Annotated in this window: 51 protein-coding genes; 39 read left to right on the top strand and 12 right to left on the bottom strand. The window is 72.0% G+C overall.

Annotated elements, in window-relative coordinates; translation table 11 throughout:
* The first annotated feature begins 455 nt into the window (after window positions 1–455).
* From ACWD5Q_RS25860 to der, 16 genes are all read left to right on the top strand, one after another.
* Window positions 456–2,144 carry a CTP synthase gene (locus ACWD5Q_RS25860; protein ID WP_451429436.1) on the top strand — a complete coding sequence of 563 codons (1,689 nt, stop codon included), beginning with the start codon at window positions 456–458 and terminating at the stop codon, window positions 2,142–2,144.
* An 83-nt stretch (window positions 2,145–2,227) separates the two neighbouring features.
* On the top strand, window positions 2,228–2,854 hold the full coding sequence (locus ACWD5Q_RS25855) for an NUDIX domain-containing protein (RefSeq protein ID WP_451429428.1): 627 nt from the start codon (window positions 2,228–2,230) through the stop codon (window positions 2,852–2,854).
* A 217-nt stretch (window positions 2,855–3,071) separates the two neighbouring features.
* Window positions 3,072–5,138, top strand: coding sequence for a tetratricopeptide repeat protein (locus ACWD5Q_RS25850; RefSeq protein ID WP_451429427.1), 2,067 nt, complete (start codon window positions 3,072–3,074; stop codon window positions 5,136–5,138).
* Window positions 5,139–5,273: 135 nt separating this feature from the next.
* On the top strand, window positions 5,274–6,398 hold the full coding sequence (ald, locus tag ACWD5Q_RS25845) for an alanine dehydrogenase (protein WP_451429426.1): 1,125 nt from the start codon (window positions 5,274–5,276) through the stop codon (window positions 6,396–6,398).
* Window positions 6,399–6,809: 411 nt separating this feature from the next.
* Complete coding sequence (locus ACWD5Q_RS25840) at window positions 6,810–7,943, top strand: ParA family protein (RefSeq protein ID WP_451429425.1); 1,134 nt, start codon at window positions 6,810–6,812, stop codon at window positions 7,941–7,943.
* Window positions 7,928–8,503: a hypothetical protein gene (locus tag ACWD5Q_RS25835; protein WP_451429424.1), complete on the top strand. Its 576-nt coding sequence runs from the start codon at window positions 7,928–7,930 to the stop codon at window positions 8,501–8,503. The genes ACWD5Q_RS25840 and ACWD5Q_RS25835 overlap by 16 nt, the downstream gene beginning before the upstream one ends.
* A 332-nt stretch (window positions 8,504–8,835) precedes the next feature.
* Window positions 8,836–9,954 (top strand): segregation/condensation protein A, encoded by a 1,119-nt coding sequence (locus ACWD5Q_RS25830; RefSeq protein ID WP_451429435.1) that lies wholly within the window; start codon window positions 8,836–8,838, stop codon window positions 9,952–9,954.
* Complete coding sequence (gene scpB / locus ACWD5Q_RS25825) at window positions 9,951–10,589, top strand: SMC-Scp complex subunit ScpB (RefSeq protein ID WP_451429423.1); 639 nt, start codon at window positions 9,951–9,953, stop codon at window positions 10,587–10,589. Before ACWD5Q_RS25830 ends, scpB begins: the two co-directional genes overlap by 4 nt.
* 33 nt (window positions 10,590–10,622) lie before the next feature.
* On the top strand, window positions 10,623–11,693 hold the full coding sequence (locus ACWD5Q_RS25820; protein WP_451429422.1) for a pseudouridine synthase: 1,071 nt from the start codon (window positions 10,623–10,625) through the stop codon (window positions 11,691–11,693).
* A gap of 124 nt (window positions 11,694–11,817) precedes the next feature.
* On the top strand, window positions 11,818–12,537 hold the full coding sequence (locus tag ACWD5Q_RS25815) for an NUDIX hydrolase (protein ID WP_451429421.1): 720 nt from the start codon (window positions 11,818–11,820) through the stop codon (window positions 12,535–12,537).
* Complete coding sequence (locus ACWD5Q_RS25810) at window positions 12,534–13,556, top strand: ADP-ribosylglycohydrolase family protein (RefSeq protein WP_451429420.1); 1,023 nt, start codon at window positions 12,534–12,536, stop codon at window positions 13,554–13,556. Before ACWD5Q_RS25815 ends, ACWD5Q_RS25810 begins: the two co-directional genes overlap by 4 nt.
* A gap of 137 nt (window positions 13,557–13,693) precedes the next feature.
* Window positions 13,694–14,056 (top strand): chorismate mutase, encoded by a 363-nt coding sequence (gene aroH / locus ACWD5Q_RS25805; RefSeq protein WP_451429419.1) that lies wholly within the window; start codon window positions 13,694–13,696, stop codon window positions 14,054–14,056.
* Window positions 14,053–15,147 (top strand): prephenate dehydrogenase, encoded by a 1,095-nt coding sequence (locus ACWD5Q_RS25800; RefSeq protein WP_451429418.1) that lies wholly within the window; start codon window positions 14,053–14,055, stop codon window positions 15,145–15,147. Before aroH ends, ACWD5Q_RS25800 begins: the two co-directional genes overlap by 4 nt.
* Window positions 15,148–15,266: 119 nt before the next feature.
* On the top strand, window positions 15,267–15,962 hold the full coding sequence (gene cmk / locus ACWD5Q_RS25795) for a (d)CMP kinase (RefSeq protein ID WP_451429417.1): 696 nt from the start codon (window positions 15,267–15,269) through the stop codon (window positions 15,960–15,962).
* Complete coding sequence (locus tag ACWD5Q_RS25790; protein WP_451429416.1) at window positions 15,920–16,618, top strand: lysophospholipid acyltransferase family protein; 699 nt, start codon at window positions 15,920–15,922, stop codon at window positions 16,616–16,618. Before cmk ends, ACWD5Q_RS25790 begins: the two co-directional genes overlap by 43 nt.
* Window positions 16,619–16,679: 61 nt before the next feature.
* Window positions 16,680–18,164, top strand: coding sequence for a ribosome biogenesis GTPase Der (der, locus tag ACWD5Q_RS25785; RefSeq protein WP_451429415.1), 1,485 nt, complete (start codon window positions 16,680–16,682; stop codon window positions 18,162–18,164).
* Window positions 18,165–18,234: 70 nt separating this feature from the next.
* On the opposite strand, the gene ACWD5Q_RS25780 is transcribed toward der, so the two are convergent.
* The gene (locus ACWD5Q_RS25780; RefSeq protein WP_451429414.1) at window positions 18,235–18,714 is read right to left on the bottom strand and encodes a hypothetical protein; all 480 of its coding nucleotides are present in this window, start codon (window positions 18,712–18,714) and stop codon (window positions 18,235–18,237) included.
* Window positions 18,715–18,825: 111 nt separating this feature from the next.
* The gene (locus ACWD5Q_RS25775) at window positions 18,826–19,599 is read right to left on the bottom strand and encodes a hypothetical protein (protein ID WP_451429413.1); all 774 of its coding nucleotides are present in this window, start codon (window positions 19,597–19,599) and stop codon (window positions 18,826–18,828) included.
* 541 nt (window positions 19,600–20,140) lie between these two features.
* Here ACWD5Q_RS25775 and ACWD5Q_RS25770 point away from each other — a divergent pair.
* From ACWD5Q_RS25770 to ACWD5Q_RS25755, 4 genes are all read left to right on the top strand, one after another.
* Window positions 20,141–20,827 (top strand): transglycosylase family protein, encoded by a 687-nt coding sequence (locus ACWD5Q_RS25770; protein ID WP_451429412.1) that lies wholly within the window; start codon window positions 20,141–20,143, stop codon window positions 20,825–20,827.
* A 156-nt stretch (window positions 20,828–20,983) separates the two neighbouring features.
* Entirely contained in the window at window positions 20,984–22,231 is a 1,248-nt protein-coding gene (locus tag ACWD5Q_RS25765; protein WP_451429411.1) for a glycosyltransferase, read from the top strand.
* Window positions 22,228–23,037: a hypothetical protein gene (locus ACWD5Q_RS25760; RefSeq protein ID WP_451429410.1), complete on the top strand. Its 810-nt coding sequence runs from the start codon at window positions 22,228–22,230 to the stop codon at window positions 23,035–23,037. Before ACWD5Q_RS25765 ends, ACWD5Q_RS25760 begins: the two co-directional genes overlap by 4 nt.
* Window positions 23,038–23,085: 48 nt before the next feature.
* A complete protein-coding gene (locus ACWD5Q_RS25755) occupies window positions 23,086–24,141 on the top strand; it encodes a helix-turn-helix transcriptional regulator (RefSeq protein WP_451429409.1) in 1,056 nt (351 codons plus the stop codon).
* Here the strand turns inward: ACWD5Q_RS25755 and ctaD are convergent.
* Window positions 24,023–25,714, bottom strand: a complete 1,692-nt coding sequence (gene ctaD, locus ACWD5Q_RS25750; RefSeq protein WP_451429408.1) for an aa3-type cytochrome oxidase subunit I — start codon at window positions 25,712–25,714, stop codon at window positions 24,023–24,025. The two genes, ACWD5Q_RS25755 and ctaD, sit on opposite strands and share 119 nt — an antisense overlap.
* Before the next feature lie 373 nt (window positions 25,715–26,087).
* Here ctaD and ACWD5Q_RS25745 point away from each other — a divergent pair, with 373 nt between their 5' ends.
* A complete protein-coding gene (locus ACWD5Q_RS25745; RefSeq protein ID WP_451429407.1) occupies window positions 26,088–26,303 on the top strand; it encodes an I78 family peptidase inhibitor in 216 nt (71 codons plus the stop codon).
* Window positions 26,304–26,381: 78 nt separating this feature from the next.
* On the opposite strand, the gene ACWD5Q_RS25740 is transcribed toward ACWD5Q_RS25745, so the two are convergent.
* A complete protein-coding gene (locus ACWD5Q_RS25740) occupies window positions 26,382–27,407 on the bottom strand; it encodes a phosphatase PAP2 family protein (protein ID WP_451429406.1) in 1,026 nt (341 codons plus the stop codon).
* A 239-nt stretch (window positions 27,408–27,646) separates the two neighbouring features.
* Window positions 27,647–28,813 carry a hypothetical protein gene (locus ACWD5Q_RS25735; protein ID WP_451429405.1) on the bottom strand — a complete coding sequence of 389 codons (1,167 nt, stop codon included), beginning with the start codon at window positions 28,811–28,813 and terminating at the stop codon, window positions 27,647–27,649.
* 255 nt (window positions 28,814–29,068) lie between these two features.
* On the opposite strand from ACWD5Q_RS25735, the gene ACWD5Q_RS25730 reads away from it, so the two are divergent.
* Together ACWD5Q_RS25730 and ACWD5Q_RS25725 are read left to right on the top strand one after the other, a co-directional pair.
* The gene (locus ACWD5Q_RS25730) at window positions 29,069–30,682 is read left to right on the top strand and encodes an MFS transporter (protein ID WP_451429404.1); all 1,614 of its coding nucleotides are present in this window, start codon (window positions 29,069–29,071) and stop codon (window positions 30,680–30,682) included.
* Between the two features lie 154 nt (window positions 30,683–30,836).
* On the top strand, window positions 30,837–32,027 hold the full coding sequence (locus ACWD5Q_RS25725) for an acyl-CoA dehydrogenase family protein (RefSeq protein ID WP_451429403.1): 1,191 nt from the start codon (window positions 30,837–30,839) through the stop codon (window positions 32,025–32,027).
* Between the two features lie 39 nt (window positions 32,028–32,066).
* Here ACWD5Q_RS25725 and ACWD5Q_RS25720 read toward each other — a convergent pair whose 3' ends face one another.
* Window positions 32,067–32,504 (bottom strand): cell division protein SepF, encoded by a 438-nt coding sequence (locus ACWD5Q_RS25720; RefSeq protein WP_451429402.1) that lies wholly within the window; start codon window positions 32,502–32,504, stop codon window positions 32,067–32,069.
* A gap of 532 nt (window positions 32,505–33,036) precedes the next feature.
* Here ACWD5Q_RS25720 and ACWD5Q_RS25715 point away from each other — a divergent pair.
* From ACWD5Q_RS25715 to ACWD5Q_RS25690, 6 genes are all read left to right on the top strand, one after another.
* On the top strand, window positions 33,037–34,359 hold the full coding sequence (locus ACWD5Q_RS25715; RefSeq protein ID WP_451429401.1) for a nitrate- and nitrite sensing domain-containing protein: 1,323 nt from the start codon (window positions 33,037–33,039) through the stop codon (window positions 34,357–34,359).
* 526 nt (window positions 34,360–34,885) lie between these two features.
* Window positions 34,886–35,080 carry a hypothetical protein gene (locus tag ACWD5Q_RS25710; protein ID WP_451429400.1) on the top strand — a complete coding sequence of 65 codons (195 nt, stop codon included), beginning with the start codon at window positions 34,886–34,888 and terminating at the stop codon, window positions 35,078–35,080.
* Window positions 35,077–36,840 carry an FAD/NAD(P)-binding protein gene (locus tag ACWD5Q_RS25705; RefSeq protein ID WP_451429399.1) on the top strand — a complete coding sequence of 588 codons (1,764 nt, stop codon included), beginning with the start codon at window positions 35,077–35,079 and terminating at the stop codon, window positions 36,838–36,840. The genes ACWD5Q_RS25710 and ACWD5Q_RS25705 overlap by 4 nt, the downstream gene beginning before the upstream one ends.
* A 275-nt stretch (window positions 36,841–37,115) precedes the next feature.
* On the top strand, window positions 37,116–37,898 hold the full coding sequence (locus tag ACWD5Q_RS25700; protein WP_451429398.1) for a DUF1684 domain-containing protein: 783 nt from the start codon (window positions 37,116–37,118) through the stop codon (window positions 37,896–37,898).
* 225 nt (window positions 37,899–38,123) lie between these two features.
* A complete protein-coding gene (locus ACWD5Q_RS25695; protein ID WP_451429397.1) occupies window positions 38,124–39,029 on the top strand; it encodes a S1 family peptidase in 906 nt (301 codons plus the stop codon).
* Between the two features lie 528 nt (window positions 39,030–39,557).
* Window positions 39,558–40,637, top strand: coding sequence for a S1 family peptidase (locus ACWD5Q_RS25690; RefSeq protein WP_451429396.1), 1,080 nt, complete (start codon window positions 39,558–39,560; stop codon window positions 40,635–40,637).
* A 160-nt stretch (window positions 40,638–40,797) separates the two neighbouring features.
* On the opposite strand, the gene ACWD5Q_RS25685 is transcribed toward ACWD5Q_RS25690, so the two are convergent.
* Window positions 40,798–43,179 carry an ATP-binding cassette domain-containing protein gene (locus ACWD5Q_RS25685; protein ID WP_451429395.1) on the bottom strand — a complete coding sequence of 794 codons (2,382 nt, stop codon included), beginning with the start codon at window positions 43,177–43,179 and terminating at the stop codon, window positions 40,798–40,800.
* Between the two features lie 349 nt (window positions 43,180–43,528).
* Here ACWD5Q_RS25685 and ACWD5Q_RS25680 point away from each other — a divergent pair, with 349 nt between their 5' ends.
* The 3 genes from ACWD5Q_RS25680 to ACWD5Q_RS25670 all read left to right on the top strand — a co-directional run bounded on the left by ACWD5Q_RS25680 (window position 43,529) and on the right by ACWD5Q_RS25670 (window position 49,257).
* A complete protein-coding gene (locus tag ACWD5Q_RS25680) occupies window positions 43,529–47,065 on the top strand; it encodes a DNA polymerase III subunit alpha (protein ID WP_451429394.1) in 3,537 nt (1,178 codons plus the stop codon).
* The gene (locus tag ACWD5Q_RS25675; protein ID WP_451429393.1) at window positions 47,062–48,072 is read left to right on the top strand and encodes a DNA polymerase Y family protein; all 1,011 of its coding nucleotides are present in this window, start codon (window positions 47,062–47,064) and stop codon (window positions 48,070–48,072) included. The genes ACWD5Q_RS25680 and ACWD5Q_RS25675 overlap by 4 nt, the downstream gene beginning before the upstream one ends.
* Before the next feature lie 327 nt (window positions 48,073–48,399).
* Window positions 48,400–49,257 (top strand): esterase/lipase family protein, encoded by an 858-nt coding sequence (locus ACWD5Q_RS25670; protein WP_451429392.1) that lies wholly within the window; start codon window positions 48,400–48,402, stop codon window positions 49,255–49,257.
* Between the two features lie 122 nt (window positions 49,258–49,379).
* Here the strand turns inward: ACWD5Q_RS25670 and ACWD5Q_RS25665 are convergent, their stop codons facing one another.
* Window positions 49,380–49,514 carry a hypothetical protein gene (locus tag ACWD5Q_RS25665; RefSeq protein ID WP_451429391.1) on the bottom strand — a complete coding sequence of 45 codons (135 nt, stop codon included), beginning with the start codon at window positions 49,512–49,514 and terminating at the stop codon, window positions 49,380–49,382.
* A 159-nt stretch (window positions 49,515–49,673) separates the two neighbouring features.
* Here ACWD5Q_RS25665 and ACWD5Q_RS25660 point away from each other — a divergent pair, with 159 nt between their 5' ends.
* Window positions 49,674–50,300, top strand: a complete 627-nt coding sequence (locus ACWD5Q_RS25660) for a class I SAM-dependent methyltransferase (protein ID WP_451429434.1) — start codon at window positions 49,674–49,676, stop codon at window positions 50,298–50,300.
* 25 nt (window positions 50,301–50,325) lie between these two features.
* Here ACWD5Q_RS25660 and ACWD5Q_RS25655 read toward each other — a convergent pair whose 3' ends face one another.
* Window positions 50,326–50,817 carry a DUF402 domain-containing protein gene (locus tag ACWD5Q_RS25655; RefSeq protein WP_451429433.1) on the bottom strand — a complete coding sequence of 164 codons (492 nt, stop codon included), beginning with the start codon at window positions 50,815–50,817 and terminating at the stop codon, window positions 50,326–50,328.
* Between the two features lie 77 nt (window positions 50,818–50,894).
* Between ACWD5Q_RS25655 and ACWD5Q_RS25650 the strand changes: the two genes are divergently transcribed.
* The gene (locus tag ACWD5Q_RS25650) at window positions 50,895–51,263 is read left to right on the top strand and encodes a GntR family transcriptional regulator (RefSeq protein WP_451429390.1); all 369 of its coding nucleotides are present in this window, start codon (window positions 50,895–50,897) and stop codon (window positions 51,261–51,263) included.
* A gap of 70 nt (window positions 51,264–51,333) precedes the next feature.
* On the opposite strand, the gene ACWD5Q_RS25645 is transcribed toward ACWD5Q_RS25650, so the two are convergent.
* Window positions 51,334–52,164, bottom strand: a complete 831-nt coding sequence (locus ACWD5Q_RS25645; protein WP_451429389.1) for a DUF72 domain-containing protein — start codon at window positions 52,162–52,164, stop codon at window positions 51,334–51,336.
* A gap of 45 nt (window positions 52,165–52,209) precedes the next feature.
* Window positions 52,210–53,304: a DUF5925 domain-containing protein gene (locus ACWD5Q_RS25640; RefSeq protein ID WP_451429388.1), complete on the bottom strand. Its 1,095-nt coding sequence runs from the start codon at window positions 53,302–53,304 to the stop codon at window positions 52,210–52,212.
* Between the two features lie 128 nt (window positions 53,305–53,432).
* On the opposite strand from ACWD5Q_RS25640, the gene ACWD5Q_RS25635 reads away from it, so the two are divergent.
* From ACWD5Q_RS25635 to ACWD5Q_RS25620, 4 genes are all read left to right on the top strand, one after another.
* On the top strand, window positions 53,433–53,714 hold the full coding sequence (locus tag ACWD5Q_RS25635; protein WP_451429387.1) for a substrate-binding domain-containing protein: 282 nt from the start codon (window positions 53,433–53,435) through the stop codon (window positions 53,712–53,714).
* Between the two features lie 13 nt (window positions 53,715–53,727).
* The gene (locus ACWD5Q_RS25630; RefSeq protein ID WP_451429386.1) at window positions 53,728–54,225 is read left to right on the top strand and encodes an SRPBCC family protein; all 498 of its coding nucleotides are present in this window, start codon (window positions 53,728–53,730) and stop codon (window positions 54,223–54,225) included.
* Window positions 54,222–54,731, top strand: coding sequence for a DinB family protein (locus ACWD5Q_RS25625; RefSeq protein WP_451429385.1), 510 nt, complete (start codon window positions 54,222–54,224; stop codon window positions 54,729–54,731). The genes ACWD5Q_RS25630 and ACWD5Q_RS25625 overlap by 4 nt, the downstream gene beginning before the upstream one ends.
* A gap of 102 nt (window positions 54,732–54,833) precedes the next feature.
* Window positions 54,834–55,355 carry a hypothetical protein gene (locus ACWD5Q_RS25620; RefSeq protein ID WP_451429384.1) on the top strand — a complete coding sequence of 174 codons (522 nt, stop codon included), beginning with the start codon at window positions 54,834–54,836 and terminating at the stop codon, window positions 55,353–55,355.
* Window positions 55,356–55,396: 41 nt separating this feature from the next.
* Here ACWD5Q_RS25620 and ACWD5Q_RS25615 read toward each other — a convergent pair whose 3' ends face one another.
* The gene (locus ACWD5Q_RS25615) at window positions 55,397–56,566 is read right to left on the bottom strand and encodes a helix-turn-helix domain-containing protein (protein WP_451429383.1); all 1,170 of its coding nucleotides are present in this window, start codon (window positions 56,564–56,566) and stop codon (window positions 55,397–55,399) included.
* Between the two features lie 180 nt (window positions 56,567–56,746).
* On the opposite strand from ACWD5Q_RS25615, the gene ACWD5Q_RS25610 reads away from it, so the two are divergent.
* Window positions 56,747–56,959 (top strand): hypothetical protein, encoded by a 213-nt coding sequence (locus ACWD5Q_RS25610; protein WP_451429382.1) that lies wholly within the window; start codon window positions 56,747–56,749, stop codon window positions 56,957–56,959.
* Window positions 56,960–57,023: the final 64 nt, after the last annotated feature.

The following is a 57,023-nucleotide window of genomic DNA, read 5'->3' as shown; positions in this document are numbered from 1 at the left end:
GAACGGCCACGAAGCCCCAGAGGGGCGTTCGCTCTTGCGGTCATGGGGTGGGTGAGAAAGGCGTCGTCCACCGACCCGTTCGAGAACGAAGCAGTCGATGTTCAACGAACTGACGAGCTGTTGTAGTTCCGGTAACGGGCGGGGGTGGTGCCGTTTGCCGGGAGTGCTCGGCAGCGATGGTCCGAGCAGGATACGACGCACGTGGAGGGTCCGCGTGCCGGTCCGGCCAACGGTACGGCTCCGAACGAGTGAGGCGGGAAGCGACCCCCGCGAAACCGTGGTGACGCGTGCGCGGAGCGTGGCCGGAAGCAGTCCCCTCCGGGCGCTGATACGCTGGTAGCCCGTGGACCGGTGGGCACGAAACCCCCGAACCGCAGCGACGGCACCGCCGGACATCCTTCGGAGGCGAGCCGGACCGCACCCCAGACCGCGACCACGGGAGCCCCCTCTTGGCCATGCCGCCCGCTGCTTTCCGAAACAGCACAGCCACGACGACCAAGCACATCTTCGTCACCGGGGGTGTCGCCTCCTCGCTCGGCAAGGGTCTGACGGCCTCCAGCCTGGGCATGCTGCTCAAGGCGCGGGGCCTGCGCGTCGTGATGCAGAAGCTCGACCCGTATCTGAACGTGGACCCGGGCACGATGAACCCCTTCCAGCACGGTGAGGTGTTCGTCACCAACGACGGTGCCGAGACCGACCTGGACATCGGCCACTACGAGCGGTTCCTCGACCGCGACCTGGACGGCTCCGCCAATGTCACCACGGGCCAGGTGTACTCGACGGTGATCGCCAAGGAGCGGCGCGGCGAGTACCTGGGCGACACGGTCCAGGTCATCCCGCACATCACCAACGAGATTAAGCACCGCATCCGGCGCATGGCCACCGACGAGGTGGACGTCGTGATCACCGAGGTCGGCGGCACCGTCGGCGACATCGAGTCGCTGCCGTTCCTGGAGACCGTCCGCCAGGTCCGCCACGAGGTCGGCCGCGACAACGTCTTCGTCGTGCACATCTCGCTGCTGCCCTACATCGGCCCCTCCGGCGAGCTGAAGACCAAGCCGACCCAGCACTCGGTCGCCGCCCTGCGCAACATCGGCATCCAGCCGGACGCGATCGTGCTGCGCTGCGACCGTGAGGTCCCGACCGCCATCAAGCGCAAGATCTCGCTGATGTGCGACGTCGACGAGGCCGCCGTGGTCGCCTGTCCGGACGCCCGTTCGATCTACGACATCCCGAAGGTCATCCACTCCGAGGGCCTGGACGCCTATGTCGTCCGCAAGCTGGACCTGCCCTTCCGTGACGTGGACTGGACGACCTGGGACGACCTGCTCGACCGCGTCCACAACCCGAAGGACGAGATCACCCTCGCCCTGGTCGGCAAGTACATCGACCTGCCCGACGCCTATCTGTCGGTGACCGAGGCGCTGCGCGCGGGCGGCTTCGCCAACAAGGCGCGCGTGAAGATCAAGTGGGTCACCTCCGACGACTGCAAGACCCCGGCCGGCGCCAAGGCGCACCTCGCCGACGTGGACGGCATCTGCATCCCCGGCGGCTTCGGCGACCGCGGTGTGCTCGGCAAGGTCGGCGCCATCCGCTACGCCCGCGAGAACAAGGTCCCGCTGCTCGGTCTCTGCCTCGGCCTGCAGTGCATCGTGATCGAGGCCGCGCGCAACCTCGCCGGCATCCCCGACGCGAACTCCACCGAGTTCGACCCGTCCACCGCCCACCCGGTCATCTCCACCATGGCCGAGCAGATGGACATCGTCGCCGGTGAGGGCGACATGGGCGGCACCATGCGGCTCGGCATGTACCCGGCCAAGCTGGCCGAGGGCTCGATCGCGCGCGAGGTGTACGACGGCAAGGAGTACGTCGAGGAGCGCCACCGCCACCGCTACGAGGTGAACAACGCCTACCGGGCGGAGCTGGAGAAGAAGGCCGGCATCGTGTTCTCCGGCACGTCGCCGGACGGCAAGCTCGTGGAGTACGCCGAGTACCCGCGCGATGTGCACCCTTACCTGGTGTCGACGCAGTCCCACCCGGAGCTGCGCTCCCGCCCGACCCGGCCGCACCCGCTGTTCGCCGGGCTGGTGAAGGCGGCCGTGCAGCGGCAGCGGCAGGAGACCGCGCGGAAGAACGGCAAGTAACACAGGCGGTACGGTGGCCGGGGTGCGCGTCCTGCGGGAGGCGTACCCCGGTCTCGTGCAAGGCGTGGGAGGAACAGGGCGACATGACGATCAAGGACACCCCCGAGGAATGGGAGATCCGGGCGAGTGAGACCCCGTTCGCCGGCAAGAAGACCTCCGTCCGCGCCGAGGACGTGGTCATGCCGGACGGCTCGGTCGCCCGCCGCGACTACCAGGTCCACCCGGGATCGGTGGCCGTCGTCGCCCTCGACGACCAGGACCGGTTGCTGGTCATCCGGCAGTACCGCCACCCCGTGCGCCACAAGCTGTGGGAGATCCCGGCCGGCCTGCTGGACGTCCCGGGGGAGAACCCGCTGCACGCCGCCCAGCGCGAGCTGTACGAGGAAGCGCACGTCAAGGCCGAGGACTGGCGTGTGCTGACCGACGTCTACACCTCGCCGGGCGGCTCCGACGAGGCCGTGCGGATCTTCCTGGCCCGCGAGCTGTCCGAGGCCGACGGGCAGCGCTTCGAGGTCGAGGACGAGGAGGCCGACATGGAGCTGGCCCGGATCCCGGTGGACGACGTCGTCCGCGGTGTGCTGGCCGGCGACCTCCACAACACCTGCCTCGCCGTCGGCGTTCTCGCCCTGGTCGCGGCCCGCGGCGGCGCGGGCCTGGACACCCTGCGGCCGGCCGGGGCGCCGTGGCCGGCCCGGCCGTTCGAGGCCTGACACCCGTCCGGGCCGCGCCCTGACACCCCCGCCCCGCGCAGTTCCCAGGCGGGGGATGCCGCCCCCAGAGCGCCGGTCGTACCATCGCCTGATCCGATCGAGGGATATGCCCGCCCCGCTCCGCCGGAATCGTCGCAGAGCGTGAACTAGGCTCTGAGGGACGACCCGCACCAAGACCCGGCGGGCCTGTGTGCGCAGTGGGACGGGAGCGTGGCCCGTGACGGATCAGGCGGTGGCGGCTGACAGCGACGAGCTGTCGAAGGACGCTCGGCGTCCCGCCACCACGGAAGGTCAGTTCCTCGGGCGCACAAGGGAGTTGCGAGAACTCCGTCTCGACATCGAGCGCGCCGGGCTCGACACGATCTCCGGCCGCAAGGCCCCCCGGGCCCGGGTGCTGCTGATCGCGGGACGGCCCGGCTACGGGCGGACCGCGCTCGCCGAGGAACTGGTCCGCCAGGTCGCGCACCGTTACCGGGACGGCGTGCTGCGCGCCCGCCTCGGCGAACCCGACGGCACCCCCGTACCGACCGAGCGCACCGCCCGCGCCCTGCTCACCGGCCTCGGCCTGCCGACCCCGGCCGGCGCCGGCGAGGACGAGCTGGGCCAGGCGGTGCGCGAGGCCCTCGCGGATCGCCGGGTGCTGCTCCTGCTGGACGACGCGGTGGCCGCCGAGCAGGTCGACGCGCTGCTGCCGGACACCCCTCAGTGCCTGGTCGTCGCCGTCTCCGGGGGCCCGCTGACCGGGATCGCCGATGTGCGTCCGTGCACCCTCGGCGGACTGGACACCAAGTCGGCCCTCGACCTGCTCACCCGGTACGCCGGCGAGGTGCGGATCACCGTCGACCCGAGCGCCGCCGAGCGGCTCGTCGAGGAGTGCGCGGGCCACCCCGCCGCGCTCGTCCTCGCCGGCGGCTGGCTCGCCGCCCATCCCCAGGCCGCCGTCGCCGATCTCGCCAAGCAACTGCACACCGCGGGCGAGGAGGGAGCGCCGCCGGCCCGTGTCTTCCGCCTGGCGTACGCGGCACTGCCCGGCGCCACCCGGCGGATGCTGCGGCTGCTCCACCTCGCCCCCGCCGGTCTCGTCGACCCGCACACCGCCTCCGCGCTGGCCGGCTGCTCGGTGGAGACGGCCCGCACCACGCTCGAGGACCTCACCGCCCTCGGCTTCCTGCACGGCGTGGACTCACCCGTGCCGCAGTACGAGGTCCCCGGCTGTCTGCAACCGCTGCTGCGCGCGCTCGCGACGAGCGAGGACCGCCCGGCCGAGCTGCAGCTCGCCCGCGCCCGGATGCTGGAGCGGACCGTACGGCTGCTGCAGTCCTGCCGAGTGATCACCGAGGACAGTCCGCAGGCCCGCGAGAAGCTCGCCGTGCTGCCCCGGGCCCTGCGCTTCTCGACCCCCGGGGCCGCCGAGGAGTGGCTGCGCGTCCGGCTGCCCGCGCTGCTGGGCGCCGCCCGGCTCGCGGTCGCCGACGGCGAGCTGGACACGCTGGCCCGCCGGCTGATGGCCGCGCTGGTCAGGGCCCTGGTCGCGCACTTCGGCACCGAGGCGGCCGCGCCCGAGCTGTATGCCATCCACCAGCTCGTCCTCGATGTCGCCGAGCGCCGCGACCTGCCCCGGGAGCAGGCTGCGGCCCTGCTGAACCTCGCCGACCTGGACGCCCGGACGGGCCGTACGGCCGAGGCGCTGGCCCGCTACCGGGCCGCGCTGGACGCCGGACGGGCGGCGCACGACCCGTATGCGACGGGCCGCGCGATGGAATCCGTAGGCGGCGCCCACCAGGAGCTGGGGGACTACGACCGGGCCGCCGACTGGTACGGCAGGGCCCTCGCCCAGCGGCTCGCCCGCGCCGAGCACGCGGACGCCGCCCGTCTCTACGGCCGCATCGCCACCGCCCACACCTACGCGGGCCGCTACGGCGAGGCGCAGCGCTCCTGGCGGGCGGCGATCGCGGCACACCGCAGAAACGGCGATGTGGCCGCCCATGCCCGGGCGTTGAGCGAGCTGGCCCGTGTCCAGGAGTACGCGGGACGGCCCGAGGAGTCGCTGCGCACCTGCCACGAGGCGGTCGAGTGGGCGCGGCGCGCCGAGGACACGCGGCTGCTGGCGGCGCTGCGGCTCCGGCTGGCCGACACCCTGGAGCGCCTCGGCGATCCGGCGGCGGCGCGTCTGCACCGCGGTGCGGCGGAGCGGATGCTGGGTGAAATCCGCCAGGAGGACCCATCGGCGCCGACACAGGACGTCAATGCCTGCGAAATCCGTAGTACATCCGGTGAAGATTGATGTAATGAAAGGCTAGACAGCGGGAACACCTTCATTAAACTGGCTCTACCGCATGTTCTCCTGCGGTGTCTCCCGGTGTGCTCCTGTGCGTCCGGGTATGTATTGCAACGCCCCACATTCCCTGAGCCAAGGACCGTGATCGACGTGAAGGTCGGCATCCCCCGCGAGGTCAAGAACAACGAGTTCCGGGTGGCCATCACCCCCGCCGGCGTGCACGAGCTGGTGCGCAACGGCCACCAGGTCGTCGTCGAGCGGAACGCCGGTGTCGGCTCCTCGATCCCGGACGACGAGTACATCGCCGCAGGCGCGCAGATCCTTCAGACCGCCGACGAGGTCTGGGCCACCGCCGACCTGCTGCTGAAGGTCAAGGAGCCCGTCGCCGAGGAGTACCACCGTCTCCGCAAGGACCAGATCCTCTTCACCTATCTGCACCTGGCCGCCTCCAGGGAGTGCACGGACGCTCTCCTGGAGTCCGGCACCACGGCCATCGCGTACGAGACGGTCGAGCTGCCGAACCGCGCCCTGCCGCTGCTCGCCCCCATGTCCGAGGTCGCGGGCCGGCTGGCCCCGCAGGTCGGCGCCTACCACCTGATGGCCGCGAGCGGCGGCCGCGGTGTGCTGCCCGGCGGTGTCCCGGGCGTGCCGGCCGGCAAGGCCGTCATCATCGGCGGCGGCGTCTCCGGCTGGAACGCCGCGCAGATCGCCATCGGCCTGGGCTTCCACGTGACCCTGCTCGACCGGGACATCAACAAGCTCAAGGAGGCCGACAAGATCTTCGGTACGAAGATCCAGACCGTCGTCTCCAACGCCTTCGAGCTGGAGAAGGCCTGCCTCGAGGCCGACCTCGTCGTCGGCGCCGTCCTCATCCCGGGTGCCAAGGCCCCGAAGCTGGTCACCAACGAGCTGGTGTCCCGGATGAAGGCCGGAAGTGTCCTTGTCGACATCGCGATCGACCAGGGCGGCTGCTTCGAGGACTCCCGTCCGACCACGCACGCCGAGCCGACCTTCCGGGTTCACGGGTCGGTCTTCTACTGCGTCGCCAACATGCCCGGCGCGGTCCCCAACACCTCCACCTACGCGCTGACCAACGCCACGCTGCCCTACATCGTGGAGCTGGCCAACCGCGGCTGGGTCGAGGCGCTGCGCCGCGACGCCGCGCTGGCCAAGGGCCTCAACACCTATGACGGCAAGGTCGTTTACAAGGAGGTCGCCGAGGCGCACGGCCTCGACTACGTGGAGCTGTCGTCCCTGCTCGACTGAGTCGGGCCGACGGCCGGGTCCGATGACCCGGCGTCCCGGGGGCGATCGGTCAACTCACCTCGTCAACACCGCGCAGCCGGCCGGACCTTGCCCGACAAGGTCCGGCCGGATGTGTGTATGGTCACTTTGCGACACTCGTTCAACTCGCCTCGAACGTAACTCTTCAACCGTTTCGCACACCGGTGAAACCTGGCGAACGGTGCCCGGACGCCCTTGACAGCGGGATGTTTCAATGCCGACACATCGGGCCGGGTCCGGCGGATTGTGTTGCTGCGGACCGCCGACACGCCATAGAGTCGCCAACCGTCGGCATGGTGCCACGCTGACCTGTCTAGAAGTTCCCTGGTCACCAAGGAGGTAAGACGACTTGTGAATGAGTCGACATTTTCTCCCGGGGGTGGTCAACCAGGAATGCCTGCGCGGGGCACGGTCCCCACGGGGCACGAGGCTGTCGGCTCCGTCGCTGTCCGTACCTTCGCAGCCCACCAGAGCCAGAGCCCCCACCTGGTTCCGACAGCACACCAGAGCATGGATGGCCCACACGTGAACGCCATGGCCGGCGGCCCGAGCGGCGAGGTCCACAACAACTTCGCCGCCTACGACGAACTGCCCGAGGGGCACTTCTACGATCCCGACGCCGAATACGAGCCCGACCCCGAGTACGCGGCCACGCTCGCGCCCGACGCGGCCCGCCAGCGCCGCGAGCGCATCGGCCCGACCGGCCGCCCGCTGCCGTACTTCCCGATCCCCGGCCCGCTGACCGACCACGGTCCCGCGAAGATCATCGCGATGTGCAACCAGAAGGGCGGCGTCGGCAAGACGACGTCGACCATCAACCTGGGTGCCGCGCTCGCGGAGTACGGGCGCCGGGTGCTGCTCGTCGACTTCGACCCGCAGGGCGCGCTGTCCGTGGGTCTCGGCGTCAACCCCATGGAGCTCGACCTCACGGTCTACAACCTGCTCATGGAGCGGGGCATGTCCGCGGACGAGGTCCTGCTGAAGACCGCCGTCCCCAACATGGACCTGCTGCCGAGCAACATCGACCTGTCGGCGGCCGAGGTCCAACTGGTGTCGGAGGTCGCGCGCGAGTCGACGCTCCAGCGGGCCCTGAAGCCCCTGCTGCCCGACTACGACTACATCGTGATCGACTGTCAGCCCTCGCTCGGCCTGCTCACCGTCAACGCGCTCACCGCCGCGCACAAGGTGATCGTGCCGCTCGAGTGCGAGTTCTTCGCGCTGCGCGGTGTCGCGCTGCTCACCGAGACCATCGAGAAGGTCCAGGAGCGGCTCAACCCGGAGCTGGAACTCGACGGCATCCTCGCCACGATGTACGACTCCCGGACCGTGCACAGCCGTGAGGTCCTGGCCCGCGTCGTCGAGGCGTTCGACGACCACGTGTACCACACGGTGATCGGCCGGACCGTGCGCTTCCCGGAGACCACGGTCGCCGGCGAGCCGATCACCACGTACGCCTCCAACTCCGTCGGTGCCGCCGCCTACCGCCAGCTCGCCAGGGAGGTGCTCGCCCGGTGTCACGCCGAGTGAGTCTGCCGGGGGCCGACGAACTGTTCCGTACCACCGGGGGAATGGCGCTCCAGGCGTCCACCCCCAGGCGCCAGGCCAACGGCGAGGCCCGGGTGCCGCCTCCCGCGGGCGAGAGCGACGCGACGGCCGCGGCTCAGGACGCGCCGCCTGCGGTGCCCGTACGGGGCGGCGACGGGGAGGGCGACGAGCACGTCGCGGCGGATGCCGCGGAGGCGGAGGCCGGGGAGTCGCGTATGCGCTCGGCGAGCGCCGAGCGGCCCGTGCGGCGGCAGCCCCCGCAGGAAGGTTCTGCCGGTGCCGCCGCGGCCCAGCCGCGCAAGCGGGGGCGTGCCGCCGCACGGCGGCCCAGCGGACGGGAACGGCACGACGAGAAGATCACCGTGTATGTGTCCGCCGAGGAACTGATGGATCTCGAGCACGCGCGGCTCGTGCTCCGGGGCGAGCACGGGCTCGCGGTGGACCGCGGGCGGATCGTGCGCGAGGCGGTCGCCGTGGTGCTGGCCGATCTGGAGTCCCGCGGGGACGCGAGCATCCTCGTACGTCGGCTCCGGGGGCGCTGAGCGGGTAGCCTGCGACGGCTATGACCTCGTACGACGGCTCCGCTCCCGCTTCCGGTTCCGCCGGCTCCGGCGGCCGTCGGCGTGCACTGGGGCGCGGACCGGGCACTTCCCGGGCCCAGCGGCCCGAGCACCCCGCGCACGACGAGAGCACCCGGCCGGGACCCGTCCGCGAGGCCGGGACGGCACCGCCCGCCGTCGTCACCGAGTCCGGTCCCGGCCAGGAGGCCGCGCTCGAAACAGCGACCGGACCGGCCACCGCGTCCCGGGAGGACGGCACCGCGACCGCCGGGCCGGCCGGCCCCGAAGGCGGGCGCCGTCCTCTGTCGACGGCCATGGCGACCGCTGTGAGCCCGGGTGACCCCGAGCGGCCCACGGGACCCGCCGGGGAGCCCGCGGACCCGGCCGAAGGACCCGAGACGGCCCCCGGCCTTCCGGCAGGCCCCGGGACGGCCCCCGGCCTCCCGGCCGGGGCCTTCGGCACCCCCGCGCCCTCCGGCACCGTCACGGGGCCGTCCTCGGACGCCGCAGCCGGTGCGCCGGGCCGGCAGACCCCCGCCGGGGCGGAGACCTCCCCGGGCTCGGTGGCCGTGGCCACGCCGCCGTCCGGGGGCGACACGGCCCTGGCGGGCCCGGAGCCCGGCGACGGTGTCTTCACGGTGCGGCTGGTCAACTTCGAAGGGCCCTTCGACCTTCTCCTCCAGCTGATCTCCAAGCACAAGCTCGACGTCACCGAGGTCGCGCTGTCCAAGGTGACCGACGAGTTCATGGCGCACATCCGGGCCATGGGACCGGACTGGGACCTCGACCAGACGACCGAGTTCCTCGTCGTCGCCGCGACCCTGCTCGATCTCAAGGCGGCACGTCTGCTGCCCGCCGCCGAGGTGGAGGACGAGGCGGACCTCGCACTGCTCGAAGCCCGGGACCTGCTGTTCGCGAGGCTCCTGCAGTACCGCGCCTACAAACAGGTCGCCGAGATCTTCCACGGGCGCACCGAGGACGAGGCCCGGCGCTACCCCCGTACCGTCGGCCTCGAACCCCACCACGCCGAACTGCTGCCCGAGGTCGTCATCAGCATCGGCGCCGAGGGGTTCGCCAGGCTCGCGGTCAAGGCGATGCAGCCCAAGCCCAAGCCGCAGGTGTACGTCGACCACATCCACGCCCCCCTCGTCAGCGTGCAGGAGCAGGCCGGGATCGTCGTGGCGCGCCTGCGGGCGCTGGGGGAGGCCAGCTTCCGTGCGCTCGTCGAGGACACCGACGACACCCTCACGGTCGTCGCCCGCTTCCTCGCACTGCTGGAGCTGTACCGGGAGAAGGCCGTGGCGCTGGAGCAGGAGGCCGCCCTCGGTGACCTGCTGGTGCGCTGGACCGGCGGGGACGGGGACGAGACACCGGTGGTCACGGACGAGTTCGACCGGCCGCCCGAGGAGCCCACGGAGGAGAAGAAGGCGTGAGCGAGGAGACCGCGGAGATTCCCTCCGGCCCGAACACGGTGGCGGGGCTCGACCTCAAGCCCGCCCTGGAGGCCGTGCTCATGGTCGTGGACGAGCCCGCCACCGAGGAACATCTGGCGAAGATCCTGGAGCGGCCCCGGCGGCAGATCGCCGACGCGCTGCGGGAACTCACCGACGAGTACACCGTGCAGGGGCGTGGTTTCGAGCTGCGCTTCGTGGCGGGCGGCTGGCGCTTCTACACCCGCGCCGCCTACGCCCCCGCCGTGGAACGCTTCGTGCTCGACGGCCAGCAGGCCCGGCTCACCCAGGCCGCCCTGGAGACCCTGGCGGTGGTCGCGTACCGCCAGCCGGTCAGCCGCAGCCGCGTCTCGGCGGTCCGCGGAGTGAACTGCGACGGGGTCATGCGCACCCTCCTCCAACGCGGTCTGGTCGAAGAGCGGGGCACGGAACCCGAAACAGGTGCGATCCTGTACAGGACGACGAACTACTTCCTGGAGCGGATGGGCCTGCGCGGCCTGGACGAGCTTCCGGAGCTCGCGCCCTTCCTCCCGGAGGCGGAGGCGATCGAGGCCGAGACCCAGGAGGGCGTTCCGTCGTTCGACCCGGATGCTCCCGATGCTCCGGACGCGGATTGACGATCACACGACGAACACGACGACGGAATTCTGATGCGAAGCAGTGGTAGCGGCAGCGGCAGGAACGGCGGGCGCGGCAACCACCGCGGCGCCGGCAACAACAGGGACGAGAGGCAGGGCCAGGGCCGTCCCCGTAAGCCCCGCCCGGAGGAGCGCCGCTACGACGTGGGTCCGGGCGCCACGCAGGACGGCCCCAAGTCCGGGCGTGGCGGCGCCGCGCGCGGTGGCGCCAAGGGCGGACCCAAGCAGGCCCAGCAGCCCGGCGGCCGAACGGCTCCCGGGAGCTCCCGTGAGTACGAGGCGCGCGCCGAGGAGCGCAACCGCGAGCGGTACGCGGGCAAGAAGGACCTCAAACTGCCCAAGACCTTCCCCGGCGCCGAGCAGGAGGGCGAGCGGCTGCAGAAGGTGCTCGCGCGCGCCGGCTACGGCTCCCGGCGGGCCTGCGAGGAGCTGATCGAGCAGGCCAGGGTCGAGGTCAACGGTGAGATCGTCACCGAGCAGGGCATGCGGGTCGACCCCGAGAAGGACGAGATCCGGGTCGACGGGCTGACCGTGGCCACGCAGTCGTACCAGTTCTTCTCGCTCAACAAGCCGGCCGGTGTCGTCTCCACCATGGAGGACCCGGAGGGGCGCCAGAACCTCGGGGACTACGTCACCAACCGCGAGACCAGGCTCTTCCACGTCGGCCGGCTCGACACCGAGACCGAGGGCGTCATCCTGCTCACCAACCACGGCGAGCTGGCGCACCGGCTGACCCACCCCAAGTACGGCGTCAAGAAGACCTACCTCGCGCACATCGTGGGCCCGATCCCGCGCGACCTGGGTAAGAAGCTCAAGGACGGCATCCAGCTGGAGGACGGGTACGCGCGCGCGGACCACTTCCGGGTGGTCGAGCAGACCGGTAAGAACTACCTGGTCGAGGTGACCCTGCACGAGGGCCGCAAGCACATCGTGCGCCGCATGCTCGCCGAGGCCGGCTTCCCCGTCGACAAGCTCGTGCGCACCGCCTTCGGGCCGATCACCCTCGGCGACCAGAAGTCGGGCTGGCTGCGCCGCCTGTCGAACACCGAGGTCGGCATGCTGATGAAGGAAGTCGACCTCTAAAGGCGCTCGTCACGCCTCTGGCGTCACCGGAGCGGCCGGTTCCCGTTGTGTGGGAGCCGGCCGCTTCCTTGTGCTCCGTCACTGTCCCTGTTTATAGTCATTATGACTATTAAGGGGGTGGGTCGTGCGGGGTGACGACAAGCACGCCTACGAGCCCTTCGCCGTCACCGTCGACCTCGCCGTCCTCACCCTCCGCGCGGGCGCGCTCAACGCCCTGCTCGTCGAGCGCGGACAGGAGCCCTACGCGGGCCGCTGGGCGCTCCCCGGCGGCTTTGTGCGTCCCGAGGAGTCCGCGGAGGACGCGGCCCGGCGGGAACTCGCCGAGGAGGCCGGTCTGGCGGATGTCGCAAGGCTCCACCTGGAGCAGGTGCGGACCTACAGCGACCCCGGCCGCGACCCCCGGATGCGGGTCGTCTCCATCGCCTTCGCCGCCCTGCTGCCCGGCCTTCCCGCGCCGCACGGCGGCGGCGACGCGGCACAGGCGCGCTGGCTGCCGTACCCCGGCCCGGGGCCGCTCGCCTTCGACCACGACCGCATCCTCGCCGACGCCCACGACCGCGTCGGCGCCAAGCTCGAGTACACCCCCCTCGCCACGGCCTTCTGCCCGCCCGAGTTCACCCTCGGCGAACTGCGGCAGGTCTACGAGACCGTGTGGGGCACCGCCCTGGACCGGCCCAACTTCCGGCGCAAGGTCCTCGCCAGCCCCGGCTTCGTCGAACCGGTCCCGGGCGCCGCCCGGCTGACCGGCGGCCGCGGCAAGCCCGCCGCGCTCTACCGCGCGGGCGGCGCCAGTGCCCTCCACCCGCCCCTGCTCCGCCCCGCCACGGAAGGACGTCCCTCATGACCACCACGGCCCACTCCAGGACCGCCGCCACCGGATCCCTGCTCGGTCTCGCCCTCGGCGACGCGCTCGGCTTCCCGACCGAGTTCCTTGACGTGCCGTCGATCCTGGCCACCTTCGGGCCGTGGCGGGAGCGGGAGCTGCCGAGCCCGGCCCTCGTCACCGACGACACTCAGATGACCCTGGCGCTCGGGCGCGGGCTGCGCACGGTCATGGACCGCGGGGTCCTGGAGCCGGAGCCGATGGAACGGCCGGTGCGCGAGGAGTTCGTCGCCTGGTACCACTCCCCGGAGAACAGCCGGGCACCCGGCCGGACCTGCCTGGCCGCCTGCCGCCTCCTGGACGACGGGAACCGGCCCTGGCAGCAGGCCAGCCAGATCGACTCCAAGGGCAGCGGGGCCAACATGCGGGTGGCGCCGGTCGGGCTCATACGGGGGCTGAGCGAGGAACAGCGGGCCGGCGCCGCCCAGTTGCAGGCCGCGCTCACCCACGGCCACCCCACGGCGCTCGCGGCCTCGGACCTGACCGCCCACGCGCTCCACCTCCTGGTGCAGGGCACCGAGCCGGCGGACCTGGTGGGACTGCTGCGGTCGTACGCGCGGGAGAACCGCAGCCGCTACCACGAGCCGTGGCTCGGCGATCTGTGGACCCGCGCCCAGGACGCGACCCCGGAGCACTTCATCGCGCGCGGCTGGGACGAGTGCCTGGAGATCCTCGAACGCCTCCAGGCCGCCGTGCCGACCGTGTCGCCCGAGACCGACCCGTGTCTGGCGACCGGTCCGGGGTGGATCGCGGAGGAGGCCCTCGCCACCGGCCTGCTGTGCTTCCTGCTCTTCCCCGAGGAGCCCGTCACCGCCCTGCGCCGGGCCGCCTGCTCCTCCGGCGACTCCGACTCGATCGCCTGCCTGACGGGCGCCTTCGCGGGCGCCCACCTGGGCGTCGAGGTCTGGCCGCGGCCGTGGGTGGACCGCATCGAGTACGGGGGCGAGCTGCAGACGCTCGGGGCGCTCTGGGACCTGTGAGCGGCCCGGACGGGACGCCGTCCGCGGGCGGAGGAACCCGCGACGGCGTCCCGCCCGGCGGGCGGCGCGCATCCCCGCCTCGCGGGCTGACTACGCTGGTGGCCAGACATTGCCGAACATCAGCGAGGAGCATCACCGTGCCGGTACGAGCGGTCCGGGGCGCCGTCCAACTCGAACGGGACGAGGCCGGGCACATGGGTGAGCAGGTCGGGGCCCTGCTCACGGCCATCCTGGAACGCAACGGCCTCACCGCGGACGACCTGATCAGCATCTGGTTCACGGCGACGCCCGATCTGCACAGCGACTTCCCGGCGGCCGCCGCCCGGGGGCTCGGCATCGTCGACGTACCGCTGATCTGCGCCCAGGAACTGGACATCGAGGGCGCGATGCCCCGAGTCGTCCGCATCCTCGCGCATATCGAGTCCGACCGCCCGCGCGCCGGCATCGCCCATGTCTACCTCGGCGCCGCGGCCGCCCTCCGCAAGGACATCGCCCAGTGAGAACCGCACTCGTCATCGGTACGGGGCTGATCGGCACCTCCGCCGCCCTGGCGCTCGCCGCGCGCGGGGTCACGGTGCACCTCGCCGACCACGACCCCGAGCAGGCCCGTACGGCCGCCGCGCTCGGCGCCGGCACCGACGAGGCGCCCGAGGGACCCGTCGACCTGGTGATCGTCGCGGCGCCGCCCGCGCACGTGGCCGCAGCGCTCGCCGACGCCATGCGGCGCGGCCTGGGCCGCGGCTACATCGACGTGGCCAGCGTCAAGGGCGGTCCGCGCCGCGAACTGGAGGCCCTGGGCATCGATCCGGCCGTCCTGGCACGCTACATCGGCACCCACCCCATGTCGGGCCGTGAGAAGTCCGGCCCGCTGGCGGCCAGCGGCGACCTCTTCGAGGGCCGGCCCTGGGTGCTCACGCCGACCCGCGACACCGACACCGAGGTGCTGAACCTCGCCCTGGAGCTGGTCTCGCACTGCCGTGCCGTGCCGGTCGTGATGGACGCCGACGCCCACGACCGGGCCGTGGCGCTGGTCTCGCACATGCCGCACCTGGTCGCCGGCATGGTGGCCGCGCGCCTGGAGCACGCGGACGAGGCGGCCGTACGGCTGTCCGGGCAGGGCATCCGGGACGTGACCCGGATCGCGGCCTCCGACCCGGGCATGTGGATCGACATCCTGTCCGCGAACCCGGGCCCGGTGGCCGATCTGCTCTCGGAGTTCTCCGCGGACCTCGACGAGACCGTACGGGCCCTGCGCTCTCTGCAGGCCTCCGACGCGGCCAAGCGGCGCGAGGGCGCCCAGGGCATCGAGGACGTGCTCCGCCGCGGCAACGCGGGCCGGGCCCGGGTGCCCGGCAAGCACGGCAGCGCCCCGCGGGCGTACGAGACCGTCGCCGTCCTCATCTCCGACCAGCCCGGCCAGCTGGCCCGCATCTTCGCCGACGCGGGCATGGCGGGGATCAACATCGAGGACGTCCGCATCGAGCACGCGACGGGGCAGCAGGCGGGCCTGGTCCAGCTCATGGTGGAGCAGAAGGCGGCCCCGGCGCTGAGCGCGGCACTGCGGGAGCGGGGCTGGACGATCCGCCAGTAGGGCGACGGGCGGTCCCGCGGTCCGTCCGTCATAGCCGGTCCGGCGAGCCAGTAACCTTGTGCGGGGCGCCCTCGCGTCCCGCCCACACCACCACCCCGCACCAGGAAGGTGTCCCCACCGTGGAAAACGGCGCCGCCCGGACCGCCCCGGCAGTGATTGTCGCCATCGACGGCCCCTCCGGCACGGGCAAGTCCAGCACCTCGAAGGCCGTGGCCGCGCAGCTCGGCCTGAGCTATCTGGACACCGGCGCCCAGTACCGGGCGATCACGTGGTGGATGGTGAGCAACGGCATCGACATAACGGACCCCACCGCCATCGCGGCCGTGGCGGGCAAGCCGGAGATCGTCTCCGGCACCGACCCGTCGGCGCCCACCATCACCGTGGACGGCACCGACGTCTCCGGCCCGATCCGCACCCAGGAGGTCACCTCCAGGGTCAGCGCGGTCAGCGCGGTGCCGGAGGTGCGGGCCCGGATCACCGAGCTGCAGCGTTCGCTCGCCGCCCTCGCGCCGACCGGAATCGTCGTCGAGGGCCGTGACATCGGCACCACCGTGCTGCCGGACGCCGACCTGAAGATCTTCCTCACCGCCTCCCCGGAGGCGCGTGCCGCCCGCCGCAGCGGCGAGCTGAAGGGCGCCGACCTGCACTCCACCCGCGAGGCGCTGATCAAGCGGGACGCCGCCGACTCCAGCCGCAAGACCTCCCCGCTCGCGAAGGCGGACGACGCCGTCGAGGTGGACACCACCGACCTCACCCTTCAGCAGGTCATCGAGTGTGTCGTGACCCTCGTCGAGGAGAAGCGGGCGGCGAAGTGACCGGGGCTCCGTCCGAGCGGGGCGCCGAACTGGGGCGGCTCATCGGCGTCCCCCTGATGTACGGGCTGTTCAAGCCGCGGGTCCTCGGTGCCTGGAAGGTTCCCGCGACCGGCCCGGTGATCTTCGCGGTCAACCACTCCCACAACGTCGACGGCCCGATGGTCATGGGCGTGGCGCCCCGGCCGACGCACTTCCTGATCAAGAAGGAGGCGTTCGTCGGCCCGCTGGACCCGTTTCTGACCGGGATCGGCCAGGTGAAGGTGGACCGTACGACCGCCGACCGCACGGCCGTCACCCAGGCGCTCGGCGTGCTCGAGGACGGAGGCGTCCTCGGGATCTTCCCGGAGGGCACCCGTGGCGGGGGCGACTTCGCCTCGCTGCGCGCCGGACTCGCCTACTTCGCGGTCCGCAGCGGGGCGCCGATCGTGCCGGTGGTCGTGCTGGGAAGCGCCGAGCGGCGCGGACGGTGGGTCAAAGGACTGCCTCCGCTGCGCAGCCGGATAGACGTCGTCTTCGGTGACCCGTTCCAGGCGGGTGACGGCAGCGGGCGGCGTACGCGCAAGGCGCTGGACGAGGCGACCGTGCGCATCCAGGAGCGGCTCACCGAGCACCTGGAAAACGCCAGGCGCCTCACCGGGCGCGAGAGCGACACTTGAGTAGTGGATCACCGTAGGCGCGGTGTCCACCGATCACCACGATGAACGAGGTACGGACTTCATGAACGACGACATCCAGCCCGAGGGCTCGGCCGAGCACGAGTACGACCACGGGGCGCTCGGCGACGCCGAGTACGCGGAGTTCATGGAGCTCGCCGCGGAAGAGGGCTTCGACGTCGAGGACGTCGAGGGCGCCATCGAGGAGGCCGGACACGGCCCGCTGCCCGTGCTCGCCGTCGTCGGCCGCCCCAATGTCGGCAAGTCGACCCTGGTCAACCGCATCATCGGCCGCCGTGAGGCGGTCGTGGAGGACAAGCCCGGCGTCACCCGCGACCGTGTCACCTACGAGGCCGAGTGGGCGGGCCGCCGCTTCAAGGTCGTCGACACCGGCGGCTGGGAGCAGGACGTCCTCGGCATCGACGCCTCCGTGGCGGCCCAGGCGGAGTACGCGATCGAGGCGGCCGACGCGGTCGTCTTCGTCGTCGACGCCAAGGTCGGCGCCACCGACACCGACGAGGCGGTCGTGCGCCTGCTGCGCAAGGCCGGCAAGCCCGTGGTGCTCTGCGCCAACAAGGTCGACGGCCCGAGCGGCGAGGCCGACGCGGCGTACCTGTGGAACCTCGGCCTCGGCGAGCCCCACCCCGTCTCCGCCCTCCACGGCCGCGGCACCGGCGACATGCTGGACGCCGTCCTCGAGGCCCTGCCCGAGGCGCCCGCCCAGACATTCGGCAACGGCGGGGTCGGCGGGCCGCGCCGCGTCGCCCTGATCGGCCGCCCGAACGTCGGCAAGTCCTCGCTGCTGAACAAGGTCGCGCGCGAGGAGCGCGTGGTGGTCAACGAGCAGGCAGGCACCACCCGCGACCCGGTCGACGAGCTGATCGAACTCGGCGGCAAGACCTGGAAGTTCGTCGACACGGCCGGTATCCGCAAGCGGGTTCACCTCCAGCAGGGCGCGGACTACTACGCCTCGCTGCGCACCGCGGCCGCGGTCGAGAAGGCCGAGGTCGCCGTCGTGCTGATCGACGCCACCGAGAGCATCTCGGTCCAGGACCAGCGCATCGTCACCATGGCGGTGGAGGCGGGCCGCGCGCTCGTCCTCGCCTACAACAAGTGGGACACCCTGGACGAGGAGCGCCGCTACTACCTGGAGCGGGAGATCGAGACCGAGCTGGGCCAGGTCGCCTGGGCGCCGCGGGTGAACGTCTCCGCGCGCACCGGACGCCATATGGAGAAGCTGGTCCCGGCGATCGAGACCGCGCTGGCGGGCTGGGAGACCCGTGTTCCGACGGGCCGGCTCAACGCCTTCCTCGGAGAGCTGGTCGCCGCGCACCCGCACCCGGTCCGCGGCGGCAAGCAGCCGCGCATCCTCTTCGGCACTCAGGCGGGCACCAAGCCCCCGCGGTTCGTGCTCTTCGCCTCCGGCTTCATCGAGGCCGGCTACCGCCGGTTCATCGAGCGCCGGCTGCGCGAGGAGTTCGGCTTCGACGGGTCGCCGATCCATATCTCCGTCCGCGTCCGGGAGAAGCGCGGCAGCAAGAAGAAGTGAGGCGACAGAGCCGATAGGCGACATACGAGAAGGGGCGGCCTGACGGAGGCCGCCCCTTCTCGTATGTCGCTCACAGCCCTCTGCGCGGTGCCGGCGGCAGCGCCGGGACGGGGTGCATGCCCCGGGCCTGCCGCGCGACCTGCTCCCAGACGGTGTTCGCCGTGGCCGAGTGGCCGTGCTGGGCGGTCAGATGACCGGTGGCGTGCTGGGGGGTCCCGTGGTGTGTGCCGTAGGTTCCCGTGCCGTACGTCCCCGTGCCGTACGTCCCGATGCCGTACGAGCCCGTGTCGTGCGGGGAGCTGGAGAAGGCGACGAAGCCCAGATCCTCCTCGCCGCTGCGGTCGCCCGGGCAGGCCCGGAAGGCCCGGACGTACTCGGCGCAGAGCTCGTCGTAGATCGGCGTGGTCGAGGAGCCGGCCGAAGGGTCCTGAGCCGCTCGCCCGGAGGGGATCGGCTGATAGGACTGGCGGCGGGGGACGTCATATGCGTGCACGTAGGTGCCAACGACCCCGCCGCTCAAGGGATGCGGTCGCTTGGTCCGGTTCGTCATGGTCTGCCTCCCGAGGGCGCGGTGCGCCGCTCCGGGCGCGGGGCCGTGACGGGCGCGGGGAACCGTGCGAGAGCCGCGGCCGGCCCCGCGCCCGGTGGACGGACCTGTGCCTCAGATTCCCGCGAGGGGCAGGGCGGCGGCGACGAGCTTCCCGTTCGCCGCCGCCTTGTCCAGGGCGTCCCGCAGCAGGTCCTCCCGCGGCTGGCGGCCGATCGAGCCCACCGGTGCCGCGAACATCAGCACCTGCTGGTGCTTGTTGGCGGCCGCCCGCCAGCCGTCGGTGACCTGGAGCGGCTGGTGCGCCTGCCACCAGGCGACCGGCTGCCCGCCGTTGCCGCCGGGCTGCAGGACCGCGTGCAGCTGGCCCATGGCGAGCAGCACCGACCAGCCGTGCAGCACGGGCGGCACCGAGGCGATCTCGGTGAGCGGCAGGAAGCCCTGTTCGACGAGCAGGGGCAGGAAGTCGTCGCCGAATCCGGTGCCTCCGGGGCGCACGATCGGCGCGGTCGGCTCCACGACGAGCGCCGGGTGCAACTCCCCGGCGATCAGGACGAGTCCGCTGGTGATGCCCAGCACCGCCTGCTCGGGGGCGCCCTGGACACCTCCTGTGTCGGCGGTGATGGAGCGGACGGCGCCCTGCAACTGCTCCTCCGTGACCTGGACGACCTGGGAGGGCAGGCAGGTGGCATGGGCGAAGGCGAGAACGGCGGTCTCCTCGCCGATGAACAGGACGGTGCTGGTGCGCTCCTGATCGGAGTCGCCCGGGGTGCGGCAGGACGTGCAGTCGTAACTGCCCGGGGCGTTCTCTCCGGCGAGCAGCCGGTCGGCTTCTTCGTCGCCGATCTCGGCGCGTACGGCGTCGCTGACGTCGAGCATGCGCGGCACGGGTGGCTCCCTCGGGATGCGGTGCGTGACAGTGCCGGGTGGCTCCCGGCCCATGAGCACGGGGGTCCCCGGCTCATGAAGAAGACAACGGGCGATCTGTGGCCGGAGTCACGCACGGGGGCGAACGGAATCGAACCATCCGATGCGCAGGGTGAAGGACCGGGCGGAATAAGTTACTCCGTGTTAACTTCCCGGCTGAACAAGCGAGTTGGTTGCGTGAAGTGAGTCACCGGCATCGGGGGCGAGTGGCCGAAAAATCCTGAAATGAGGGAATGAAAGGGTTGGCCGGAAATCGGCGATACCCCCGGTAACGGCGAACTGGCCTGCAATGACATGGAGTTGGTTGATTTCGGGTGTCCCACCTCTTTACATTCCTTCGCCGTGTGCAACGAGCACCGTCCGGGTACGTCCACCGGTCGCGCCGCACAGCCGGCGCGCAGCACCATCCACCGGTGGACGGGACGGCGCGCGACGACCGCGCTCCCTGCGCGGCCGACGTGCTCCGCCTTGGGGGATCCCGGGTATGTGGAGAGGGAATTACATGTCTGAATGTGCCGATAGCACCCGTAAGGCCCGTACGACCCGTACGACGGTGGTCCTCGCCGGAGCGGCCCTGCTCGCCCCGCTCGGACTGCTCGCCGCGACCGGCAACGCCGCTGCGGCCGACGGGGGAGTGTGGGACCGTATCGCCCAGTGCGAGAGCGGCGGGAACTGGCACATCAACACCGGCAACGGCTACTACGGAGGACTGCAGTTCTCCGCCGGCACCTGGCGCGCGTACGGCGGCACCGCCTACGCCCCGACCGCCGACCAGGCCTCCAAGGGGGCCCAGATCGCCGTCGCCACCAAGGTCCAGCACGCGCAGGGCTGGGGCGCATGGCCCGTCTGCTCCGTGCATGCCGGAGCGAGCGGAACCGCGCCCGCCGCCTCGGGCGTGACGGCGGCCACCCACGCGTCCCCGAGCAGCGCGCACGTGTCGCACCCGGCCTCGGGGTCCACCACCACCAAGTCCGCCCCGTCGAAGCAGTCGTCGAAGGCGCCGGAGCGCTCGACGGGACACACCGGTCGCGGGACGGCCCGCGGCGACTACACCGTCCGCAGCGGCGACACCCTCAGCGGCATCGCCGAGCGGCACGGAACCACCTGGCAGCGGCTCTACACGCGCAACAAGGCGGTCATCGGCGGTGACCCCGACCTGATCGTGCCGGGGCAGCGGCTCGCCCTCTGACCGACTCGGCTCCCGGGCCCCGACGTCCCTGACGGCGACGTCGGGGCCCGTGGCGTGCGGGCCCCGACCGGGACCGCGGAGCCCCGGGCCCGCCCGTCCGTGGCAGGCTGGGACAATGCCGGGGCCGAGCGGTACGGACAAGGAATCCGGGGACGCATGCACATTTCCTTCCTGATACACAACGCCTACGGGATCGGAGGGACGAACCGCACGACGTACAACCTCGCCGGCGCGCTGGCCGAGCACCACGACGTGGAGATCGTCTCGGTCTTCCGCCACCGCGAGGAACCCGTCTTCGCGCCCGACCCCCGCGTCCGGCTGCGCCACCTGGTCGATCTGCGTGCGGACGGTCCCGACCACGGCCACCCCGAACTGGCACGGCCCGCGCGGGTCTTCCCGCGCGCGGAGGGCCGCTACCGGCAGTACAGCCTCCTGTCCGACCGCCGCATCGGTGAGCACCTCGCGTCCACCGAGGCAGACGTGGTGGTGGCCACCCGCCCCGGCCTCAACGTGCACCTCGCCCGCCAGACCCGGCGCGGCCCGCTCCGCGTCGGCCAGGAGCACCTCACCCTGGACAGCCACTCCAATGCCCTGCGCGCGGTCCTGCGCGGTGCCTACCCGAGCCTGGACGTCCTCACCACGACCACCGAGGCCGACGCCGGTGCCTACCGTGCCCGGATGCGGCTGCCGGGCGTCCGGATCGAGGCCCTGCCCAACCCGGTGCCCGCCCCGGCCCTCGCCCCCGCCGACGGCACCGCCAAGTGGGTCGTGGCGGCCGGGCGGCTCGCCCCCGTCAAGCGCTACGACCTGCTCGTCACCGCCTTCGACCGGGTGCGCGCCGAGCGGCCCGACTGGCGGCTGCGCATCTACGGCGGCGGCGAGCAGAAGGAGGAACTGCGCGCCCTCGTCGACCGCCTCGGCCTGTACAACCACGTCTACCTCATGGGACCCGCCCACCCCCTCGAGCCCGAGTGGGCCAAGGGCTCCCTCGCCGCCGTCACCTCCCGCACGGAGTCCTTCGGCATGACGATCGTCGAGGCCATGCGCTGCGGACTGCCCGTGGTCTCCACCGACTGCCCGCACGGGCCCCGCGAGATCATCCACGACGGCGTCGACGGACGCCTCGTCGAGTCCGGCAGCGCCGACGCCGTCGCCGCCGGACTGCTGGAGCTGATCAACGACGACGCCCTGCGGCAGCGGATGGCGGCCGCGGCCCTGCACGCCTCCGCGCGCTTCGACCCGTCCCGCCTCGCCGAACGCTACACATCCCTGTTCACCGGCACCGCCCCGCACGGCAGCCGGCTGCGCGGCTCGCTGCACCGCACCCGGGCGGCCCTGCTCGGCGGTGCCCGGACCGCCCGCGACGCCGGGCGCGGCGTACTGAGAAGGGGGCGCCCCGCATGATGACCGAGACCCCGCGGCACGGACACTCCGCCACACCTCTGCGGGCCGACTGTGTCGCCGACGGCGCGGGCGGGCTGACCTTCGACATCGCCGGCACCGGCGCGACGGGCCCCGCCCATCTGGTGCTGCGCCGCCGCGACGGCGAGGAGACCGCGCTGCCGCTGGCCCCGGCCGGGACGGGCCGGCTGCGCGCCGCCCTGCCCAGCGGCGTCGATCTGCCCGAGGGCCGCTGGGACGCCTCCGCACGGTTCGCCGACGGGGAGCCGAGCCGCCTGGCCCCCGGCGTCAACGACCTGCGCTCCCTGGTGGACCGTGCGCCCGGCGACACGGCGACCCGGATCGCCGTCCGCATCCCCTACACGGCCAAGGACGGCACCCTCGCCGTCCGTAGCTGGCTGCGCGCCCCGCACGCCGAGGCGGGCGACCTCCGCATCGGCGAGGGCGAGCTGCGGGTGAGCGGCCGGGTGTACGGCACCGGGCTCGCGCCGGGCGCCTACGCCGAGGTCCGCGAGCGGGGCGGCCCGCGGTCCGTGGTGCGCGCCGACGTCACCGCGCGGGAGGCGGAGTTCGGCTTCACCGTGCCCTACGCGCCGCTCGGCCCCGGCATCTGGGACCTGTGGCTGCGCCCGGGCGGGGCGGCGGGGCCGCGGGTGCGGATCGCCCGGCTGCTCGACGACGTCGCGGACAAGAAGCCGGTCTTCCGCTATCCGAAGGCCGCTGTGCGGGCGGAGCACGGCGAGGTGCAGGCCTGGCCGTACTACACGGTCGACAACGACCTGTCGGTGACCGTGAGCGCGGTGGGCTGACCCTCCGCGCGGACATCCGCCGTCCGCGCGGGCTGGCAGACTCGGACCATGCTGGAGACCTCCGCCCGACTGCTGCGCCTGCTGTCCCTGCTCCAGACCCATCGTGAGTGGTCCGGGGCGGACCTCGCCGCGCGCCTCGGCGTCAGCGACCGCACCGTGCGCCGGGACGTGGACCGGCTGCGCGAGCTGGGCTACCCCGTCAACGCCGGTCCGGGTACCGGCGGCGGCTACCGGCTCGGCGCGGGAGCCGAGCTGCCCCCGCTGCTCCTGGACGACGACGAGGCGGTGGCCGTGGCGGTGGGGCTGCGCACGGCCGCCGGGCAGGGGATCGAGGGCATCGGCGAGTCCTCCGTGCGCGCGCTCGCCAAACTCGAACAGGTGCTGCCGGAGCGGCTGCGCCGCCGGGTGGCCGCCCTCAACGCGTTCACCGTGCCGATGCTGCACAGCGCCCGGTCCGCCACCGTCGACCCGGCCGTCCTCACGGAACTCGCGCATCTGTGCCGGGACGCGCAGCGGCTGCGCTTCGAGTACCGCACCGGCGAGAGCGGGCAGACCGTCACCGGCGCCCCGACCCGCCGTACGGTCGAACCGCACCGCCTCGTGTGCACCGAGCGGCGTTGGTACCTGGTCGCCTGGGACCTCGACCGGGAGGACTGGCGCACCTTCCGCGTCGACCGCATCACCTTGAAGCCGCCGCACGGTCCCCGCTTCACCCCGCGCACACCCCCGGCCGACGACCTGGCCGCGTATGTGTCGCGGGGCGTCTCCACGTCCGTGTACCCCACCCAGGCCGTGGTGCGGCTGCTGGTGCCGCTGCCCGAGGCGGCCGAGCGGATCTCACCCTCGACGGGGGTGCTGCAGGCGGAGACCGCCACCAGCTGTCTGCTGCGCACGGGCGCCGCGAGCCTCGAAGCGATGGCGGTTCACCTCATGATGACCGGCTTCCCGTTCGAGGTGCTGGAGCCGGCCGGACTGACCGACGCCCTCAGGTCGGCTCGTGACCGGCTTGATGCCGCTTTGGCTCGGGCTGGGGAGCCTCGGCCGCGTACCGGGGATGGTGCAGGTCGAACGCCGGGGACTCGGAGCGGATCCGGGGCAGCGTGACGAAGTTGTGCCGCGGCGGCGGGCAGGACGTCGCCCATTCCAGGGAGCGGCCGAAGCCCCAGGGGTCGTCGACCTGCACCTTGGTGCCGTAGTGCGCGGTCCGCCAGATGTTGTAGAGGAACGGCAGCGTCGACATGCCGAGCAGGAACGCGCCGATCGTGGAGACCGTGTTGAGCGCGGTGAAGCCGTCGGCGGCCAGATAGTCCGCGTACCGGCGCGGCATGCCCTCGGCGCCCAGCCAGTGCTGCACCAGGAACGTGATGTGGAAGCCGACGAACAGCGTCCAGAAGTGGATCTTGCCGAGCCGTTCGTCCAGCATCTTCCCGGTGAACTTGGGCCACCAGAAGTAGAAGCCGCCGAAGGTCGCGAAGACGACGGTGCCGAAGACGACGTAGTGGAAGTGGGCGACCACGAAGTAGGAGTCGGTGACGTGGAAGTCCAGCGGCGGCGAGGCCAGGATCACCCCGGTCAGCCCGCCGAACAGGAACGAGACCAGGAAGCCGGTCGCCCACAGCATCGGTGTCTCGAAGGACAGGGAGCCCCGCAGCATCGTGCCGCTCCAGTTGAAGAACTTCACACCGGTGGGCACCGCGATCAGGAACGACACGAAGGAGAAGAACGGCAGCAGCACCGCGCCCGTCGCGAACATGTGGTGCGCCCAGACGACCACCGACAGTCCCGTGATCGCCATCGTGGCGGCGACCAGCGTCAGATAGCCGAAGATCGGCTTGCGGCTGAACACCGGGATGATCTCCGTGATGATCCCGAAGAACGGCAGCGCGATGATGTACACCTCGGGGTGGCCGAAGAACCAGAACAGGTGCTGCCACAGCAGCGCCCCGCCGTTCGCCGCCTCGAAGACCTGGGCGCCGAACCGCCGGTCCGCCTCCAGGACCAGCAGCGACGCGGCCAGCACGGGGAACGCCATCAGGATGAGGATCGACGTGAACAGCGTGTTCCAGGTGAAGATCGGCATCCGGAACATCGTCATGCCCGGCGCGCGCATCCCGACGATCGTCGTCAGGAAGTTCACCGCGCCGAGGATCGTCCCGAAGCCCGCCAGCGCGAGACCCATGATCCACATGTCGGCGCCGATGCCCGGAGTGTGGTTCAGGTCGTTGAGCGGCGCGTAGGCGAACCAGCCGAAGTCGGCGGCGCCCTCCGGGGTCAGGAGCGAGCCCAGCACGATCAGTCCGCCGAACAGGAACAGCCAGTACGACAGCATGTTCAGCCGTGGGAACGCCACATCGGGGGAGCCGATCTGCAGCGGCATGATCTCGTTCGCGAAGCCCGCGAAGGTCGGGGTGGCGAACAGCAGCAGCATGATCGTGCCGTGCATCGTGAACAGCTGGTTGTACTGGGATTCGCTCATGAGCTGGAGCCCGGGCCGGGCCAGTTCGGCGCGCATCAGCAGCGCCATGATCCCGCCGGCCAGGAAGAACGCGAAGGACGTCACCAGATAGAGGTGGCCGATCTTCTTGTGGTCGGTGGTGGTCAGCCAGTCGACGACCAGCCGTCCGCGCCGCCTCGCCCGCAGAGCCGCCACGGCCGCCTGTGCGGTGTCCGTCCCCATCGCCTGCCCCCTCGCTCGTCACACGCTCCGACGGGGCGCGTACGGGGATTCTGTGCCGAAGCCGTGTACTTCCTCTGCGGAGTCAGGTGGTGCGCGCGATTCTCGGATCGGAAGGGAAAGAGCCGGGAGCGAAGTGCGGACCACGTTTTTCCGCGGGGTTATTACGGAACCCCTTCCGAGCGTGCTCGAACCGGCTCCGAATTGCGTTCGAAGAGGTGTGTGGCGCCTGCGGAACCCCTCGTATGTGTGACGTCGTGAGGGCGAAACGGCTGTCGTGATTCTGTGACAGAAGCGTGACCGGAGAGGGATGAGCGGCTCAGGGAACGGGCGGCCCGGACTTCCCTGGCGAGGGCCCGCGGCCTAACGTGGCGGCATGGCACCCATTCCCCCTCCGGACGCCGGACCCGAGGACGCCCCGGACGCATACGTGGGCCTGGAGGCGCACCGGGCCGAGCGGCTCGCCCGCGAGCGCGGGTGGAGCACCGTCCGCTCCCTGTCGCCGGGCACGATCATCACCATGGAGTACCGCGTGGGACGGCTGAACTTCGAGGTCGTCGACGGCAGGGTGAGACGCTGCTGGAAGGGCTGACGACCGAAGGCCCCGGCTCGCGAGCCGGGGCCTTCGTGGCGCGGGGAGGCTGTGCGTACCGGTCCCCGCCGGGCGTGCTCAGCCGCCCGCGAGCGGCCGGGCCGGCGCGGTGCCGCGGGGCAGCCGGTCCGAGTGCGGCGGACGGCGGCTGCCCGCCGGGGTGACCGGGGTGCGCTCCGCGCGGGTGGTGTGCGGTCCGGGGGCCAGGTGGACCTGCGGCCGGACCGCGCGGGTGGCGGCCACCGGTTCCCGGGCCGGTGCCTGCTCGCCCGCCGCCGTGCGGGGGGTGGCGACCTGCGGGGACGCGGCCACAGGGGCGGGTGCGGGTACGGGCGCCGGGACGGCACGGGGGGTGCGCCGACGGTCCCGCAGATCGAGGATGGCCGTCTCGGCGCGGGCGATCAGCGGTTCGAACCAGGGCAGGGCCAGCAGGATCAGCAGCCCCGCGGCCCAGCCGAGGAGCACATCGCTCAGCCAGTGCGTGCCGAGGTAGACCGTGGTCAGGCCGACGCCGAGGGAGGTCACCGCGGACAGCGCGGACAGCCAGCGTCTGGCCCGCGGCGTCGAGGCCAGATAGGCCAGGATGCCCCAGGTCACCACCGCGTTCGCGGTGTGGCCGGAGGGGAATATATCGCCGCCGCGCCACATCTCGTTCGATCCGATGACCGTCGCGTAGTGCGGCCCGAGGCGGCCCATTCCGTACTTGGCCGCGCCCACCGTGATGTTCAGCAGGAGCAGCGCGGCGCCCAGCGTGAGCAGGGGACGCAGGGTGTGCTGCCGCCATGAGCGCCAGCCCAGCCAGGACGCGACCATCACCGCGGTGGGGCCGCGCTGGCCCAGCACCACGTAGTAGTCGAGGAACGCGTGGATCTGCGGCCACTGCTGGTACGGCCGGAAGAACATGACCTGCCAGTCGAGCCGGACCAGCCAGGAGGAGACGACGACGGCCCACACGATCGCCGTGTAGAAGGCCAGGGTCGCCGAGAAGAGAACCACTCGGTGCCGGCTCATCCGGGGCACGTCAATGTGGGCCGGTCGTTCAGGCTCACGGTCCAACCGGGCGAAGACCCGGTCCAGACGGCTCAGCTTTCGTTCGGTACGCACTCAATCGACGTTACAGCGAGTGAGCTGTGGGCCCGGCCGAAGCAACGGCTTTGTGATGACGATGTGATGTGGGATTCCTCTCAACAGGGGGTTTATTTCTACGGATTCTGTTATCGGCGTGCCGCTCGTCCTTCAATTCCATTGATCACCAAGGGGCTTGGTTATATGGCCCTTATCTTTTCGTTCACCGAACGCTTGGGTGAAATTATCCGGCCGCTCACCGTGCGGTACGGAGTGGATCACGGCGGACCGGAGCCGTTCAGCCAGAACGCCCCGTATACCGCCGATGCCAGGGCGACAACGCCGAGCACCACGGCGGACCTGCGCGGACGTACCTGGGCCAGTGCCCGGGCGAGGGGGCCCAACAGGGGGAAGGCGGGCAGCAGCAGACGCGGTTTCGAGCCGAAGTAGCTTGACGCGCACAGGGCGAGAACGGTGACCACCCCCGTGTACACGAGCAACGGCAGCGGCTGACGCTGCCGGGCGCAGATGACGTACAGCCAGACGACCGACGCCACCCCGGCGATCAGTCCCACGCCGGCCAGGGCGGAGGGGAAGGAGGTGAACGTGCCCGCGATGAAACGGGCGAAGGCGTAACCGCCGTCGAATCCATTGCGCCATCCCGCCTGGACATCGAGATAGCCGAGCGGGCCCCGGCCCGTGCGGTGGCCGACCCACAGGAGGTAGCCGGCGGCGCCGAGCGGGGCGATCACCATACCGAGCGCCCGGCGCACCCACCGGACACCGTCCGCCGGGGGCGCGCGCCGCTCGTCCACGAACGAGGCGACCGCCGCCGCCCACAGCGCCGCGACGACGGCCGCGCCCACCGGCCGGGTCAGACCCGCGAGCGAGGCGAGCACCCCCGCCGTCACCCAGCGGCCGGTGAGGACCGCGTACAGCGACCAGGCGGCGAGCGCGGTGAAGAGGGACTCGCTGTACGCCATCGACTGCACGATCCCGATCGGCAGCACCGCCCACAGCAGCACCAGACAGGTGCCCGTCCGGCGGTCGTGCACATGGTCCGCGACGGCGAAGATCCCCCAGGCCGCGGCGAGCGAGGCGAGCGCGGCGACGGCGAGCCCCGCATCGGCGTACGACAGCGGGGTCACCGCCGCGCCGAGCCGCTCCAGCCAGGGCAGCAGCGGGAAGAACGCCAGGTTCGAGTGCACGTCGCCGTTCGGGAGGCGGACCTCGTAGCCGTAGCCGAGGGCGGCGACCCTGGTGTACCAGAGCGAGTCCCAGCGCGCGGCCAGCAAGGTGTGCGGGCTCGTACCGCGGGCCGCGCTCCACAGGGCGAGCGTGACGAGGCCCACCGCGCGGACGGCCGCGTATCCCAGGAGGGCGGGGGCGGCCCTGCGCAGGGCGCCGGTGACGGACGGCGTCGTGCGCCGGGCAGGATCGTTCATCCGCCCGATTATCGAGGGCGGCGGGCACCGGACCGGCTCGTGTCATGGGGTGAGCCGGGGGAGAGGTGGCACACGCCACACCCGTTGCCCGGGGAACCTGAGAGGTCCGCCACGCGGCGGCTCGGGGAACTCGCGTACGCTGGCGACTCGCTCGCTTCGTTGCGTCCTTTCGGGAACCGCTCTCCCGGCACGGCCGCGGGGGCGTCCCCACCCCGTGGATCCGCCGGAGCGAGGGATCAGCTGGGAGGTACCTACATGTCCGGGACGACCACGGCCGCCGCCGCGTCGCGCATCGGGGTGGCCGGGGCGCGTGCGAGCCGCTGGGCCGTCCTCGTCGTCCTCTGCGTGAGCCTGCTGCTCGTAGCCGTCGACGCCACCGTGCTGCATGTCGCGATGCCCGCCGTCACCGAGGATCTCAAGCCCGGTGCGATGCAACTGCTCTGGATCGTCGACGCCTACCCGCTCGTCTGCGCCTCGCTGCTGATCCTCTTCGGCACGCTGGGCGACCGCGTCGGCCGCAGACGCGTCCTGCTGCTCGGCTACGGCCTGTTCGGCATCGCCTCCGGGGCGGCAGCCCTCGCCCAGGACGCGCAGGTGCTGATCGCGGCACGGGCACTGCTCGGCGTGGGCGGCGCGATGATCATGCCCGCGACCCTGTCCATCCTGCGCCAGGCCTTCCCCGACCGGCGCGAGCGGGCGCTGGCGATCGGCATCTGGAGCGCGGTGGCCGCGGTGGGCGCGGCGCTCGGGCCGCTGCTCGGCGGATTCCTCCTCGAACACTTCTGGTGGGGCTCGGTCTTCCTGATCAACATCCCGCTGATGCTGGTCAGTCTGCCGGTCGGCAGGCTGCTGCTGCCGGAGTCGAAGGGCGAGGGCGAAGGCCCCTGGGACGTGCTCGGCGCGCTCATGGCGGCGGGCGGCCTCTTCGCCCTGGTGCTCGCCGTGAAACGGCTCGGCGCCGGACATTCGCCGCTCGGCCCGTACACCCTGCTTCCGCTGCTGGCGGGCGCGGGTCTGCTGGTCGCTTTCGTACGGCGGCAGCGGCGCCGCACGCACCCGCTGGTGGACCTGCGGATGTTCGCCCGCCCGGCGTTCGGCACCTCGGTCGGATGCATCGTGCTGGCGATGCTGGCACTGGTCGGCCTCGAACTCATCGCGGCACAGTATCTGCAGTTGGTGCTGCGTCTGTCGCCGCTCCAGACGGGACTGCGGCTGCTGCCGCTGACGTTCGCGGCGATGGCGGCCGGCCTGCTCGGCTCGCGCCTGCTGCAGCGCTTCGGCCCCCGCCGGATGGTGGCGTCCGGCTTCTGTCTGACGGCCGTCGCCGTGCTCACGCTCATTCCGATGGGCGGTCACGACAACCCGGGGCTGCTCCTGTCCGGTTTCGTCCTGCTCGGTTTCGGGCTGGAGACGACGCTGTTCGGCGCGTACGAGTCGATGCTGAGCGAGGCACCGCAGGCGCAGTCAGGCGGGGCCGCGGCGATCGGTGAGACGTCGTACCAATTGGGCGCCGGCATCGGGATCGCGCTGCTGGGCAGCGTGATGAACGCGGCGTACACGCCCGGCCTGTCGTCGGTGCCGGGGGTGCCGGCGTGGGCGACCAGGGCCGCCGGCCGTTCGCTCGGCGAGGCGTACGAGGTGGCGGACCGCCTGGACGGCGCGCGGGGCGCGGCACTGCGCCACGCGGCGCGCGACTCCTTCGTCCACGGTCTGCATGTGACGCTCCTGGTCAGCGCCGTCCTGCTGCTGCTGGGTGCGGTGATGGCCCTGCGGCTGCCGCGGGTCATGCACTGCGAGCCGCCGGCCGCGGCGGGTGAAGCCGCCGTACCGGCCCCGCGGAAGGCCGAGGACTCCCGCGTCTCGGTGTGACCGGGCTGTGCGGGCGAGCGGCCCCGGGTCCGGCGCGGCCCCGGCGGACGCACAGCACGGCACCCGGTACTGGACGCGCGGCCCGGCGCGTCGTACCGTCGGCCCGTCCAGTCATGACTAGCGCTGCTAGTTTTCAGTGTCACGGAGGCTGTCCATGACCCCGTCCCCGACGTTGCCCCCCTTCGACCCCGCCGACCCGCTGGGGATCGACGACCTGCTGGACGCCGAGGACCTGGCCATCCGCGACACGGTGCGGACCTGGGCGGCGGAGCGCGTGCTGCCGTACGTCGCCGAGTGGTACGAGCGGGGCGAGCTGCCCGGGATCCGGGAACTCGCCCGGGAGCTCGGCTCGCTGGGCGCGCTCGGCATGTCCCTGAGCGGCTACGGCTGCGCGGGGGCCAGTGCCGTGCAGTACGGCCTCGCCTGCCTGGAGCTGGAGGCCGCCGACTCCGGGATCCGGTCCCTCGTCTCCGTCCAGGGCTCCCTCGCCATGTACGCCGTGCACCGGTTCGGCAGCGAGGAGCAGAAGCAGCAGTGGCTGCCCCGCATGGCCGCGGGCGACACCATCGGGTGCTTCGGGCTCACCGAGCCCGACCACGGCTCCGACCCCGCCTCGATGCGCACCCACGCCAAGCGCGACGGCTCCGACTGGGTCCTCAACGGCCGCAAGATGTGGATCACCAATGGCTCGGTCGCCGGGGTCGCCGTCGTGTGGGCGCGCACCGACGAGGGGATCCGCGGGTTCGTCGTCCCCGCCGGCACGCCCGGTTTCTCGGCCCCCGAGATCAGGCACAAGTGGTCCCTGCGGGCCTCCGTGACCAGTGAACTCGTCCTCGACGACGTGCGTCTGCCCGCCGACGCCGTCCTGCCCGGCGTGGTCGGTCTGAAGGGACCGCTCAGCGCTCTCTCCCACGCCCGGTACGGCATTGTGTGGGGCGCGATGGGGGCGGCCCGCTCGTGCTTCGAGACCGCCGTGGCGTACGCGAAAAGCAGGGAACAGTTCGGCCGGCCCATCGGCGGGTTCCAGCTCACCCAGGCCAAACTCGCCGATATGGCGGTCGAACTGCACAAGGGGATCCTGCTCGCCCATCATCTGGGGCGGCGGATGGACGCGGGACGGCTCCGTCCCGAACAGATCAGTTTCGGCAAGCTCAACAACGTACGCGAGGCCATCGACATCTGCCGCAGCGCGCGTACGATCCTCGGCGCCAACGGGATCTCCCTGGAGTACCCCGTGATGCGGCACGCCACCAACCTGGAGTCGGTGCTCACCTACGAGGGCACCGTCGAGATGCACCAGCTCGTGCTGGGCAAGGCGCTCACCGGGCTCGACGCCTTCCGGTGAGCCGGCCCGAAGCGGGCAGGGCCGGTGAACGGCCCTGCCTCAGCTCTGGTTGAAAAAGCCGTCCTGCTGCCGGCTCGCGGCGTCGCCGCTGACGATCTCGGTGTCCGCGGGGGTCAGCAGGAAGACACGGCTCGAGACCCGGTCGATCGAGCCGCGCAGGCCGAAGATCAGACCGGCCGCGAAGTCCACCACGCGCTTGGCGTCGCCGGGCTCCATGGCGGTGAGGTTCACGATGACCGGGACGCCCTCCCGGAAGAGTTCGCCGATGGCCCGGGCGTCCCGGAAACTGTCCGGGGTCACCGTGCCGATCCGGCGGCCCTTGTCCTCGGCCGTGTCGGACGCGACCTTGACGTGCGGGTCGGTCACCCAGGCATCGCCGTGGTCCTGGCCCTCGGCGTAGTCGTCGTCGTAGTAACGCTCGTCATCGTTGTCGTCGACGAGGCCCAGCCAGGCACTCGCCTTGCGTACCGATCCCATGGACGCCTCCTCTCACAGCGGGTTCTCAAGCCTTCCGCAACTCCATGGTCGTCCATGATGCGGATGCGGCGCCAAGGGGATAGACGCCACACGGGGGTTTCGTGACGGTACTGGTGCACAGTCAATACGTCGAGAGCCCGCGTGTCCCAAGGGCCGTCGAGCACATCACTGCTGACTGTGAGTGAAATATTATTTGCGGCGGCGTATGGGTGGCGAGTCGTGCGTACGGGTGAACGAAGGGGCAGATGAGCCGCCGCAGCTCAACGCCGTGCGAGGCACGGGGAGGGAGCCGAGTTCGGAATCGTCCGTTCCTGCGGCACCGGCACGGGGAGGGTCTCTCTCGTCTCCTTTCTGACGGAGACTCAAGACGTGGAGAATCCGGGAAAACTGAGGAAATACTGTTTCCGCTCCGTAAAACAAGCACATGATGTGGTGACCGGTGTGCCGCCGGGTCGTTGGTCAGTCGCGGGACCATTTCCGGCTACCTCCACCACCCGGCCTCCACGACCCGGCCCCTACCCAAGGCAGGTCCGTGCACGTCACCGTCCGTGCCAGGCTGCTGAGGATCCTCGTCCTCGCCCTGGCCGTGCTGCTCGCCCTGCTGGGTGCGGCCGCCGCGGAGCAGTTCTCGGCGTACCGCGCCGCGGCCGCCACCGCCGCGAACGCCCGGCTCTCCGGCACGCTCCAGGGACTCGTCCACGCCCTGCAGAAGGAGCGCGGACTGACCATCGGACACCTCGGCGGTGTCCGGCGGTTCCGCGACGGGCTCCCCGCCCGGCGCAGGGCCACGGACACCGCCCGCGACCGGCTGGAGGCGGCGCTCAGGGGGCGTGACGACGCGGTCGCCACCGCCGTGCGCGCGTCCCTGCGACGGCTCGACGCACTCGTCGCGATCCGCCGGCACGCCGACGACGGCACCGGCACGGTCAGGGCGACCTTCGACGCCTTCACCGCCGCCATCACCGTCCTCGACCGGCTCGGGCCCGGCCTCGACACGGTGCGCGACGGCCGGCTGCGCGCCGCCTGCCAGGCGCTCCGGGCCCTCGGAGCCGCCAAGGAGTTCACCGCCGAGGAGCACGCCCTCATGCTCGGCGCGGTACCCGCCGGACGGTTCCGCGCCGAGGACTACCTCCGCTTCCTCCAGCTCCGCGCGGGCAGACTCGCCGCCCTGGAGAGCTTCGGGCGCTCGGCCACCACGGCCCAGCGGCGGCGGCTCGACGCGGCGCTCGGCACACCGGACGCGGTCCGCGCGCTCGCCTACGAGGGCGCCGCGGTGCGCGGCGGCGGCCGGCTCGGCTCGCGCACCATCCCGTCCGTGACCTGGTGGGCGTCCATGGCCTCCACCCTCAACGGCCTGCACGCGGTGCAGTTCTCGCTCGGCCGGGACGCCGAGGACCGCGCCGCCGGACGGGAGGCGGTGGCCCGGTGCGCTCTGCTGCTGTTCGCGCTGTCCGCCCTCGGGACGGTCGCCGCGCTCGGCCACCTCGCCCTCGACTGCGTACGCTCCGTCTCCACACCGCTCGACGCCCTCGCCGCGCAGGCGCGGGAGGTGTCCGGCACCCGGCTGCCGCGGACGCTCGCCGCCGTGCGGCACGGCGCCCCGGGACGGACGCCGCCGCCCGCGCCGCTCGCCGTGCCCGGCCGGGCCGCACCGGAGGTCCTTCAGGTGGCCGAGGCGTTCGACCGGGTGCAGCGCCTCGCCTACGATCTCGCGGTCCAGCAGGCGGTGCTGCGCCGCGACGCCGCCGAGGCGCGGGCCGGCATCGACCGGCGCGAGCAGACCCCGGTGCGCTGTCGGGTCGGTGCGTTCGACGGGCGGGAGCGCGAGGACGCCGACCCGGCCGCCCTCGCATGACGCCCCGCAGAAACCGCACCGGTGTGTGCGTCAACTCCTCTGCTGTGGCGGTGAGATGAGCGACTTCAGGATCGCCGGGCCCGTCGTCCCCCACTTTTCGAGGAGAGGGGCGCGACGGCGTGCGAGGACGCGCGAAGACGTTCGAGGAAACGCGAGGAAGTGCAGGGGGAGGGGGCGCGAAGAGGGGAGGGGGAACGCGTGTGAAGGCGGGGGAAGAACGCGTGGGGCGCCCTGGATCAGGGCGCGCAGCGGGGTCGGCTCAACAGGAGGAGGACCACACGCGACCGAAGTCGATGTGGGAGCGGGTGACCAGCCGCTGCTGTGGGCGCATGTGCCCAGTGGAACAGGCATCCGTATCCGCGTCAACCGACTTGAGACGCGCGGCTCACAGTATGGACGGCCTTGACAGTGAGGGGAATCGCCCCCGTACGCTCGGGGCGCGGCCCTGCTGAGGGGCTCGGCCGCAGCGCACCCCCCGTGTGAAGGCACCACCCGTGTTTGATCCGACGCGTCACGGAGCCTTCGCATGCCTTCCGACACCCTCGCCGAACCGGCCGCGGCCGCCGAAGAGTCCGCACTCCCGCGCATCCTCCCGCGCCGCCGTCCGGGCCAGTGGGCCGCGGCCCTCGTAGCTCTCGTCCTCCTCGGGTTCGCCTGCGTCTCGGCCGCGTACGCCGCCGAGGCGGTGCGCGCCGGTCGCGGCGCGGAGCGCACACGATGAGCACCGCACGCCGTTCGCTGGTGATCGTGGGCGCCGGACCGCGGGGGACCGGCCTGCTGGAGCGGATCGCCGCCAACGCGCCCGAGCTGTACGCCGGTGCGGAGCTGGACGTGCACCTGGTGGACCCGTATCCGCCCGGCGCCGGACGCATCTGGCGCGCGGCGCAGTCCCCCCTGCTGTGGATGAACTCGCACGCCGAGGACGTGACCATGTTCACCGACGAGACGGTGGCCATGGAGGGCCCGGTGCGCGCGGGCCCGACCCTGCACGAGTGGGCGGGCATCGACGGACGCGTCTTCGCCGGTCGCCCGAGCCAGGGCGCCTATCTGCGCTGGGTGTACGAGCAGGCGGTCGCGGCCCTGCCGCCGGGCATCCGCGTCCATCACCACCCCCACCTCGCCGTCCGGGTCGACGGTCCGCGCGAGGCCCGGCAGCGGGTCTGGCTCCGGGGACGGCCCGAGCCGCTCCTCGCCGATCTCGTCGTCCTCACGCTCGGCCACCTCGACGCCGAACTCGACGCCGAACAGCGCACCTGGGCCTCGTACGCCCGCACGCACCAACTGGTCTACCTGCCGCCCGACTTCACGGCCGACAGCGACCTGTCCTCGCTGAAGGCCGGCGAACCCGTCCTCGTCCGCGGCTTCGGACTCGCCTTCGTCGACCTCATGGTGCTGCTGACCGAGGGGCGCGGCGGACGCTACGAGGGGGACGTCTACGTTCCCTCCGGACGGGAGCCGGTGCTGTACGTGGGTTCCCGGCGCGGTGTCCCGTACCACTCCAAGATCGGCTACGACTGGACGGGCGAACGGCCGCCGCTGCCCCGGTTCTTCGGGCCCGCCGAGGTCGACGCGCTGCTCGCGCGCCCGGACGGCTTCGACTTCCGGCGGGATGTATGGCCGCTGATCGAGAAGGAGCTGGGCTTCGCCCACTACCACCGGCTGTTCGCCGCCCACCCCGAGCGCACCGCGGTCGCCTGGGCGGACTTCGAGGAGAAGTACGCCGTCGCCGACCCGGCGTCGCTGCCCGCGCTGGTGGCCGCCGCCGTTCCCGATCCGGCCGACCGGCTCGACCTCACCGCGCTCGACCGCCCGCTGGACGGGGTGCGCTACGCGTCGCACACCGCGCTCCAGGACGGGCTGCGCGCCCATATAGAGGCGGATCTGGCCCGGCGGCACGACCCGGCGCACAGCGCCGACCTGGCCGTCTTCCTCGGACTGCTGTCGGTCTACGGGCAGGTGGTGCGGCTCGGGGACATCGGGGCCTGGTGGCACGGCTTCTTCAGCTTTCTGGCGTCCGGGCCGCCCGGACCACGGCTGCGGCAGATGCTCGCACTCTCGCGTGCGGGCGTCCTCCACTTCCTCGGCGCCGGCATGACCGTCACCGCCGAGGACGGGGTCTTCCGGGCGACGAGCGCCACCGCGCCCGGCCTGGCGGTCGAGGCCCGTGCGCTCGTCGAGGCGCGGCTGCCGCACCCCACGGTCGAGCGCACCCGCGACCGGCTGCTGAGGGAGCTGTACGCGGACGGCGCCCTCGCCACCGGCGAGGGGCTGCTCGCCGTGGACCCCGCGGACGGGCGCCTTCTGGACCGCTCGGGCCTGCCGCATCCGCGCCGCTTCGCGCTCGGGCCGCACACCGACGCCCGGGGCGCCGGCGCGTTCACCAGGCCCCGGACGGGCGGACCGGCGTTCCGGCAGAACGACGCCGCGGCCCGGGCCGTGCTGATCCTCCTGCGTGAGCTGTCCGGTCGTGCCGAGGCCTGACGCGGCCCTGCGCCCCCACGACCCCGAGGCGGTGTCCGCGCGTCGGGCCCGCCCGGAGAAAGGTGTCCCCGCGATGACCTCATCGCCCGGCCGGGGGCTGCCGCACCTGGCCGCCGCCGTCGACCGGCGGACGGCTCACGACGCCGGCGCCGGGCCTCGCCCGGCCTGCCGTCCGGTGCGGGGACTCCCCTTGTCCCGACTCGTACGGGGCCGTCGCCGCGCCACGCTGCGGTCGCACCCCGGGCCGACGGATCCGCTGTGGAAGGGTTGATCACATGACGACGGACGCATCCGACAAGTGGAAGCGGTGGCACGAGCGCCGTACCGAGCAGGTGTCGGCGCCCTACGGGCCGCTCGCGCTGACCGGCACCTTCTGGCTGGAGGACTATCCGGATGGTCTGATTCCGGCCATCCCCGGGCGCTGGACGGCCGACGAGGAGGGGGTGGTGCTGACGGCCGGAGCGGACGACGGCCTGACCGTCGACGGCGAGCCCTTCACCGGTGAGATCCGGCTGGGCGCCGATCCCGGCCCCGTCACCAAGGCCCGTGTCGCGGCGGGCGGGCGCCGCCTGGTCGTCCTCGTCCGCGAAGGCGTCTGGGGCCTGCGCGACTACGACCCCGACGCCCCCGCACGCCGGGCCTTCCAGGGCATCGACGCCACCCCCCACGATCCGCGCTGGTCGGTCGAGGGGCACTTCACCCCGTACGGAGAGCACCGCACCGTACGCGTCGAGAACGCCGACGGGCAGCACCGCGGCCTCGCGCTCGGCGGTGTCCTGGCCTTCCCACTCGACGGAGCGGACCTCACCCTGCAGGTCTCGGTCGAGGGCGACGGCTCGCTGTGGGCCGTCTTCGCCGATGCCACCAGCGGGGACAGCAGCTACCGCTTCCGGTTCCTGCGGCCGCCGGCGCCCGACGCCGAGGGGCGTACGACGGTGGACTTCAACCGCTCCCTGCTTCCGCCGTGCGCTTTCGCGGACCACTTCGTCTGCCCCTTCCCGCCACCGGGCAACACCCTGAGCATCGGGATCGAGGCGGGGGAGCGCACCCTGCTGTAGCGCGGCCCCCGAAAACGCCGTCACCCTCCAGGCCTCGTGGGGCAGTTGAAGGCCCCACGGCCGAAAGGCGCTCTTGCGCCGATCGGTCAGGCGGCCGAATACTCCCCCTCAGCGTTTTGTCAGGAGCACGGCAATATTCGGAATCCGGACGAGCCGGCTCCCGGCTGCGCCTCACGGGCCCCATTCCCCACGTGGGCCCCCGACTTCCCTTGGAGGAAACGCCAAGTGAGGATCAAGCGCACCAACCCCACACGCGGTATCGCGAGACAGACCCGGCTGGTCGCCGTGGCCGCCGGACTCGTGGCCGTCGCCGCGTTCACCGTCCCCAGCGCGAACGCCAGCGACGTACACACCTTCAGTGCGAACCAGCTCAGCAACGCGAGCGACTCGGTGCTCAAGGCCGATGTCCCGGGCACCGCCTGGGCCGTCGACCCCACGACCCACCGCGTCGTCGTCACCGCCGACAGCTCGGTCTCCCAGGCCGAGATCGCGAAGATCAAGAAGGCGGCCGGCGGCAACGCCGGCGCCCTCACCATCAAGCACACCCCGGGCAGGTTCAACAAGCTCATCTCCGGCGGCGACGCCATCTATGCGAGTAGCTGGCGCTGCTCGCTCGGCTTCAACGTCCAGGACTCCAGCGGGAACTACTACTTCCTGACCGCCGGGCACTGCACCTCCGGCGCCGGCACCTGGTGGTCGAACTCCGCCCACTCCACCACGCTCGGCACCACGGCCGGCTCCAGCTTCCCCGGCAACGACTACGGCATCGTGCGCTACACCAACAGCTCGGTGACCAAGTCGGGCACCGTGGGCAGCGTGGACATCACCAGCGCGGCCACGCCCTCCGTCGGCACCACCGTCAACCGCCGCGGCTCCACGACCGGCATCCACAGCGGCCGCGTCACCGCTCTCAACGCGACGGTCAACTACGGCTCCGGCGACATCGTGAGCGGCCTCATCCAGACGACGGTCTGCGCCGAGCCCGGCGACTCCGGCGGCCCGCTGTACTCCAACGGCGGTGTCGCCTACGGTCTCACCTCCGGCGGCAGCGGCGACTGCACCTCCGGCGGCACGACCTTCTTCCAGCCGGTGACCGAGGCCCTCAGCGCCTACGGGGTCCACGTCTACTGATCCCGTCCCACCGGCATTCCCGTACGACCTGATCCGCAGCCGGCGGCAGGGGGAGCCCCCGCGCCCAGGAACCTCCTGGGCGCGGGGGCTTCTGTGCGTGTGCGCGCCGGAATCACCCCCGAAAGGCGCGCGGCGCGGGGCGCGCGTCCGCACGGCGTGACCGGCGAGCAATCGGTGCGGGAGCAATGTTCGTTCTGCCTCCCACTCCTGGAACTCGCGTCCGAAGCACCGGAATCCAGACAGGACCGGACCCCGTGGGCGGCACAGGGATAACCCTCATGTGGCATGTGCAGTGGGAATCCAGGCGGGAGACACAAGGGAACGGTCAGCGGGCGGGGGGCGCACGGCCGTTGGCGTGTGCGCGTCCTGAAGTCGACCTTGTGTGCTCCCTGTGAGCCTCGGAATAGTGGGCTCCGCACGGTGGGTGCGGACGTGGCCTCTGCGGTACGCCGCCTCCGTGCCCGTACGCCTTCCGGTCGTGGTGGACCCCCACGTTCCCGCGGCCGACCCCCCACAGGAGGACGTGAGTTGAAGCACCGACGCATAATCCGGCGGCGGACCGCCCTGGCCGGCGCGGGCGCCGTCGCGCTGATCGTCGCGGGCGTGACCTTCCAGAACGCGAACGCCAGCGAGATCTCGACGGCCCAGGCGCCCCACACCCTCTCGGCCGTCGCGGCCGGAAAGCTCGCCTCGGCACTCGGTGAGGACCTGGGCGCCGACGCGGCCGGAACGTATTACGACACGAGGACGAAGCAGCTCGTCGTCAACGTGCTGGACGAGACGGCCGCGAACACCGTCCAGGCGGCCGGCGCCAGGGCGAGAGTCGTCCAGAACTCCCTGACCGAACTCGCCGGCGCCCGCACCACGCTCCAGAAGGACGCGACGCTCCCGGGCACCTCCTGGGCGACCGACCCCAGGACCGACAAGGTCGTCGTCACGGCCGACCGGACCGTGTCGAAGGCGGCGTGGGCGCGGCTCGCCCACGTGGTCGACGGGCTCGGCGGAAAGGCCGAACTCAGGCGCTCGCAGGGCGCGTTCAAGCCCTTCATCGCGGGCGGCGACGCCATCACCGGCTCGGGCGGGCGCTGCTCGCTCGGCTTCAACGTGGTCAAGGACGGCCAGCCGTACTTCCTGACCGCCGGACACTGCACCCAGGCGATCTCCAGCTGGTCGGACTCCAGCGGCAGGACGATCGGCCAGAACGCGCAGTCCAGCTTCCCGGGCAATGACTTCGGCCTGGTCAAGTACACCGCGGACGTCGACCACCCGAGCGCCGTCGACCTCTACGACGGCTCCGCACAGGCGATCACCAAGGCGGCCGACGCGACCGTCGGCGAGAAGGTGACCCGCAGCGGCTCGACGACCCAGACCCACTCCGGCACGGTCACCGGTCTGGACGCCACCGTGAACTACGCGGAGGGCACGGTCAGCGGTCTCATCCAGACCGACGTCTGCGCCGAGCCCGGTGACAGCGGTGGCGCGCTCTTCGACGGCGACAGCGCGATCGGCCTCACCTCCGGCGGCAGCGGCGACTGCACCTCGGGGGGCGAGACCTTCTTCCAGCCGGTCACCGAGGCGCTCTCGGCGACGGGGGCCCGGATCGGCTGACCCGGCCGGCAGCCCCGGTGCTCGACGACGCTCCCGCCCCGCGCGTTCGGGGGCGGGACCGTTCGGCGTGAGCCGCCCTCCGCCTCGGTGGCCCGGACCGGCGAGCGCCCGGAACCGCGAGCGCCCCGGACTGCGGTGCCCGGAACCGCGAGCGTCCCGGTCAGGCGCCGACGTAGGCCGCGAGGTGCTCGCCGGTGAGGGTGGAGCGGGCGGCGACGAGGTCGGCGGGGGTGCCCTCGAAGACGATCCGGCCGCCGTCGTGGCCGGCCCCCGGGCCGAGGTCGATGATCCAGTCGGCGTGCGCCATGACCGCCTGGTGGTGTTCGACCACGATGACCGACTTGCCGGAGTCGACGAGCCGGTCGAGCAGGCCGAGCAGTTGCTCGACGTCGGCGAGGTGGAGACCGGCGGTCGGCTCGTCGAGGACGTAGACACCGCCCTTCTCCGCCATGTGCGTGGCCAGCTTGAGCCGCTGCCGCTCGCCGCCGGACAGCGTGGTGAGCGGCTGGCCGATGGCGAGGTAGCCGAGCCCGACGTCGGCGAGGCGTTGAAGGACGCGGTGCGCGGCGGGGGTGCGCGCCTCGCCGGCGCCGAAGAACTCCTCGGCCTCGGTCACCGACATCTCCAGCACCTCGCTGATGTCGCGGCCGCCGAGGTGGTACTCGAGGACCGATGCCTCGAACCGCTTCCCCTCGCAGTCCTCACAGGTGGTGGCGACGCCGGCCATCATCGCCAGGTCGGTGTAGATGACGCCGGCGCCGTTGCAGGTGGGGCAGGCGCCCTCGGAGTTGGCGCTGAACAGTGCCGGCTTCACGCCGTTGGCCTTGGCGAACGCCTTGCGGATCGGGTCGAGGAGTCCGGTGTAGGTCGCCGGGTTGCTCCGCCTGGAGCCGCGGATCGCGCCCTGGTCGACCGAGACCACGTCCGCGTCGGCGGGTATCGACCCGTGGACCAGCGAGCTCTTGCCGGAGCCGGCGACGCCGGTGATGACGGTCAGCACGCCGAGCGGGATGTCGACGTCGATGCCCCGCAGGTTGTGTGTCGTCGCACCGCGGACCGCCAGTGTGCCGGTGGGCTTGCGCACCGTCTCCTTGGTGGAGGCCCGGTCGTCGAGATGGCGGCCGGTGAGGGTGCCGCCGGCCCGCAGCCCCTCGACGGTGCCCTCGAAGCAGACGGTGCCGCCCGCCGTACCGGCGCCGGGGCCGAGGTCGACGACGTGGTCGGCGATCGCGATGACCTCCGGCTTGTGCTCCACGACGAGCACCGTGTTGCCCTTGTCCCGCAGCCGCAGCAGCAGGCCGTTCATCCGCTGGATGTCATGGGGGTGCAGGCCCGTGGTGGGCTCGTCGAAGACGTAGGTGACGTCGGTGAGCGAGGAGCCGAGGTGGCGGATCATCCTGGTGCGCTGTGCCTCGCCGCCCGACAGCGTGCCCGACGGCCGGTCGAGCGCGAGATAGCCGAGCCCGATCTCCGTGAACGAGTCGAGGGTGTGCTGCAACGTGGCGAGCAGCGGCGCCACCGACGGCTCGTCGAGGCCGCGGACCCACTGGGCCAGGTCGCTGATCTGCATCGCGCACGCGTCGGCGATGCTGATCCCCTTGATCCTCGACGACCGGGCTCCCTCGCTGAGCCGGGTCCCGTCGCAGTCGGGACAGGTGGTGAAGGTGACCGCCCGGTCCACGAACTCCCGGATGTGCGGCTGCATCGCCTCCCGGTCCTTGGCGAGCATCGACTTCTGGATCCGGGGGATCAGCCCCTCGTAGGTCATGTTGATCCCCGCGATCTTCATCCTGGTCGGCTCGCGGTGGAGGAAGTCGTGCAGCTCCTTCTCGGTGAAGTCGCGGATCGGCTTGTCCGGGTCGTAGAAGCCCGACTCGCTGTAGAGCCGGTAGTTCCAGCCGCCCGGCTTGTAGCCGGGGACGGTGATCGCGCCCTCGGTGAGCGACTTGGAGTCGTCGTAGAGCCGGGTGAGGTCGAGGTCGGAGACCGTGCCCCGGCCTTCGCAGCGCGGACACATGCCGCCGGTGCGGGTGAAGGTCGCCTTCTCGGTCTTGTGGGCACCGCGCTCGACGGTGATCGCGCCGCTCGCCCGGACCGAGGGGACGTTGAAGGCGTACGCGCTGGGCGGGCCGATGTGGGGTTCCCCGAGCCGGCTGAAGAGGATGCGCAGCATCGCGTTGGCGTCGGTGGCGGTGCCGACCGTGGAGCGGGGGTTGGCGCCCATCCGCTGCTGGTCGACGATGATCGCGGTGGTCAGCCCGTCGAGGACGTCGACCTCGGGCCGCGTCAGGGTCGGCATGAAGCCCTGCACGAAGGCGCTGTAGGTCTCGTTGATCAGCCGCTGCGACTCCGCGGCGATCGTGTCGAACACCAGCGAACTCTTGCCCGAGCCGGAGACGCCGGTGAACACCGTCAGCCGGCGCTTGGGGATCTCGATGCTGACGTCCTTGAGGTTGTTCTCGCGTGCGCCGTGCACACGGATCAGGTCGTGGCTGTCGGCGACGTGCGGCGCGGGCGGCTGTGTGTCCGTCCTCTGGGCCATGTCTGTCGTGTCTCCCTCTGTCTGTCCCGCGGGGCCGCCCGCGGTCTCCGTCGGCATCACTTGGCTCGGTCCGACCGGTTTCGCGCTGTACATCCGGTTCTCGTCCGGCGGTGTGGTCGCGGCGACGACTCACCTCACCCGCCGCTCCCGCCTCTGGTCTGCCGCATGGGGAACGGCAGCGCACCCGCCGAAGCGTAGCCCCCGGACCCGCATCCGCCGTTTGCGCAGGTGAGGCGGGGACAGATAGATGTCGCACGCTAGTTCGAAAATTGGTCTAAGGTGGGGATGGGGGGGATGGGAACGGACGTTCGAGAGTCACCGACGGGGCTCACGGCTACGGGAGGTGCGGGTGCCGGGCTTCACGCATCTGCACACCGTCTCCGGGTTCTCCCTGCGCTACGGCGCATCGCACCCGGAGCGGCTGGCCGAGCGTGCCGGTGAGCTGGGCATGGACGCCCTCGCGCTCACCGACCGGGACACCCTCGCGGGCACGGTCCGCTTCGCCCGGGCCTGTGCGGCGGCGGGCGTACGGCCGCTGTTCGGAGCGGAACTGGCGGTGGCGGCACCCGAGCCCGTACGGCGGAGGGAGGCCCCCCTCGGCCATGGGGGTCCCCCGGATCGAGCGGGGGAGGAGCCGAGAGCTCGGGGGAGGCGCCGTGTCCCCGTGCGCGGGGGTGCCTTCATCGACGAGTCGACACCCCGCGCGGTCTTCCTCGCCCGGGACGGCGCCCGCGGCTGGGCCGGCCTGTGCCGGCTGGTCACCGCCGCCCACTCCCCGTCCGCGGGCACCCCGCTGCTGCCCTGGGCCGACAACCACGCCGACGGACTGACCGTCCTGCTCGGCCCCGAGTCCGACGTGGGCCGGGCCCTCGCCGCGGGGCGCCCGGACCGTGCGGCGAGGCTCCTCGCGCCCTGGCGGGAGGTCTACGGCGACGCCCTGCGCCTGGAGGCCGTCTGGCACGGCCGCACCGGCACCGGCCCCGGCTCCCTGCGCCTGGCCGCCCGCACCGTCGGCTTCGCCGCCGAGCAGCGGGTGCGCCCCGTGCTCAGCAACGCCGTCCGGTACGCCGACCCCGGCCTCGGCCCGGTCGCCGACGTCCTGGACGCCGCCCGCCGGCTCGTTCCCGTCGACCCCACCAGGGAACTGGACTCCGGGGAGGCCTGGCTCAAGGACGCGCCGTCCATGCTGACGGCCGCCGAGCGGGTCGTCGAGGCCGCCGGGTACCGCCGCGACACCGCCCACCGCCTGCTGGAGCAGACCCGGTTGACGGCCGCCGAGTGCCGGGTGGACCCCGAGGACGACCTCGGCATCGGCACGGTCCACTTCCCCGAGTCGCACCTCGTCGGCGCCGGCCGCCGCACCGCCCAGCGCGCGCTCGCCTCCCGGGCGGCGGCGGGCATGGTGCTGCGGGGCTACGACACCCGGCGGGCCTACTGGGAGCGGATGCACGACGAACTGGAGATCATCGCCCACCACGGCTTCGCGTCCTACTTCCTCACGGTCGCCCAGGTCGTGGACGACGTCCGGAAGATGGGCATCCGGGTCGCCGCCCGCGGTTCCGGCGCGGGCTCCCTCGTCAACCATCTGCTCGGCATCGCGCACGCCGACCCGGTCGAGCACGGGCTGCTGATGGAGCGCTTCCTGTCCAAGCGCCGTCTGGCCCTGCCCGACATCGACATCGACGTGGAGTCCGCCCGCCGGCTGGAGGTCTACCGCGCGATCATCGGCCGGTTCGGCACCGAGCGGGTCGCGACGGTCGCGATGCCGGAGACGTACCGCGTCCGCCACGCGATCCGTGACGTGGGCGCGGCCCTGTCCATGGATCCGGCCGACATCGACCGCATCGCCAAGTCCTTCCCGCACATCCGTGCTCGCGACGCCCGCGCGGCGCTGGAGGAACTGCCCGAGCTCAGGCGGCTGGCGGGGGAGGTCCGGCAGGAGGGGGAGAAGTACGGCAGGCTGTGGGACCTGGTCGAGGCCCTGGACGCCCTGCCGCGCGGAGTCGCCATGCACCCGTGCGGAGTCCTGCTCTCCGACGCCTCCCTCCTCGCCCGTACGCCGGTCATGCCGACCAGCGGCGAGGGCTTCCCCATGTCCCAGTTCGACAAGGACGACGTCGAGGAGCTGGGGCTGCTCAAGCTCGATGTGCTCGGGGTGCGGATGCAGTCCGCCATGGCGCACGCGGTCGCGGAGGTGGAGCGGGCCTCGGGGGAGCGGATCGACCTGGACGCCCTGGCGCCGGGCGACCCGGCGACGTACCACCTCATCCGCTCCACCGAGACCCTGGGCTGCTTCCAGATCGAGTCGCCGGGTCAGCGGGACCTGGTCGGCCGGCTCCAGCCGGCCGGCTTCCACGACCTGGTCGTCGACATCTCGCTGTTCCGGCCCGGTCCGGTCGCGGCCGACATGGTGCGGCCGTTCATCGAGGCGCGCCACGGGCGGGCGCCCGTCCGCTATCCGCACCCTGACCTGGAGGAGCCGCTGAGGGAGACGTACGGCGTCGTCGTCTTCCACGAGCAGGTCATCCACCTCCTGGACATCATGACCGGCTGCGGGCGCGACGAGGCGGACCGGGTGCGGCGCGGGCTGTCCGATCCGGAGTCGCAGGGGCGGATCCGGGTCTGGTTCGCCCAGCAGGCGACGGCGAACGGATACGACGCGGAAACGATTCAGCGCACCTGGGAGATCGTCGAGGCGTTCGGCTCGTACGGCTTCTGCAAGGCGCATGCGGTCGCCTTCGCCGTGCCGACGTACCAGTCGGCGTGGCTGAAGGCCCATCACCCGGCCGCCTTCTACGCGGGCCTGCTCACGCACGACCCCGGGATGTATCCGAAGCGGCTGCTGCTGGCGGACGCGCGGCGGCGGGGGGTGCCGATCCTGCCGTTGGACGTGAACAGGTCGGGGGTCGCCCACCGTATCGAACTGGTGTCTGAAAAAAGAGGTTCCGCCGGACGGTGGGGGCTCCGGCTCGCCCTGTGCGATGTGCACGGCATCAGCGAGGCCGAGGCGCGGCGGATCGAGGCCGGGCAGCCGTACTCCTCCCTGCTCGACTTCTGGGAACGGGCCCGGCCGAGCCGCCCCGTCGCCCAGCGGCTCGCGCAGGTCGGCGGGCTGGACGCGTTCGGCGCCAACCGCCGCGATCTGCAACTGCACCTGACCGAACTGCACCGGGGCGCCCGGGGCGCGGGTGGCGGCCAGCTCCCTCTGGCGGGCGGGCGCAGGACGGCCTCCGCCGGGCTGCCCGACCTCTCCCCGGCGGAACGGCTCAGCGCCGAGCTGGGCGTGCTCTCCATGGACGCCTCACGCAATCTGATGGACGACCACCGCGCCTTCCTCGACGAACTGGGCGTGGTGTCGGCCCGCCGGCTGCGCGCGGCGCGGCACGGCGAGACGGTACTGGTCGCGGGCGCCAAGGCGGCCACCCAGACCCCGCCGATCCGCTCCGGCAAGCGGGTCGTCTTCAGCACGCTCGACGACGGCACGGGCCTGGTCGACCTCGCCTTCTTCGACGACTCCCACGACGCCTGCGCCCACACCGTCTTCCACTCCTGGCTGCTGCTGGTGCGCGGGGTGGTGCAGCGCCGGGGACCGCGCAGCCTCAGCGTGGTGGGCTCCGCCGCCTGGAACCTCGCCGAACTGGCCGAGCTGCGCGCCGAGGGCGGCCTCGACGTGGTGGCGGCGCGGCTGGCGGAGCCCGCGCCGCGGCAGCCGGACGGCGGCGGCGGTGACGGCGGCGGTGACGGCGGCGGCGATGCGGCGAAGGGCCGCCGCATCCGGATGTCCACGGGGTACGAGATGAACCCCTGGGCCGATCTGCGTCCCGCGGGCGAAGGCCCGGCGGGCGGAAAGAAGCTGTGGCACCAGAGTCCGGGGAGTGCGGGATGACCATCCTCTGCGTACGTTTCCAACTGCCGCCGATGTACGAGGCGGCCCTGCCGGGGCTGCTCGGACTCCTGGAGGAGTTCACCCCCGTCGTCGAGGCGCTGCCGCCCGACGGGGCGCTCGCCGATCTGCGGGGCGCCGAGCGGTACTTCGGGCGGGACGCCGCCGAACTGGCCGCGCTGATCCGCGTACGGGCCCTCGCCCACCACGGGGTGGACTGCGCGATCGGGGCCGGGCCCGGACCCATGCTGGCCCGTATGGCCCTGCGGGAGGCGGCGCCCGGCGCGGTCCGCGTGGTGCCCGAGGCGCCCGGCGCCGTCCGGGAGTTCCTCGGCGGACTGCCGGTCAGGACACTGCCCGGGGTCGGCGGCGTCACCGCCCGCACCCTGTGCGAGTACGGGCTCGACACCGTCGGCAAGGTCGCCGCCGCGCCCCTGTCGACGGTGCAGCGGCTGGTCGGTGTCCGGGCGGGCCGTGAACTGCACGAGAAGGCGAACGGCGTCGACCGCGGCCGGGTCGTACCCAACGCCGTCTCCCTCCCCCACTCTCGACTTCGCTCGAGCGGGGGGACCCCCACTCTAGCTGCCGAACGCCCCTTCACCCGCGACGAACTGGACCCGGACCGGCACCGGCGCGCCCTGCTGTCGGCCGCCGAGGAGCTGGGTGCCCGGCTGCGCGGCCTGGACCGGGTGTCCCGCACGCTCACCCTCACCGTGCGCTACGCCGACCGTTCCTCGACGACCCGCAGCCGCACCCTCGCCGAGCCGACCGCGCACTCGGCGGCGCTCACCGCGGAGGGGTACCGCATGTACGAGGCGCTCGGGCTGCAGCGTGCCCGGGTCCGCGTGATCGCCCTGCGCGCCGAGGGGCTGAGCCCCGCCGAACAGGCGGCCCACCAGCTCACCTTCGACCCCGTGGACGAGAAGGTCCGCCGTCTGGAGGAGGTCGCGGACCGCGCGCGAGCCAAGTTCGGACCGCGCGCGGTGATGCCGGGGGCGCTGGCCGCGTGATCGCCTTCGCGCGGCGAAGGATCAGCGGGGGCCGTGCGGCCGTGGGCGGAGCTGCTGGGCGAGGGTGAAATCCCTCTGTTCCAGGGCCAGTTGTTCCGCGTCGCGCCCTCCGGTCCCGGCAGGCCCGTCCGGTGATGAGTCCTCACATCCGTTCGAGGCGATACCAGGAATCACGGTAGCCGTGGTCCGACGCTGCAATTTTTTTACTGACGCGTAACTTCACACGTCTCCTACTCGTCCGTAACTTGACGAGTGAACCAGTATCCCGTGATCCGGATCACAGGGCTAGGCCGTCGCACCTCCCTTGAGCCGCAAGGAGATCACCCGATGCTGCCCTGGAAACGAGCGCTCATACCGCTGGCAGCGCTGCTGCTGGCCATCGCGGGCACCGTCGTTCCCGCCGCCGCCGACGCAGCCGCCGCACCGAGCAGCGGCTGGAACGACTACTCCTGCAAGCCCTCCGCCGCCCACCCCCGCCCCGTCGTCCTCGTCCACGGGACCTTCGCGAACTCCATCGACAACTGGCTGTCCCTCGCGCCCTATCTGGAGGACCGCGGCTACTGCGTCTTCTCCCTGGACTACGGCCAGTTGCCGGGCGTCCCCGTCTTCTACGGACTCGGGCCCATCGCCACATCCGCCGGCCAGCTCCAGACCTTCGTCGACAAGGTGCTCGCCGCGACCGGCGCAGCCAAGGCCGACATCGTCGGGCATTCGCAAGGCGGCATGATGCCCCGCTACTACCTCAAGTTCCTCGGCGGGGCCGCCAAGGTGAACGCCCTCGTCGGCATCGCGCCCGACAACCACGGCACCACGCTGGACGGGCTCGCCAACCTCCTGCCCTACTTCCCCGGCGCCGAGGACCTGCTCGCCGCGTCCACACCCGGACTCGCCGACCAGATCGCCGGCTCCGCGTTCCTGACCAAGCTGAACGCGGGCGGCGACACCGTGCCCGGCGTCCGCTACACGGTCATCGCCACCCAGCACGACGAGGTGGTCACCCCGTACAGCTCCCAGTTCCTGAGCGGATCCGACGTCCACAACGTCCTGCTGCAGGACCTGTGCGGGCTCGATCTCTCCGAGCATGTGCTGATCGGGCTGACCGACCGGATCGCCTTCCACGAGGTGGCCAACGCCCTCGACCCGGCGCACGCCACCTCCACCACCTGTGCCTCGGCGCTCAGCTGACCCCGGGTCACCACCTCGAGACGTCCGCAGCCGTCCCCCGCCGCTGCGGCCGTCCCCGGGGCCTGTCCGGCCCCAGCAACCGGACAGGCTTCCGTGGCGGGCCAGGGGCGACGGGCGCGTGCTCAGGCCTCCGGCCACCAGAGGCGGGCGATGTCCTTCCGGACTTCCGGGCGTTCGCCGGTGCGGTCGTCACTCTCCTCCCGCACCCGGCGGGAGTCGGTCCTCTTCAGGGGCTTGTGCACGGTCACTCGGCGCATGGCTGCCTCCTTGTGCCTACCGGGTGCCGCAGGGGGCGAGGGTAGACGTTTCCGGCGAGGGTCCCTCATCGGTCGTGGTCCGTCTGTGGTGGCTGTCACCGTTCGACTGTCAGTGGCGGCTGTCACCCTGGCCGTATGACCAGCGATATGACCAGGAACATGGCCAGGAACCAGGCACCCGAAACATCGGCGGCCCCAGGAGCCCCCGTCGACTGGGACCGCGCGGCCGCCGGTTTCGACGACGAGCCGGACCATGGACTGCGCGATCCCGTGGTGCGCGACGCCTGGGCGGCCCGGCTGGGGGAGTGGCTCCCGTCCTTGCCCGGTGAGGTCCTGGACCTCGGGTGCGGCACGGGGAGCCTGTCACTTCTGGCGGCCGAGCGCGGGCACCGGGTGACGGGGGTGGACCTGTCGCCGGCCATGCTCGCCCTCGCGCGGGCGAAACTGGCCGGACACGACGCCGTGTTCCTCGTCGGCGACGCCGCGGCCCCGCCGGTCCGTGCGCGGTTCTTCGACGCCGTCCTCGTACGCCATGTGCTGTGGACGCTGCCCGACCCCGGCCGTGTCCTGCGGCACTGGCGGGAACTGCTGCGTCCCGGGGGACGGCTGGTGCTGGTCGAGGGGGTGTGGGGGACCACCAGCCCGGCGGGCATACCCGCCGAGCGGCTGACCGCGCTCCTCGCTCCGCTCGCCGGTGACGTGCGCGTCGAACGGCTGTCGGACGACGCCCGGCTGTGGGGCAAACAGGTGGACGACGAGCGGTACGCGGTGGTGGCGGTGACCTGACCGTTCCGCCCTCCGGACGTCCCGTTCAGGCCAGCAGCGCCTCGAAGTCGCCACCGCGTGCGAGGAGTTCGAGGGTGTCCAGGGCTTGTACGGCGGCCGCCGGGTCCGTCCGCGTGAGGCCGCTCGCCGCGAACTCGTCCTCGTCGAGGCGGAGCACGGTCGCGCCGTCCGCGGAGCGCCACAGGTCCAGGTCGAGGTCCTCGACGACCAGTGCGCCGCCGGAGCGGACGGCCGGGCGGGTGATGTCGCAGTACCAGCCCTTCAGGGTGCCCCGCCCGTCCCGGACCTCCTTCACCGCGTACCACCGGTCGCGCCAGTAGTACTCGGTGAAGACGTCACCGGGCTCGAACCGCACGAAGCCGAAGTCACGGACGCCGTCGCCGGCCCACGGGGCCCGTACGGCGATCCGGGTGCCGTCGTCGTGGAGCAGCCCGGCCGGGTAACGGATCTTCGTACGACCCGCCTTGACCAGGACGACCTCCACCTGGTCCGCGGCTTCGAACGCGTTCACGGTCACTGTCACAAGAGCGCACGGTACGCGGGCGGGGCGCGGGGATGCCTCTCGTTTTCCGGCGGGTGCGGGAGAATCGGTTCGTGACGTTGAAGATCCGGATGGGCGGGAGCGCACCGCCGTACGAGCAGGTACGGGCGCAGATCTCCGAGCAGGCCCGGTCGGGGGTGCTGCCGGTGGGCTACCGGCTGCCGACCGTACGGGGGCTCGCCGAGTCCCTCGGTCTCGCGGCGAACACGGTCGCCAAGGCGTACCGGGCGCTGGAGGCCGACGGGGTGATCGAGACGCGGGGGCGCAACGGGACGTTCGTGGCCGCGGCGGGCTCGGCCGCGGAGCGGGAGGCGGCGGCCGCCGCGTCCGCCTACGCCGAACGGGTACGACGGCTGGGGCTGGGCGAGGAGGAGGCGCTGGCCGCGGTCCGGGACGCTCTGCGGGCGGCCTACGAGGACTGAGCCGTCGCCGCCCGGACAGCGGCGGGGGAGGGTCCGGCACCGCCGGGCGCTCGCCGTCGCCGGCGGCGGGCTACCGGGCCGTTCCCGCTGTCTTTGCCGGTGCCGGCAGGCTTCGCGGGGCCCGGGTCACCCGGAGGCCCGCCGCCGTCGCCACGCGGGCGAAGGCCGTCGCGTCCAGGACCGCCGCCGCGTGCAGGTCGTTGTTGAAGTAGACGTAGACGTCCCGGCCGTCCCGGACGTCCCGGCCGTCCCGGACGTCCCGCTCGTCGGGCCAGGTCTCGGCGATACGCCGGACCCAGGACGTCAGGGACCGGTGGCCGTACCGCGGCCACGGCTGGGCGCGGCCCGCGTGGAAGCGGACGTAGCCCCAGCCGGTGGTCCGCCACAGCGGGGTGACCGGGCGGGAGAGCACGTCGGCCCAGCACAGCGCCGCGCCCCGGGCCGCGAGCACCTCGCGCACCCGGGGCGTCCACCAGGAGTCGTGCCGGGGTTCGACCGCGACCCGGGTGCCCGCCGGGAAGCAGGCGAGGCAGTCGTCGAGGAGGACCGGATCGGCGCGCAGGGTGGGCGGAAGCTGGAGGAGGACCGGGCCGAGACGGTCGCCGAGACCGGCCGCGTGGTCCATCAGACGGTGCACCGGTTCCCCGGGGTCGCGCAGACGCTTGATGTGGGTCAGATAGCGGCTCGCCTTCACCGCGACCACGAACCCCGGCGGCACCCGCTCCCGCCAGCTCTCGAAGGTCTCCCGGGACGGCAGCCGGTAGAACGCGTTGTTGATCTCGACCGTGGCGAACCGTGTCGCGTACTCCTCCAGCCACAGGCGCACGGGCAGGCCGGCCGGGTACAGAACGTCACGCCAGTCCCGGTACTGCCATCCCGACGTACCGACGAACAGGGTCATACCTCCATCAAAGCACCGGCCTTCGCCGTCCACAGGCGGGGCGGGCTACAGATACAGCCCCGAGTCCGCCCCCGCCCGCTGGTCGGGCACCGACGCCGGTGACGTCCCCCGGCGCAGCGCGTACAGCTCCGCGAGGGTCGCGCCGTCGCGGCCCACGCCGTCCTCCCGGTCGAGCCAGCTCACCGCCTCCGCGCGGGTCAGCGGGCCGACCTCGATACGGGCCAGACAGCGGCCGGGGCGTACGACGGCCGGGTGCAGACGCTCCAGGTCCTCGTTGGTCGTGACGCCCACCAGGACGTTCCTGCCCTGCCCCAGCAGTCCGTCCGTCAGGTTCAGCAGGCGGGACAGCGCCTGGCCCGCGGTGTGCCGCGCCTCGCCGCGGATCAGTTCGTCGCAGTCCTCCAGCAGGAGCAGCCGCCAGCGGCCCTTGCCGGCCGCGTCCTCCTCGCCGATCGCGATGTCCATCAGATAGCCGACGTCACTGAAGAGCCGCTCGGGGTCCAGGACGCAGTCCACCTGGCACCAGTCCCGCCAGGAGCGGGCCAGCGTCCGCAGCGCCGATGTCTTGCCCGTGCCCGGCGGGCCGTGGAGCAGCAGCAGCCGGCCCGCGATGTCCTGCGGGGTCGTCTTCATCAGCCGGTCCATGGCGTCCGCCACCGGTGCCGTGTAGTTCGCGCGGACCTCCTCCCAGGTGCCCGCCGAGATCTGCCGTGTCGTACGGTGCGGGCCGCGCCTCGGGGACACGTACCAGAAGCCCATCGTCACGTTCTCCGGCTGCGGCTCCGGCTCGTCCGCCGCGCCGTCCGTGGCCCGGCCGAGCACCTGTTCGGCCAGCTCGGCGCTGGTGGCCGTCACCGTGACGTCCGCGCCGCGGTTCCAGCGGGAGACCAGCAGGGTCCAGCCGTCGCCCTCCGCGAGGGTCGCGCTGCGGTCGTCGTCCCGGGCGATGCGCAGCACCCGGGCGTCCGGCGGCAGGAGCGTGGCCCCGGAGCGTACGCGGTCGATGTTCGCCGCGTGGGAGTACGGCTGCTCGCCCGTCGCGAAACGGCCGAGGAACAGCGCGTCGACGACGTCGGACGGCGAGTCGCTGTCATCGACGTTGAGCCGGATCGGCAGAGCATCGTGCGGGTTCGCGGGCATGCCGCCATGATCCGTCACGGGACCCTCCCATGCACCCGGTTTCCGGAGTGCGCAGGGTGTGTCGGATCTGCGCTGTGCTCCCATCAGCGATTCAGTGCTTTGACCGGGAAGGTTTGCCGGGTCGGCGGGTGCCGGACGGCGCGGCGCTGATCGGCTTCGAGGACTCGCCGATCGCGCGGCACACCGGGCCGCCGCTGACCAGGGTGCGGCAGCCGACGGCGGAGGTGGGCCGCGCGATGGCGCGAGCACTGCCGGAGGAGATCGCCGCGCACTTGACGGCGTGTGGTGCTGGCGACAGAACTGGTTCGGTGGGAGTGCGTGCAGGGCGGGGCTCGTACGCGCTCGGCCAGGCGTTGTCGTACCCCCGCTGTAGCGTCCAGGCCGGAGTCAGGTTCATGCTCTGCGGTTGACGGAGGCACGCGGATGACGAGTACGACAGGCGAGCCCGTGGTGGTGGTGTCCCGGCGCATCAAGGCCCCGGCGGAGGACATCTTCCGGATCCTGGCCGACCCCGGACGGCACCCGGACCTCGACGGCTCGGGGATGCTGCGCGGTGGCGTCTTTGACGCCGTGGTCTCGGGCGTCGGGGACGTCTTCGTGATGCGGATGTACTACGAGCGCTACGGTGACTACGAGATGAACAACCACGTCGTCGAGTACGAGCCGGACCGCCGCATCGGCTGGGAGCCGAGGCCCGGTCGCGGGCACCCGGATGCCACCGCGCCCGGGGCCGCGTGGGGCCACCGGTGGATCTTCGACCTGCTCCCGGACGGGGCCGGGGCGACGGTGGTGACCGAGATCTTCGACGGTTCGCGCATGCCGGAGGACAAACGCGCGGAAGTGGACAGCGGGCGCGCCTGGTGGCAGACGCACATGGCGAGCACGCTGGAACGCCTCGTCGAACTGTGCGCCGCCCGGTGAACGCCGAACTCGACGCCCTCAAGGGCGCCCTGGACCGCCAGCGCGAGCACGTCCTCGGGATCCTCGAAGGGCTCTCGGAGGAGGATCTGCGGCGGCCGGTGCTGCCCAGTGGCTGGAGCTGTCTGGCATTGCTGCGCCATCTCACCGTGGATGTCGAGCGCTTCTGGTTCCCCGGGGTGATCGCGGGCGAGCCGGATGTGGCCGGACAGCTCATGGCAGGCGCGGAGGCGCACTGGTACGTACCCGAGGGGATGAGCACCGAGGAGGTCTTCGCGGACTACCGGGCGGCCATCGCGCGCGCGGACGCCGTGCTCGCCGCCGCCGCACCCGAACAGGAGCCCTTCGCCTGGCCCGTGGAGATCTGGCCGACCTGGCGGCTGCCTGACGTGCGGCACATCCTGATCCACGTGCTCACCGAAGTCGCCTGCCACAGCGGCCACTTGGACGCGGTCCGCGAACTGATCGACGGCACCACCTGGCTCGGCGGCAACCCCTACGCCGGCTAGCTCTGTGACTGTCAGCGTCGGGTGGTCTCGGCGCCGGCGGTACAGGTTCGTCCTCGAAACCCACCTGGTGCCGCCAGCAGGGGATGGCCCAAGCTGGCCCGCATGGACTGGTTGCCACTGCTCTCCACCCTGGCCGGGGCCGCGATCGGCATCGTCGCCACTCTCATCGCCGATCGGAATCGGTGGAAGCACGAGGACGACAAAGAGGTTCTTCGGCTGCGGCTCGACATCTACACGCAGTACACCGCCGCCGTGAAGGTCCTCGGTGAGACCCTGCGGACCTTGGCCGAGCGAGAGCACCCTTCCGACGACGAGCGGGCGCTTGCGCTGCGCGAGGCCTTTCGGGATTCAGGCATAGCCATCGCGTCGGAACGGATGTGGCTCATCGCGCCCCAACCCGTCGTCAAGGCCTCCAACAGCGTGTTCCACTGCCTACGACGTATCTGCGACGGCTACATCGACGGCACTGCTGTCAGCAGTCCAGAGGATCGCGCCCGCTGGGAGGCACGCGGCAAAGCAGCCGCCAAGATGCGCCGGCTCATGCGTGAAGATCTCGGCGTTGGCCCACTTGCAGAACGCCACAGCCCCCTTCTCAACGACCACGACAACCCCGCCGCGCAGTGATCGTGACCGTGGCACCAACGTCATGAGAAGGCACAAGCAGGTCAGAAAGGCATGCCCGCGCGCTTGGCGAGGCGGGTCAGCCTCGGATTGCTCCGGCGGTGCAGCGAGGTCAGTACACGCATCAGCTCTTGGCTCGTCGGGTGGACCCGGGCCATCTCGGGGGCGACGTTCCAGGCTTCCTCGAGCGCTTCGAGGGCGGAGTCCCGGTCTCCCAGGGCCAGATGCGACCGGCCCAGGTTCATGTGCAGGGGGCCGATGCGGGTCGCGGGCAGCGTCGTGCCCTCCCGGATGAGGTCATCGGCGGTGTCCAGTGCCCGGCGATGCCGGTCCATGTCTGAGTACGTCGAGATGACGTGGGTGGCGGTCTGATCCGGCCCGAAGTGGATGCCGTGCTCGTCGGCGTCCTCGCCGTACTCCTCAGCCGTTCGCCAGGCTGCCCGGATGTGCTCCTCGGCGACGGCCTCGTCCTTGAGTCGACCGGCCAGCGTCAGCCCGCGCAGGTGCAGGATGCCCAGACCGAACGCACGGTCGCGTCCCTCAAGAGTCGACTCGGCTTCGACGATCGCGCGATCAACGATGGCCAACCCACCTGCGAAATCGCCCGAGTTGAGGAAGGTCCCGGCTTCGTCGCGGGCGGCCAACGTGGCGGCGATCGGGTGGGCACGCTCGGAGGCCAGCCGCTGCTTCATGACCGCCAGTTCCGCGAGGTGCATCCACCGGAACCGGGCGGCCAGCCAGTACACCACCGAGTACGTGTCGGCAACGCGGGTCCAGGCGTCCGGCGACTGGGTGACGTGCGCGTAGTTGGTTGACCTTGTGAGCACTCCGGGCAGCTTCTGGAGGACAGCCCCCAGCTCAGTGTGGTAGCGGTGCTCGTTCAGCGCCGCCAGTTCGCGCGGCAGATCCTCGGGGTGCGATGGCGGGGCATCCGGGACGTCGAAGCGCCGGATGGCGAAGTTCAGGGCGGCCAGGCCGGCCTCATCTGTCTTGGCGACCGGCTCCGTGCCCAGCAACTCGTCAAGGGTGAGCCCCATGGCCTGCGCGAGGGCCGCAGCGATGCCCTGGGTGAGCGCGCGGTCGCCGACCTCGATCTTGCTGAGTAGTGAAACCGACACGCCCGCCCGCCGAGCAAGAGCGACCTGACTGAGGCCGCGTTCCTTGCGGCAGACAGCCACGTTCGTACCGGGTCCGGGAATGTTGATCGCGCTCATATCTGCGTCTTCCCCGCTCGACTTCCGTTACGTCCCATCGTCTCACCCCGCCCCTCCGGCACCCGGCCGTTGTGCAAGAGCTGTGCAAGTTGGTTTCGCGCAGCGGGAGTTCTCTTTGATGACACACGTATACGCAGATTGGGACGAGGGGGCATGGCACAAACAGAGAAGCCATCAACGATGCTGAGCCACGGCGAGCTGCCGTACCCGCAGGGCACGCTCGTCGAAGACACGGCCTCGGGACGCACAGGTGAACTCCAGGGCGTGATCGAGGAGCGCGTGAAGGAGACCGGACGGGTCGTCAGCCAAACCGTGTACATCCGCCCGAGAGGGGGTGGCATCGAGTGGGACGCCCCTTTGAAGGCTCTCCTGCCGCATGCGTGGGTGCCCTGACCAGCCCTGATACGGGAAACACGCCGTCTCCTGCCATCCTTTGAGTTCTCTAGGCTCAAGTTGG

The organism is Streptomyces sp. NPDC002513 (genome assembly GCF_053595355.1).
This window is presented reverse-complemented; position numbering and strand designations above follow the sequence as displayed.

Excerpts from the sequence above, each read along its gene's own strand:
- ACWD5Q_RS25860 (WP_451429436.1), top strand. The coding sequence starts at position 456 with ATGCCGCCCGCTGCTTTCCGAAACAGCACAGCCACGACGACCAAGCAC.
- ACWD5Q_RS25855 (WP_451429428.1), top strand. The coding sequence starts at position 2,228 with ATGACGATCAAGGACACCCCCGAGGAATGGGAGATCCGGGCGAGTGAG.
- ACWD5Q_RS25840 (WP_451429425.1), top strand. The coding sequence starts at position 6,810 with ATGCCTGCGCGGGGCACGGTCCCCACGGGGCACGAGGCTGTCGGCTCC.
- ACWD5Q_RS25830 (WP_451429435.1), top strand. The coding sequence starts at position 8,836 with ATGGCGACCGCTGTGAGCCCGGGTGACCCCGAGCGGCCCACGGGACCC.
- ACWD5Q_RS25820 (WP_451429422.1), top strand. The coding sequence starts at position 10,623 with ATGCGAAGCAGTGGTAGCGGCAGCGGCAGGAACGGCGGGCGCGGCAAC.
- ACWD5Q_RS25810 (WP_451429420.1), top strand. The coding sequence starts at position 12,534 with ATGACCACCACGGCCCACTCCAGGACCGCCGCCACCGGATCCCTGCTC.
- der (WP_451429415.1), top strand. The coding sequence starts at position 16,680 with ATGAACGACGACATCCAGCCCGAGGGCTCGGCCGAGCACGAGTACGAC.
- ACWD5Q_RS25780 (WP_451429414.1), bottom strand. The coding sequence starts at position 18,714 with ATGACGAACCGGACCAAGCGACCGCATCCCTTGAGCGGCGGGGTCGTT.
- ACWD5Q_RS25770 (WP_451429412.1), top strand. The coding sequence starts at position 20,141 with ATGTCTGAATGTGCCGATAGCACCCGTAAGGCCCGTACGACCCGTACG.
- ACWD5Q_RS25765 (WP_451429411.1), top strand. The coding sequence starts at position 20,984 with ATGCACATTTCCTTCCTGATACACAACGCCTACGGGATCGGAGGGACG.
- ACWD5Q_RS25760 (WP_451429410.1), top strand. The coding sequence starts at position 22,228 with ATGATGACCGAGACCCCGCGGCACGGACACTCCGCCACACCTCTGCGG.
- ACWD5Q_RS25755 (WP_451429409.1), top strand. The coding sequence starts at position 23,086 with ATGCTGGAGACCTCCGCCCGACTGCTGCGCCTGCTGTCCCTGCTCCAG.
- ctaD (WP_451429408.1), bottom strand. The coding sequence starts at position 25,714 with ATGGGGACGGACACCGCACAGGCGGCCGTGGCGGCTCTGCGGGCGAGG.
- ACWD5Q_RS25745 (WP_451429407.1), top strand. The coding sequence starts at position 26,088 with ATGGCACCCATTCCCCCTCCGGACGCCGGACCCGAGGACGCCCCGGAC.
- ACWD5Q_RS25735 (WP_451429405.1), bottom strand. The coding sequence starts at position 28,813 with ATGAACGATCCTGCCCGGCGCACGACGCCGTCCGTCACCGGCGCCCTG.
- ACWD5Q_RS25730 (WP_451429404.1), top strand. The coding sequence starts at position 29,069 with ATGTCCGGGACGACCACGGCCGCCGCCGCGTCGCGCATCGGGGTGGCC.
- ACWD5Q_RS25725 (WP_451429403.1), top strand. The coding sequence starts at position 30,837 with ATGACCCCGTCCCCGACGTTGCCCCCCTTCGACCCCGCCGACCCGCTG.
- ACWD5Q_RS25720 (WP_451429402.1), bottom strand. The coding sequence starts at position 32,504 with ATGGGATCGGTACGCAAGGCGAGTGCCTGGCTGGGCCTCGTCGACGAC.
- ACWD5Q_RS25710 (WP_451429400.1), top strand. The coding sequence starts at position 34,886 with ATGCCTTCCGACACCCTCGCCGAACCGGCCGCGGCCGCCGAAGAGTCC.
- ACWD5Q_RS25705 (WP_451429399.1), top strand. The coding sequence starts at position 35,077 with ATGAGCACCGCACGCCGTTCGCTGGTGATCGTGGGCGCCGGACCGCGG.
- ACWD5Q_RS25700 (WP_451429398.1), top strand. The coding sequence starts at position 37,116 with ATGACGACGGACGCATCCGACAAGTGGAAGCGGTGGCACGAGCGCCGT.
- ACWD5Q_RS25685 (WP_451429395.1), bottom strand. The coding sequence starts at position 43,179 with ATGGCCCAGAGGACGGACACACAGCCGCCCGCGCCGCACGTCGCCGAC.
- ACWD5Q_RS25675 (WP_451429393.1), top strand. The coding sequence starts at position 47,062 with ATGACCATCCTCTGCGTACGTTTCCAACTGCCGCCGATGTACGAGGCG.
- ACWD5Q_RS25670 (WP_451429392.1), top strand. The coding sequence starts at position 48,400 with ATGCTGCCCTGGAAACGAGCGCTCATACCGCTGGCAGCGCTGCTGCTG.
- ACWD5Q_RS25665 (WP_451429391.1), bottom strand. The coding sequence starts at position 49,514 with ATGCGCCGAGTGACCGTGCACAAGCCCCTGAAGAGGACCGACTCCCGC.
- ACWD5Q_RS25660 (WP_451429434.1), top strand. The coding sequence starts at position 49,674 with ATGGCCAGGAACCAGGCACCCGAAACATCGGCGGCCCCAGGAGCCCCC.
- ACWD5Q_RS25645 (WP_451429389.1), bottom strand. The coding sequence starts at position 52,164 with ATGACCCTGTTCGTCGGTACGTCGGGATGGCAGTACCGGGACTGGCGT.
- ACWD5Q_RS25640 (WP_451429388.1), bottom strand. The coding sequence starts at position 53,304 with ATGCCCGCGAACCCGCACGATGCTCTGCCGATCCGGCTCAACGTCGAT.
- ACWD5Q_RS25630 (WP_451429386.1), top strand. The coding sequence starts at position 53,728 with ATGACGAGTACGACAGGCGAGCCCGTGGTGGTGGTGTCCCGGCGCATC.
- ACWD5Q_RS25620 (WP_451429384.1), top strand. The coding sequence starts at position 54,834 with ATGGACTGGTTGCCACTGCTCTCCACCCTGGCCGGGGCCGCGATCGGC.
- ACWD5Q_RS25615 (WP_451429383.1), bottom strand. The coding sequence starts at position 56,566 with ATGAGCGCGATCAACATTCCCGGACCCGGTACGAACGTGGCTGTCTGC.
- ACWD5Q_RS25610 (WP_451429382.1), top strand. The coding sequence starts at position 56,747 with ATGCTGAGCCACGGCGAGCTGCCGTACCCGCAGGGCACGCTCGTCGAA.